Source organism: bacterium (assembly GCA_013360195.1).
GTDB lineage: Bacteria > Electryoneota > RPQS01 > RPQS01 > RPQS01 > JABWCQ01.
Genome location: JABWCQ010000016.1, coordinates 1 through 57,671, shown reverse-complemented (window position 1 = coordinate 57,671; position 57,671 = coordinate 1). Strand labels below are relative to the sequence as shown.

The following is a 57,671-nucleotide window of genomic DNA, read 5'->3' as shown; positions in this document are numbered from 1 at the left end:
AAAGGTGCTCACCTGTTTCGACATGCTGACCGAAGCGCAGATGAATATCATTAATGACGCCGCTTGCCGGGGCGCGAAGATTGAAGAAATCGCCTTCCGCCACAATCTCGTCAATGTCCGCCTCTCGCTCGCCAATCGCTCCTCGTATCCTGCTGCGCTTTGTTTCAAAATCGAGCTCAGCCTCCTGGAGTCGCTTTGCCGATACTGCGCCATCAGCAGCAAGTCCCTTGACGCGGTCATACTCTGCTTTGGAAAGGCGGTACTCATTTATTAACTGAGTCCAACCGCTTTCAGGACCACCGGATGGAGCAATACGCGCGAGAATCTCTCCTTTGGTGACCTCCTGTCCTGGCCGAACAATTCCATGTGTCGGATCGGGCATCAAAACACCGTCAAACGGTGCAAACACTTCTGCTTCCCCGACTCCCGCTGCCTTAATTTCGCCAATTGCCCGAATGTTGTTTGAAAGCACTCTCTTTGCAGCAGGTTGAGTCTCGAAATCAAGTTGCTGCTGAAGGGCTCTCGAGAATGTTACTGCGCGGGTATCATCCTCATGTGCAGCTTCGTCAAGTGCGCGGTCTTGATCATCGTGCGCGTGGTCGTGATTGTCATGCGCATGGTCGTGATCATCATGAGCAGGGTCGTGGTCATCATGCGCGGGGTCGTGATTGTCATGCGCATGGTCGTGGTCATCATGAGCAGGGTCGTGGTCATCGTGCGCGTGGTCGTGATTGTCATGCGCATGGTCGTGGTCATCATGCGCGGAGTCATAGTCATCGTTCGAATGATCATGTCCGTGATCGTGACTATCACTGACGAGTTGCTGCTGGCTGTCATTTGACTTGCCACCCGTCTTCTGGGCGGCATTCTGTTTGCAGCCGAGTGCGAAGACGATTGCGGCAATCAAGAGTGTTAGAGTTGGGATATATTTCATTCTAATAATTCTCCAAGATTGGGAATCCTGTCAATAGTCTGAGATTCAAGTCCGTCTGCAAGCGGGAAGCTTCAATCTCAAACTGTTCGAGTTGCGCAGTCTCACTTGCCTCAATGGCATCGAGTAACTCAATGTAGCCGATTTCACCGCTCAAATACAGATCATTCGCGGCTTTCAAGTGATTGCGAAGCATTTCGGGCGGAAAGGATAACTGTGAGTGTGAATTCGCATTACGCCAAAGGTCAAAAGCTCGAAGAACTTCTTCACTCAATTGAGCGGAGACTGACCGAACCTCCTTCGAAGCGCGTTCGTATTCGGCCTTTCGGAGGCGGAGCTCCGCATTTCTGCGATAAAAAATCGGCAGTTCAAGCTCGGCCTCGAGTATCCATCCCTGCTCATCAAGGTTGTTTGATTTCTGGCCAATCCCAATTGAGAAGTCAGGCAACCTGCGCCAGGAGGCGGCGCTCTTTGCTTGACGCGCGGATTCGGTCCTCAATGAAATGCCTTGTAATTCAGGGGAATGCTCCCGGGCATATCTCAGTGCGTCTTCAGCGTTTGTAAATGGAATCTCAACCATCTCACGATGAATGCTGCGAAGTGCGGTTTTGTAAGCCAAGCCGCACTCTCTCCCGAGAGACTTCTCCAGCGCTTCGATATCTCGAAGTATCTCAATTCTCTTTTTGTGAATCGAGATGGACTCAAAACGAACGCGCATTGCATCAAAGGTTGAAATGTCACCCGCTTGTTCGCGCTTGTCATTTGACAACAGAATTAGTTCCAATTGACTGGAAATGTCATTCAGAAGATCAAGTTGCTCGTTCAAATGATGCAGTCGCAGAAGATCGGACAAGACGTTTGAATACACGCGGGACTGTGTAAGCCTTAGATAGGCATTTGCCGCAGAGACACTTGCCGCAGCGCTGTTGATTTCAGCCCCACGATTCCAGATGAACCCGAGTTCTTGATTCAAGCCGAGGCCTGTTTCTCGAACTGAGCCAAGCTCTTCATTTGATCCGAAAATGACTGGATTGGGAATCGCCCGTGCATTGGAGTGCACCGCGGAAGACCGTGCGAGCTCTTCTTTTGCAAGCAGGATCTCATGTGAAGTTGAGTCCGTGGCTGCAAGTAACTCGGCAAGTGTGGCGGTCTTGCCGGCATTTGTATTGAAGAGAAGCGCGCAAAAAAATACGACCACCCCGCGCAAGAGTGGTCGACATACGAAAAATGGATGCATGTCGCTCCTTGTCTGAAGGTAAACAGAAATCACCGCCCGTCAGCGAGCGGTCACCGATGCCTTATGACAAGTGCGACTTTGGAGGTCGTTCGATGCGGAAAAGAGGAGGGAGTGGGAGAGACAGCTGGTACAGCGAATGAATTGTATCCGCTTCAGGTGCGGGAAGCAAGCTGGTATGAGAAGCGGTCAGGCCAAGAATCTGGAAATGTACGCAGTGACAAAGCTGGTCACACATCTCTGCGTGCGCTTCATCCTCATGGTCATGATGATGATGGGGGATTTCAGCCCCCACGCCGGCACCGAAGACCAGAAGGATCAACAATACTGATACAATTCGATTCACTGCCATGCAGATGATACGACAACTCGTGTAAAAGGTTCCTGACAAAGCTTCGGGTCCGGCAAAAGCTCGGCACCGCTCTACATCTATAATACAGAATCACCGTTCAAATTACAAGCCATGCTCATGTAGCTAAGTCTGAGGTCACTCCAACGAATCAGTCGGACAGAATCTAAGAAGTTGTTTTATATGAAAGAAAGCCAATATTGAGGCACTCCGTGCGATTGCGTTCAAATTTTCACAAATTCATACTTCGAATACTCCTAAGCAATTGTAATAAAACGTTTTAATGAGTTCATGCGAAATCAGTTATTGGGAGAAAGTGCTTCATATCTTGAGTTTAAGTAACTTAGGGAATTACCTTCATCTGAAACACCCCGCACGGACTACAAGACAATTTAAACATGACCTACGCTGCCAAGCTTTTCATTTTTGCCCCAATTCTCTTTTCGATAATCGGTTGCTCGTCCGGCGGCTCCGCGCAGACTGGTAAACGACCTCCGCTTGCCTTTCCCATCGAAGTTGAAACCGTGTCATCGAGACAAGCAGACTTGGTCGTGCACGCAGTTGGCTCGGTTGAGGCATTTGAGATAGTGCCTGTGACGGCGAGAGTGGGGGGAACTGTCCAATCGGTGAAGTTCCGCGAAGGTGAATCGGTTCGTGCCGGCGAGAGTCTCGTGGATATTGAATTGGAGCGCTATGAACTTGCTTTGAAGTCAGCCGAAGCGGCTTATGACAAATCTAAAGCCAACTTGCGTGAAATCGAAGCCGGCTTGGCAAGGCGGGTGGACATTCAAGGTAACAATCCGGGCTTTGTAAGTGCTGAGGAGCTCGATAGCTGGCAAACACGTGCCCAGTCGGCCCGAGCTGATTCCTCACAGGCCGCGGCCAATCTCGAGCTTGCACGGCTGAACTATCGCGATGCACGAGTGCCTGCGCCGGTTTCAGGAGTGATCCAATCGCGCATCGTCCGTACTGGCCAGTACCTGCAAGTCGGGGCAACGATTGCGACGATGGTTCGCAGGGACCCGCTCCTGTTGAAGTTCACAGTTCCGGTGCAAGAGGCGGCGTCAATATCGCGAGGACTTGAAGTGCAGTTTACCGTCAGTGGAGTTACCGACACACTACGCGCGAAAGTGACAGCCGTATCTGAATCTGCGGACCCTCAAACGCGCATGGTGGACGTGACGGCCGAAGTTACTCCGGAATCAGCTGAGAATCTTCAGCCGGGAGCTTTCGCTGAGGTAACCGTTGTTCTGGGAGAGACGAAGCAGTTGCCCGTCATTCCACAAGTCAGCATCCGGCCAAGCGAAAGAGGATTTCTTGCATATGTTGTTGGAGACAGCGTCGCTCATGAACGAGTTCTGAAACTTGGACTCCAAACGCATGATGGAAGAGTCGAAGTTAAGGAAGGGTTAAACGAAGGCGAGATTCTGGTTGTGCGTGGTGCGGAAGCATTGAGTGAAGGGTCGCGAGTACGGATCGTGTCAGGGCAGTCACAGAGTCAAGCGAAAACCGACACAGTGAGTACAAACTAATGAATATCACTGAAGTTTGTGTCCGGAAACCGGTTTTTGCGTGGATGCTTATGGCAGGCACTGTCCTGTTCGGCATCATCGCGCTTACCAGAATCGGTATTAGTCAGTTCCCCGACGTTGATTTCCCGACAATCTCTGTCAGTGCCACCTGGGAAGGTGCGGCTCCTGAGGTCATGGAGCATGATGTTGTCGAGATTATCGAAGAAGCAGTCGCGCAAGTGGAAGGCGTGCGCAGTATTACGTCCAGCGCCAGGCAGGGAAGTGCGAATGTTACGGTGGAAATGGATCTCTCGCGGGACGTTGACTTGGCGCTGCAGGACGTTCAAACGAAGGTTGCGCAGGCGGCACGAAGGCTCCCGGTTGATATTGATCCTCCGACCGTCAGCAAGTCGAATCCGGAAGATCAGCCAATCATGTGGATTGGGTTGTCAGGACCGTACCCCAAGCAAGTACTCTCTGACATTGCTCGCTATCAAATCAGGGACAAGCTGCAAACGATCCCCGGTGTGGGAGAAATCAATCTTGGCGGTTGGCTGGACCGGAATATACGAATCTGGATTGACGCCGCCAAACTTGACGCATATGGCTTGACGGTGAATGATGTTGTGTCGGCATTACGGCGTGAGCATGTCGAACTCCCTGCCGGCCGCCTTGAAAATAGCGGACGAGAAGTCAGCGTTCGCATTATGGGAGAAGCGATTGATCTCGAGACATTCAAGAACATTGTGGTCAGGGACGTTCCGGGCGCGGAAGTCCATCTGAGTGATGTTGCGATAGTTGAAGACGGATTTGAAGATGTCCGCCGGATCACCCGCGTGAACGGAAGTCCTGCAATGGGAATGGGGATTCGAAAGCAACGCGGAGCTAACGCGGTTGCGGTTGCCGAGGCGGTCAAGGCCGAAATGGAGGAAATTCGAAAGACCCTGCCGGACGGGATGGAGCTTGGAATAAATTTTGATTCCACCAAATTCATAGCGGAGTCCGTGCACGAAATCGAACTTGAGCTTGTCCTCTCTGTAATCCTCACCGCACTGGTTTGCTGGCTGTTTCTGGGATCGTTTTCAAATGCGATCAATGTTATTCTTGCCATTCCTATGTCGCTGCTGGGGACAATTGCGGTAATCTACTTTCTGGGATTCACCCTGAACACATTCACGCTGCTTGGACTCGCACTTGCGGTCGGAATAGTCGTGGATGACGCCATCATGGTGCTGGAAAACATTGTTCGGCACGCGGAAATGGGGAAGGACAAGGTAACCGCAGCATTGGAAGGCACAAAGGAGATTACTTTTCCTGCGTTCTCCGCAACACTCGCGGTTGTTGCGATTTTCGTACCCGTTGTTTTCATGGAAGGCGTAATAGGCAGGTTCTTTCTTCAATTTGGTGTGACACTTTGCGTCGCCATACTGCTTTCCTACGTTGAAGCCGTGACACTCGCACCTGCGCGTTGTGCGCAGATTTTGGATATCTCCCGAGAGAACCGGAACAGGATTGGCGCATGGGCAGACCGGATTTTCGGCAAGTCGGAAAAGCTCTACGCAAGGTGGCTCGGCAACGCACTAAAGCGGCCGGGTCTGATTCTGTCGGGTGCGCTGACTATCTTCTTGGGTTCGATGATCGTATTGAAGGTGCTTCCGAGCGAATTCGTTCCGTCGCAGGATCAGAGCAGATTGATGGTTCGAATTCAAACGGCCGTCAGCTCAAGCATGACAGAAACCGATAATCTGTTCAGGCAAGTGGAGCAACAAGTGGCGACGTACCCCGAAGTGGCACGGTCGTTTGCCTTGGTTGGAGGATTCGGCGGCGGTGGTCAAAGCGGCGGTATATTCTTTGTAACTCTCGTGCCGCCTCGTGAACGCGATAAGTCACAAAAGGATTTTGCAGCGTTACTTCGCAAGGATTTGAATAGCATCCCGGGTGTTCGTGCAGTCGTGCAGGATCTGTCCCAAGCAGGCTTCACGGCACAGCGCGGCTTTCCCGTTGAATTCGCATTACTCGGCCCGGACTGGAAGACCCTTGAACAACTGAGCGGTGACGTAACAAGTAAACTGAATGAAAGCGGACTTGTTGTCGACGTTGACACAGATTACCGTATAGGTGTTCCGGAGCTGCGCATTGAGCCAGACCGGGCAAGATGTGCTGACTTGGGTATTTCCGTGGAGGACGTGGCAACGGCAATCAACACTCTTGTGGGAGGTGAAAGGGTCGGAAAGTATAGTGCAGGTGGGAGGAGGGTTGATGTTCGCATGCGTCTCATGGCCGACCAACGGAGAAGTGTTCAGGACATTTCGCGGCTTCGCGTTCGAAGCAGGAGCGGCGAACTGATTCCACTCTCGACGCTAATCAAGTACGAGGAGTTGCCGGCACTGCAAGCCATCACTCGAAAAGACAGGGAACGTGCGATCACTGTATTTGCGAATGTCGCTGCAGGACATTCGCAGCAAGAGGCAATCGAGTTCGTAGAAAAACTTACAGACGAGCTGCCTACTGGCTATAGAACAATGCTGAGTGGTTCGAGTGTTGCCTTTAAGGAGTCTTTTGCGGGTCTCGTCTTTGCGCTCATTATGGGCATCCTTGTGGCATATATGGTTTTGGCGTCACAATTCAACTCGCTTAGCCACCCGCTCACTATTTTGACGATTCTACCGCTTTCCGTAGTCGGCGCGGCGGCTGCGTTACTGATAGCGGGGAAAACCTTGAATATCTTCAGTATGATCGGATTGCTGCTGCTGATGGGAATTGTGAAGAAGAATTCGATTATTCTTGTGGACTATGCAAATCAGCGGCGAACAGGCAATATCAGCGCGAGCGACGCGATGAAACTTGCCGGACCTATACGTCTTCGCCCGATTCTGATGACCTCCATTGCGACCATGATGGCCGCTCTGCCGCCTGCGCTTGGACTCGGAGCAGGAACCGAAATCCGTACGCCAATGGCTATTGCGGTTATTGGCGGCGTCTTTGTCTCAACTGCATTGAGTCTGTATGTCGTGCCGTCGTTCTACGTTAAACTTGAGGATTGGCTTTCAGCACTGAAGAGGCAATTCCGCGGTTCAAAGGCGAAATCTCCCGTTCCCTCAAATGAGTTTGCGTGACAAATCAAGCCACAAAGTAAGGGTCTGCAATCGCAGACCCTTTTTGTTTACATTCAGGAGTATCTTTGCGGAGTCACAGACTCAAGTCCCTTTGCGAGTACCGAATTTACTCGATTCCCCAACTCTGCAGGTACGGGAGGTTTGACAATCATACAGCACACTCCCGCCTTCTCCAGCCTCTCATTATCAATCTCCTTGCTGAACCCCGACATCAGTATCACAGGCATTTCAGGCAGACTCTTCTTGATTTTCTCAGCCAGTTGAAGTCCAGTCATCGCCGGCATGGCCTGGTCAGTGATGACAAGTTTGAATCCGTTCGGCTGAGATTGCAGCAGATCAAGTGCTTCTTGTCCACTCTGACACATCGATACCGAGTAGCCGCAAAGCTTCGTCAGAACGTCGGCGACCGCCTTGGCGACATCATATTCATCATCAACCACGAGAATACGCTCCCCCCTGCCGGACAGAGTGGATCGCTCAACGGACTCTGGCCGGGACTCTGAGGCCACGAGAGGTAGATAGACGCAAAAAGTTGTGCCCGCATTGCGGCGGCTCTTCACCGTTATTGCGCCATCATGACTCTTTACTATGCCATGAACGACGGACAAGCCCAGACCTGTGCCTTCTCCGACAACCTTTGTCGTGAAAAACGGTTCAAAAATGCGGTCACGAATAGCATCATCAATACCGCACCCTGTATCGGAAACGCACAGTCTGGCAAACTCGCCTGCCTTCAGCGGCGGCAAGTCACGCACATCATCTTCGGAGAGACGAAGTGACTTTAACTCCACGGTAAGCGTTCCGCCTCCGTCACGCATGGCATGAAGCGCGTTTGTACAAAGATTTAACAGCACTTGGTGAATCTGCGACGGATTGGCAAGCACTGGTTTGCACTCGGTGTCAATGCTCGTCACAAGTTTCACTGAACTTGGAACCGACGCGTTCAGGAGTTTCATGGCTTCCCTAATTGCCGGAGCAAGCTCTATCGGAATCCTCTCCTGGTCCATTTGCCGGCTGAAAGTCAGAATCTGTTTCACAAGATCTTTCGCGCGATTCGCAGCCGCTATCACCTGCTCGATATCATCACGCTGTGGATGTCCCTTGCCGAGCTCATGAGCAGCCATTTCAGAATAGACAAGAATCGGAGTCAGGATATTGTTGAAGTCGTGCGCAACGCCACCGGCGAGCGTTCCGATTGTTTCAAGCTTCTGCGCCTGTCTAAGCTGCGCCTCCAAGGCTACCCTTTCAGCCTCCAGCTCCTTCCGATCGGTTATATCTTGAATCGTTCCAATCATTCTGATCGGCACACCGTGCTGGTCAAATGTTACATCGCCCAATCCATGTACCCATCGAACTTGACCGTCGGAAGGTTTAACAATCTTATATTCCTTGTCAAATCTCTTCCCGGCTTTCAAAACCTCCGTTTCGAAGTAGTTTGCCATCTCTTCGCGCCACTCGGGGTGCACAATTCGAAGCCACCCTGCCGGTGTTCGCTCAAATGCTTCATCAATTCCAAAAATGTCATCAAGAATGTTAGAACTCGTCCAAACTCCTTTGACAACATCGAGCTCGTAACTTCCAAGACGTGCGACTGACTGCGAAGCGCGCAGCATTGCCTCGCTGTTTCTTAGTCTAATTTCTGAATGACGCCGTTCTGTTATGTCTCTTCCGAAACTCGCAACTCCAACGATCTGCCCCGCGACATACTCAGGCACCGATGTCACTTCAACGTAGAAGTCGCTGCCGTTTGCGTGGCGCACTCTTACTTCGTAATCCTGCGGAGTGCCATTTAACGCATCCAGAAACATCCGTTGAACTCGCTCATGATCTTCGGCATGCAGTATTCCTACAAAACTTTGACCAATCCATCGGGACATGTCGTAACCGGAAACCTCGGAAGACTTCTTGTTCGCGTAAGTGAATCTGCCTTGTGAATCGAGGGTCCAGTACATGTCATGCGAATGTTCGACAACCGAACGGTACTTCTCCTCGCTCTCTTCAAGCCTGCGATTTGCTTCAACAATTCTGTCAGATAAGTACTGAGCGAGCCGTCCGCCGGCAAAAACTGCTGCAATAGAGGCAAGCAACGGAACCAGGAGAAAGAGAATGGCGTTGTTTATGGACAGTGCGGAGGAAATCTGATAAATGAACTGCTGCGCGAAGCATGTCAGGACAATTAATGGAATGAAAAGCCGCAATGTCCGGCCTTTCGTATTCGCTGCAAAAATGGTTTTAAGTATTGAATTGGCTCCCGACATTGACACCATCGCTGCTCCTACAAAACTGAAAGCGATAGCAGTGAGTAGGGATAGTGGGACCAAACTGGTGTGATACAAGAAAGGATCACCGAGAGCATACGCATAGGTAAGCAGTGAGCCCGTGACAAACACCAAGGCTCCCGACCAGCCCAGGATGTTCTCAGAATGCAAGCGAAAACGTGGGATTGCAGAGGACACGAGAGCAGTGCCGCTCAACAGGAATAGCACACCGCTCAATGGCGACATTTGATTGACTGGGTGCATCCCGAAGTTGGGTTGCTCGGGAATCAACCAATGCGTGATCGTCAAATCAACGGAAACAAATCGCTCTATGAAAGCAAGAAGTCCATAAGCTCCAACAAGAGCGGGAAGAAGAAGTAGTGGTAGGCGCCTTCTCGATTCCACCGTTAAGAAATACAAGGTCGCACCGAGCACGGCAAAGCAAAGTGCTGTGTCAATGGCCATAGGAATGTAGGCCGAAGTGACTCGCGTCAAGGACTCAATTCCGGACATCCAGCCAAACGTAACTACCAGCCCAAGTGTAAGCGTCACGATTCCGCAGATGCGTGTCGCGAAGTAAAAGTAGTTCCTTGCTATGTCCTGAGTCATAGTGAGCGGCCATTCCAAATAGAGTATTCTTCACAGTTCTTCGGGAAAGTGCAATTTCTAAGCCACGTAGTTCGGATAGTGTTTACTTTCTCAAGACCTAAACTCTGGAGCTAAGCAGCTAACGATGAAGGACTTAAAAATACCGGCAGAATTGAAATCGTGGCTTTTTGCTTGGAAAGTTGTCACACATTGACCAAATACAGGCAATGAACCGATCCTAACTGCTAGTCCATTGGCAGGCACTCGTGATATTCCATCATATCATTTGTTATGTCATTCGCTGTGGATTAATCGAGACGTCTCCAATTCTGTTGATGTGCGGACTAGCCTGCATAAAAAGTAACGAGATAGACACCGATTGCAGCCAGAATAATTCCAATGACACGTTGACGGGTCATCGGCTCCTTCAGGTAAACCGCGGCGAGAATAAAGACGAACACGTTGCTGGTCTGATTCAGCGCGGATGCCTGTGACGCCTGCGTGTATTTAAGTCCGGCGAGCCAGGCAATTAAGGCAAGGTAAGCACCAACAAATGAGCCGGTAAGCAAGTATCCCCAGCTATGCTGCACAGACAGTGTTCGTAGAATTGATACGCGATTCCGGTTGAATAGAAGAATAACGAGCAAAGTTCCGATACCGCCCATCAATCGAATCAGCATAATCCACATGAGAGACTGTGTCTCCAGAAGCGGCTTGACAATCACAATTCCGACAGCCATAAACGCCATGGAAAGAACGCCCCACAGGACGCCAAACCAAATTCCTTTGCGGGTCGTACTATTCGCATTGCCGAAGCCGGATGCTTCAAGAACCGCAGAAATTATCAGTGCAACGCCGACTAACTGCATGAATGTCAAACGCTCGCCTAACCAAATCACGGCGGCAGTAATGACCATTGGACTGTACAAACAGTCCACAATCGAAGAAAGCGCAGCACCCAGCCGGTTCAGACTCATAAAGAACAGAGTATCTGCAATGCCAATACCAAGCGCACCGCTAAAAAGCAGCAATGATACGTCAGCGAATGAAAACTCGGACGTCAGATTCCCATTGACCAAGTAGATGGTCGGAACAATGAGCACAGCTCCGAGTGCATTTTTGAACAAGTTGAGCGCGATCGGATGCACCGTTTCTCCGCTCTTCTTGAAGAGTATCACCGCCGCGGCCCAAATCATGGCAGTCAGAAGAGCGAAAATCTCGCCGATATGAGGGATGCCCGATATGTTCACTTGCGGATTTCCGGTCCACAATACGAGATCATCACGGCTGCGCGCCTTCCCGCGGTTTCTCCATCCACCGCTTCATGAGAATCAATCCGACGGGCGACGCAAGAGCGATGATACCGTATATCGTCCAAAGGGTGCCGCTCGCCTGACTGCCTGTTGCGGGAATATACTTTTCAAGCATGATGCCCGAGTAAAATCCGGTCGTGAATTTTGCAAGAAACCATGGGATGCCGGCCAACCCCATATAGGCACCGACTCTCCCTGCGGGGGCAAGTTCCGCGATGTACTCGTAAAATCTGCTCGACCAAATAGCTTCTCCAATCGAAAATACAAGAATGTAGCCGATGAGAAGTGAAAGCGCCGGTTCAGGCGCGAGTAGAAAAGTGGCCGATGCAGATACGAATGTGCCGATTACCATCATCAGAATGATGTTCACTCGCTGTGTAAAGGCTGCAACAAGCGGGACCGCGAAAGTGATAATCAACGGGTTCAATCCTTGGAACCACTCGTACCGAGTACCAACTGCCTCCGGAAAGCAGCGCATGATGTAATGCGGCATCGTCAGCCATTGATGTGCAAACATGGTTCGCACCGGCAATAGGACGAAGATGAATGCCATGAATCGGCTGTCAAGAATTGGCAAAGACTTGATTCGCTGCCGCAGTGGCACGAGCTCCGTGTGCCTTTCAGGCTCTACAACCCGGTCACGCTGCTCAACTTTTCGGGTGAAGAATATCAGCAAGGCGGAAAGTGCGGTCAAATTCACGGCAGCCATTACCCAAAACACCGCTTCGATACCGCCGCGTTCGCGAATAAACGGAGACGCATAACTTTCCAGCACAATTCCGAAATTCATTACGGCATAGATCAGACTGTAACTGATAGCCGAGGTGCGTGGATCTGAGAACTCTTTTGCGCCCGCATAAAGCGCAGGCTGCAGCACGCCTGTTCCCAGAGCCATTAAGGCGAGACTGGACCAAAGCATCACACCTGCCGCGTCAAACAAAGGACTTGATGTCAGCAACACCCGACCGGCAAGCAGGAAAAGCAAGGAGTACAATAGTGCCTTGCGAACCCCCAGTCTGTCCGACACAAAGCCGCCAAGGAACATGAATAGTGTGACCGCACCGGTAAACACCGAGACTGCCACGCCTGTCATGTGATCGCTGAGCCCGAGCTGGTCACGAATAAATAGTGTCAGAAGATTTAGAATGCCAAAATACGCGATTCCGTCGGCGAAATTGACAAGGTTGACTAGCCAATATGCACGCGATGCGCCCATCATGATTCTGAAGCTCTCTCGAGTTGTTAGCTTCTCCGGCCTGTTGGTTTCTGAAGTGGAAGTCACGTTGATGTCGCCTTGGAAAGTGTGATCATTGAACAAGACAAAAGGTAAGGCTTTTGCTTGAATCCATCAAGTCGAAGACGCCTGGTCGGCAAATCTACAGAAATAGGAGAACTGCGGTCATCTTTTGATTGAAAGGAGTGGCAATCGTCGGCGGCATGTAACCCCGCGCAGGCGGTGGGGCGCAGTATAAATGGAGTCGCAAAAGCAAGAGCCGCGATTAAACACGCGGCCCATTGAAGAATTCCCCCGTTGTCCGGAGTTCTGTATTCTTATCCTATTTGAAGAAGTCTCTGTAGAGGTGACGCTTTATCTTCCGTGTTGAAGTCTTATGGAAGTCATCATTTAGTACTCTCCACTCCCGGATGCTTTGATACGAGGCAGAGCTGCGGTTGAAGGACTTTACGGCTTCAGCGGCGATGTCCTCTGCCGGGAGTCCCGACGCGTTGCGCTCAAGATACTCCTCGTCCAGCTTTAGAATCGCACACAGCTGTTCACCCTTGCCGTCCTTCCTCTGTACCGCGAGGACCAATGCTTCCGCGATCGCCGGATGCGCGGCAAGCTTGGACTCAAGCTCTTCCGGATAGACGTTCTTTCCCGCGGATGTCACAATAACATTCTTGATGCGGCCGGTCAAATGAAGATAACCGTCTGCATCAAGATAGCCCGCGTCACCCGTATAGAACCATCCGTCCCTCAGCACCTGTGCCGACGCTTCGGGATTTTCAAAGTACCCCTGCATAACATTGGGACCCGAGGCGCATACTTCTCCGATACCGAATTCATTCGGATTTCTAATCTCAAGCCTCACGCCGGGAAGTGCAGGTCCGACTGAACCAAGTTTGTTTCTGCCGGGAAGATTTACACTGAGCACCGGACTGCATTCAGTCAATCCATAACCCTGAATCAAAGTAAATCCTAAATTCTCGAAAAACCTGTTTACAAACAATGGCAGCGCTGCTCCGCCTGATACCATAAGTCGTACCGAATTAAGCCCCGCTTTGGCTCTGAGAGAACGAAATAGTTGAAAACCAGGCTTGAGACCAAATATCGCCGCGGATCTGGATATCATCAGAAGTGAAAGAAACATTGCGCGTTTGAAAGCCGGCGCCGAGTCAACCGCCCGTTCGATGCTGTTCTTGATGTTCTCAAAAATCTGCGGCACACCAACCAATACAGTCACGCGGGAAACTCGGATGTCATCTACGACGTCACGGGAGCGGTAGCTCGTTGCAATCGTTGCTCGGGCTCCTGTGGCAATGGGAAGAAGCATCGTGACCGTGCTTGCGAATGTGTGGTGCAGCGGCAGCAGCAATAGAAAATTGTCTTCATGTCTGATTTCGCAGACCCGCCTGCAAGCCAAAACATTCGATACGAGATTACCATGCGTCAGCACCACACCCTTTGAATGTCCGGTTGTTCCTGACGTAAAGATTATCGTAGCAATGTCATTGGAAGTCAAGTCCATTGTGCGAAGGGAACCTTTCACGTCTGATAGTGCTTCCGGGAGAGAACCTATTTGAATGACCTGGCAGGCAACTCCGGCATCCCTGAAGCGTTCGAAGAAACGCTCGGAACAGAATAGCAACCTTGTCGATGCCATTTTCAAAACGTTTTCGATCTCCGGCTCAGGCATGAGTGAATCAATAGGTACCACGATGCAGCCCGCACCCAGTATTCCCAGATACGTTTTCACCCAGTCGGCGCTGTTTTCAGAGAGCAAACCGATTCTGTCCCCCTTCACGTAACCTGCTCGTTGAATCCGCTCTGTGATAGCGAGAACATCGCGGGCAACTTGGCCGTAGCTTTCTGACAACATCGTGTCGCCCTGCCGGAGTTGCAGATAGACGGAGTCGGCAAACGTGTCAACGGCCGACGCAAAAAGCTCTGGAATTGTCTCTCCGCAAGGAGTCATTCTGGATTACCAACGAAGTAGGTGACGACGACAGGCGATACCACTCAAGAGGCTAAGATAACCACTTTCTGCACTTTATCCACTCCCGACATCGGCATGAAGAATTGGTCGTCACGCTCTCTCGCGATTGTAGCCAAAGCCCAGCCAATAACTGCCAGTTTGAAAGCGGAAACGCCTGAAGGAAAGGCATGATTATTATAAATTTACAGAAGGTATACTGTATGGCCGGTATGTGTCTGTATGGTCCCTGACAAAAAAGCCCCCTTCTTTCGAAGAGGGCTCGAGAATGCCAACCTTCAATTACATCTGGCGGCGACGCTCAATTGAACTGCAAACTGAGTCACAAACGGAGTCCACCACCGGATCGGAAACATGGTAGTACCGACTCTGCTTTTCCGTCCGGGACTCAACAAGATCCGCAGCCTTCAATATTGCCAGGTGCTTGGACACGTTGGCCTGACTGCACCCGAGCGCGGAGACCAATTCAGAGACGCTGCTCTCCCTCTGTCGTAGTTGATAGAGGATTCGCAGTCGAACCGGGTCACCCATGGCCTTCAGCATTACGGCGATGCGCGATACCATCTCGTTTGTCGGTGGGTTAGAGTCTGGTTTTTGAGGCATTCCGCTTCCTAAATTGCAACTTCGACCGGCCAATATACACAAGAAATATGACAATTGCATACTTTCGTGTAGTCCTTCAAAATCTGTACTATTCTTGACCGAAGCTCCGTATCCACTACGGTCATCAGGATGACAGAAGTCTTGGGGTGAACTGCGCTGCCCATGCGTACTCCGCTTGTGCCGACACCGTGCGCATCCGGTATTTCCGTGAAACCCGGAACACCCTGCTTCGTCAGTACCAGCTCAATCTCCTCGCGAAGTTCAGCCTTCGCGAACACAACAAGCATCTCCATTCTGGGTCAACCTTTCAAGCCAAGTTTGCGGAAAATAGTTATCGCCGGACACCACTTGCTGAACGCCGATTGAATGAGATTCAACGCGACAAACGTCGTCAGGAGTAACCACCAGTGACTGACCCAGATTGTAAGTGCAAGGCTGATGAGTATGACCACACCTGCCATCAAACGAACCGCTTCTTCCACACGCATATTGAACACCCTTTTCAAGTTTATTGTGACTCGGTTTCAAGCAGGCCGCTGGTGCCTGCATATTTCAAATAGATGTAATAAAGCAGCGGAATCACCACAAGTGTCAATGCGGTCGATGCAATCACCCCGAAAATGAGCGACACGGCGAGTCCCTGAAATATCGGATCGAGATATATCACACCGGCTCCGACTACTAATGCCAACGCTGTCAATACAATCGGCCTGAATCTCACTGCCCCGGCCTTCATCACCGCATCTTCAAGTGACTCGCCCGCCCGAATCTCCTGATTGATGAAATCCACCAATAGAATCGAGTTTCTGACCACGATCCCTGACAGGGCGATGAATCCAATCATTGACGTCGCTGTAAAAAACGTTCCCAGCAGCGCGTGACCCGGCAGAATGCCAATCAGAGTCAATGGAATCGGAGCCATGATGATGAGCGGAGTGACAAAACTTCCGAACCATCCCACGACCAGCACATAAATGAGCAGGACGACCACGCCGAATGCCGCACCCATGTCACGAAACACCTCGTACGTGATGTGCCACTCACCGTCCCACTTAAGCGCGTACTGACGACTGCTCTCCGGCATGTGTGTTGACATAACGGCAAGTTCAGTTCCGTCCGGGGTCTTCACATCCTTTAGCCGTTCGTTCATATTCAGGATGCCGTAGACCGGCGACTCCTCCGTTCCGGCAACCTCTCCAATCACGTACGTGACAGGCTGCAGATTCTTGTGATAGATGTACGACTCGCGTGATTCTTGCATCGGTTTGACAAGCTCACCGAGCGGCACGAGTTGTCCGCTTGCTCCGTGCAGTTTAAGGCTTGCAAGCTCCTCAAATCGCGACCGTTGTGTCAAATCCAGCCGCATAATCAAGGGCACTTCCGAGCGATCCTGTTCCACATGCAGCAGTCCTGCCTCGGCGCCGCTTACTGCAACGCGAAGAGTACGCGAAATCATCTCCGGTGTAATGCCAACTGCTGCGGCCTTCTCTTGGTCTACAATAAGCTCAGTCAAAGGAGCGGCATCTTCGACCATCCAGTCAACATCGACAATTCCATCGGTCGTTGCGAAAATATCCTTGACCTGCGCTGCAACCTCTCTCCGCCCGTCGCGATCCGGTCCGTAAATTTCTGCCACCATGGTGGACAAAACAGGCGGCCCCGGCGGAACTTCGGTCACCTTCAGATTTACTCCGTGCTTCTCTGCGATCGGCAGCAGCTTCACGCGTACGGCCTTCGCGATATCATGACTCTCGTCGTCACGGAGGTGCTTGTTCACAAGATTGACTTGAATATCCGCCACATTAGGGCCGCTGCGCATGAAGTAGTATCTTACCAGCCCGTTGAAATTGAACGGCGCCGAAGTACCGACGTAAACCTGATAATCCGTCACCTCTTGCATAGTCGTAAACAACTCTGCCATTTCGCGGGCGGCGGCATTGGTTCTCTCAAGTGAAAAGTCCTCAGGCGCGTCAATGACAACCTGCAATTCGCTCTTGTTGTCATACGGCATCATCTTCACAACCACCCAGCGAAGCGGAAAGAGCGCCATCGAAACAAGCAGTATCGCGACAATCCCGCCAAGTACCAGAATCTGCTTCTTGCCGCTCACCAGCAGCGGTTGCATGACCTTTGAATACAGCCGCTGGAGCTTGCTCTCCTCTTCTGTCTCATCGAAATGATGATGCGACTCGTCAACCGCCTTTGATCCGCCAAACAACCTGTACGTCAGCCACGGTGAAACCACGAACGCGACGAGAAGTGAGAATAGCATTGCCGCAGACGCGTTGACCGGAATCGGCCGCATATAGGGACCCATAAGCCCGGACACGAAGGCAAGCGGAAGCAGCGCTGCGATTACCGTTAGAGTGGCGAGAATTGTTGGATTACCGACTTCGTCCGTTCCGAAAATCGTCGCGTGCTTGGCGTTTGTCCATCGCAGCTGATAGTGCCGGTGAATGTTCTCGACAACAACAATTGCGTCATCAACAAGAATACCAATTGAGAAAATCAGCGCGAAGAGCGTTACACGATTTAGCGTGTATCCGAAGAAGTAACTCGAGGCGAGTGTCAAGGCAAGCGTAACAGGCACCGCAACCAGGACGACGATGGCTTCCCGGCGTCCAAGCATTAGCAACATGAGGAACACCACGGAGACCGTTGCCAGTCCGACATGGAAAATCAGCTCGTTGGACTTCTCTCGCGCAGTGAAACCGTAGTCGCGCGTTTTCGTGATTGTGATGTCGGACGGTACCAGCGAACTCTTCAATTCATCAAGTCGAGAGTCCAGCTCTTTGACCAAATCGACCGCATTGGTTCCCGGCTTCTTGGAAATGGCAAGTGTGATAGCCGGCGCGTCCAATCCCGGAACAGGAATGTCTTTCTCCGGTGCGGCCGGTCCGCTTCCCATCCAAACATACTGAGCGGGTTCCTCCGGTCCGTCTGTGATGTCCGCCACGTCTCTCAGATATACGGGTTTGCCGTTCATCGTGGCGACGACTAGATTGCGAACTTCGTCCGCATTCTTGACGAATGCTCCGATTTGAACTTCGGTTGTGCGGTTGTCTGCAGTCATCAAACCTGCCGGCAGCTTCCAGTTTGCGGCGGAAATTGCTCCGTATGCCTGCAAAAGTGAAACATGATATGCAGAGAGTTTGTCGCGGTCAAAAGTGATTCGAACGGCGCGTCGTTGGCCGCCGATGAGCCAAGCCTGTGCCACGCGCGGATGTTGAGTGATTTCCGTGCGGACTTCATCCGCAACTCGCCGCAATTCCACCGGCGATACCTGCGTACTCCAAAACGTGTACGCGATTGCGGGGACATCGTCAATCGAGCGCAGTTTGACAACCGGTTGCGTTGCTCCTTGCGGCAATTCATTCGTATGGGCCGCAAGTTTTGCGTGAATCCGCGTGATGGCCTGCTCAGCGTCCGTGCCTACATAGAACCGCACAATGATCAGGCCGCCGGACGGCTGCGATGTCGAATAGATGTACTCCACATTTTCGATTTCGTAGAGTACCTTTTCAAGCGGCGTGACAATGTGCCGTTCAATTTCCTGCGCGCTTGCTCCGGGGAAACCGACGGTGACATCCACCATCGGCACCTTAATCTGCGGCTCTTCCTCTCGCGGCGTAACCATCAGCGCGAGCACTCCAACAAGCAGGGAAACGACGATTAGCAGCGGTGTTAGCTTCGAGTCGAGAAACGAAGCTGCGAGCCGTCCGGATGCTCCAATCTTTTTGCGCGACAGTTTCTCCCGTCTCGCCTCCCTGCGAATCTCCAGCATCTCCTCGCGCAGGTTCTGCGGTGTGTTTTCGCTCATTAACCTGCCCTCTCGATGCGTGTGCCCTCGGCTATAAGACCTGTGCGATTCAGTACAACCATATCGCCTTCATTGAGTCCGGACATGATTTCGATTTCTTCGCCGCGAACGCGCCCAACCGTGACCGCGCGATTACGGGCAACACCGTTTTGATCGACGATAGTCGCAAGGTTAACGCCTCCTGCGGCGTATACGGCGCTCTTCGGTGCGAGCAGGACACGCACCGGTTTTCCCGGAATCTCTGCGGCCGCCGTATGCCCTGCCGCCAATGAGTCCGCATCACTCAGTCGGGCTCTAACGACCACCGAGTGTGTCATTGGATCGGCTGACGGCGCGAGTTCGGTAATAGTCGCCTTAACTGAACGGCCAGAGTGGTCAAGCGTGCAGTTTATCTCCGTTCCCACGGTGAGATCGGATGACTCGGATGCTCGTACTGTGAAATGCAAGTCTCTGCCGGACGAAGTTTGAATGCGAATCAGCGGACGACCCGGAGCGACCAGGTCGCCGACGTTTACAAACTTTTCCACGACCACACCGTCGAACGGTGCGCGCACGCTGCTTTCATTGGCCACCGCACCCGCCGCGTCTACTGCTCCTTGCGCCTGTGTGAGTGCGCCCTCGGCGGATTCATATTGCATACGTGCCAAATCAAGTTCAAGCTGCGAGCAAGCCTGCGCATCGTACAGCGCTTCGAAGCGCCGCAGGTTTGTTGCGGCTAGCGAGTGCGCAGCCTGCGCCTGTGACAACGCGCCTTTGGCTTGGGCGAGCATGCCGCCGTTCATTCTCTCTTCAATCTCAAGCAGAATGTCTCCTTTGCGAACGCGGTCACCTAATCTGACACGCTCCCGGACGACAGGTCCCATCGCGCGACTCGAAAGAACTGCGTCGTCTTCGGCGTGAATTGTTCCGCGGACAGAAATGATGGCCGGCACTTCACGCATTGCAACTACCGCGGTTTGTGCCTTCAAGCTCGTCTCGTTGGCTGTGGCAAGCTTGGCCTCATGCGAGCAGCTTGACACGTAGAGTGAAATGGAAAGCGCGCTAAGTAAAAACAGGGTCTTTTTCATATCTATTTTGTAAGTAGTGATTGGCCGGTGACAAATTGAATTCGGTAATCCGCAAGCAGGAGGTCGTAACGCGCCATTAGTTCGCGCAGCTCGAGTTCCCGCAATGCCGTCTGCGCGTCCAGCAAGTCGGTCATCTTGGAGACTCCCTGTGCGAAGCGTGCTTCTGTGATGCGCAGATTCTCTCTCCCTGCTTCCGATGCAGTTCTTGCAGCGTCAAGTCTGAATTTGGCGGTCGAACGCTCCGCAACGACCTGCCGCACCTCGAGCTTCACGCCCTCTTTGAATCTATTGATGTCAGCTTCTCCTGCACGAGCGTCCATTGCCGCCTTCTGCAAAGCGAATCTGTCTGCTCCTCCGCGAAACAGATTAATCTTGGCCTGTCCCATGATTGCCCACGACGACCCGTTGTCCCCGAAGAGCTCTTCATCGTACAAATCATAGCGGCCTACAAGTCCAATCTGAGGAGAAAACGCGGAGCGCGCAACGGTTGTCTCAAGCCGGCCAGCGCGAAGCTTCTCCTGAGCGGCCCGCAAATCCGGTCGCTGTTCCAATGCTGTGGCAATCGCAATGTCTAATGCAGGATTGTCGTAATCAGTTGTCTCCGGTTCGGCAAGATCAATCTTCGTGTCCTGCGGATTCCCCAAGTGGAAATTCAATGCCGCCTGCGCCAGTTGCTCCTGCTCGTCCGCTCGCACTTTATACTCCTGCATCTCCGCGACAAACACCTTCGCTCTCAAGATGTCATTAGGTGCGAGCATTCCTTGCTTGAAATATTCCTCGGCCCGGGCAAGATGCGCTTCCGCCGTCGCCAATGTGCGTTTCATCAAGTCGGCGTGTTCACGTGCCTTGCTCAAATTGAGCCACGCGGCGGTCGTTTCAAACACAACGCTCTCGCGTGTTCTGACCTCTTCCTGTTCTGCAGCTCGCGCCATACTCCGTGCTTGCAGCGTTCTGCCGTGCAGCATGCCGCCGGTGAATAACGGCAAACTCGCCTCAACTCGCGTCATGTATGTGTTCAGCAATTCCGGATTGTTCGGATCATTCGCAGGATTGCCGAACTCCGCCATGCTGAATCGCTCCTGATTCATCTGAAAGGCAAAGGCCTCCGCCGGATTGTTGGTTCGTATGAAGGTTTCAGAGACATCCACCGATGGCAAGCGGTATCCGATGGCTTGTCTCGCCGCCGCGCGAGCCGCTTGCGAACGCGCCTCTGCTGCCCGTACTTGCGGGTGGCGACTGACCGCTAACTCGGTGGCCTCTTTTATTGTCAGTCCGGACTGGGCCCAAAGAAAGGTGGGCAACCACAGGAAAATGAGAAATGGGACTTTTTTCATAATCGAATATGTTTATATGAACATTTAGTAATATAAGAAACGCGAAAGTCTTTGTCAAGTTCCCAGGCAATCAAATTAATTCTGTAAAGCTTTATTTTTTAGAAACGTAACAAAAGTCCACGAGAGGCTGAAACTTTTTAGTAGAACATTAGTTCAAATGGTATGCAGCCAAATGCCTCTCGTAATCAGTCCAAAAGCCAACAAGAAAGCCCCTGTCGGGGCATATATATAAGGAAGGCAATTACCGAAAAAGGCCAAACCAACCCGTTTAATCATTATACGCAATAACCTTAAACCACCCTTTGTATTCGAGAATGACATTTAGCAATCGCCATTCCTCTGCTTCACCGCCGTTAGCTGAAGCGAACACCCGGAACGCGCGATGTACCTTCATCGTCGGATAGCTTCGCACTTCTTGTGGTGGAACTATTTTTACCAAGGCGATCTCCATTCCGCCAAAGTCACCGATGTATCGTCGTGCCGCCTTCTCAACATCGCGGACGACCCAACTCCACGCCTTCTCAACCGGCATTCCACGAACCTCCTGCTCTGGCAAACCAGCCCAAAGAATTTCGTGATATTCCTGCTCGGTTAAGCAGAAGGACTTCAATCTCTCAAGGCTCGAGTCTTCAATCGCTTCCACAACTCCAAGGGCAAGCGCCTCAAGCGAAGGAAACATGTTTGGAAGCGGTGCGCTCTCCTTTTGCGAATCGCTCACGCAGCCTTGCACGAAAAGATATGTACTGAATAGTGCCAGCAAGATCTGTTTTCTCATTTATCTCTTTTAAGTTTGATGCACAGCGGACCCGCATTGCTGCAGGCCCGCTGTGCATGGACAATTCAATCGGACATCGCTCCGTTATCGCGACCAGCCGACATGCCAGCTGTCGTTAGGGCCGTTAAAAGCGCCGATGTAGGGTGCATACGGCAAACTGTAGGTGGCCAGCACCGCCGCTGGAGCCGCGTTTGCCGCATTCAAAGCAGGTGAACCCGTAAGCGGACGAGCATCATAGTTGGTCGGGTCTGAAAGTAACGGATTCGCAATAATCGTCGTAGCATTCGTGCCGACAAAGCCCGTGCCACGGAAGTTCGAAATATTTTGAGTCCAACCTGTCGGTGCGGCGAGAATATGACCATTCAGTGTCATGCCGCCCGCAGGAACACCGTTCACGTTGTCCCACTCCGCGTCTTCGCAGCGGAAGTGGCCATCGCCGATTCCTGCTCCAGTGTTTGGATCGATTACCTCAGTCGCTGCCGCGCCATTATCCCAAAACAGACTGTAATCAAATCGCGAAGCGCCGCCTGCCGCTGCCGTTGCGGTCGCACTATTGTCCATATCAATACCTCCCGCTCCGCCAAGCGTAACGATGAAGTTGAACCAATTGAACTTCGTGCCGCGACGCGGATTCAAGAGATCAGTCGCTGCCGCCGGACTTCCCTGGTGACCTACGAATGTAATATTCGAGAGCACACCGTTTGCGCGCGGTGTAGCATTATTGTCCGCTTCAAGATTGTCCGCCTCAATACCCTTATCCGATGCCGCGCCGCGTGTGTAAACAACAGCATTCCAAATGCGGCCTTCCCATCCGTCCGTCCAGTCAATGGCGTCGTCGCCTGAGTTGGTGATAATGATGTGGTTGCACGAATTCGTTCCACCGAAGAACTCAATGCCATCGTCCGCACCATTAATTGCCTGATAGTACTCGCAAGTCGTGCCGCTGCCGACAGCCTGATAGGCGAGTGAGTTCAACTCATTGGTCGGTGTAAACTTGAATCCGCCGAACTCTACACGAAAATAGCGATGCGAACCGCTGCTCTGAGCATTCTGAGCGTTGGCAAGCGCATTGCCAAACGGACCTGTATTGCCTTCGCCGACCGCTACTCTACCGCGGTTGTTCTGTGCGTCACCGGAAATAATCAAACCACCCCAATCGCCGTCACGCGGAGTCCCGGTCAAACGGCCTGATGTGAATACAACCGGCTTGTGCTGTGAACCGTTGATGTTCAGAACGCCATTGGGATTAGCGCCGTCGGATGCTTCGACCTCGAGAAACGTCAGTACATTCACCGTATCGCCGGAAATTGAGGAAGAACCGTTTATGGTAGTTCCCTCTTCAATGTTTAGTGTAGCACCGGGTGCCACGGACGTCGGGCCTGCCAGCTCATAAACCTGGTCATTGGTCCAGTTCACGACGCCGTTCAATACGGTCGGTACAATTGTTCGCGAAAACGCCGGCCATGTGTAATTCCAGTTTGAGATGCCGCCGTCATTAATGACGACTGAAGTGACTCCGACCGGGCGATTCAACAGATAAACACAGACTTCATATGTACCGACTGGCAAACCCTCGATGAGGTAGTTGCCGTTCGCATCCGTATAGTCAAGCCCGAAGATGCTCGGATCGTCTAGCTTCGAAGCGAAAACCAAAGCGTTGTTCGCAGCAGTGTTGGAGGTATCATTGATGACACCGGAGAGATCACCGGCCGGCACGACCGCCGTGACGACATAATAAAACTGATTGCCGGCACTGTTGTTGTCGGTGAAAGTCAATGCGTTTGTGGTCGCGAAAGGGAAGAGGAGATTAACGTCTGTGATTTCGGAGGTCTCCTTGTAGACATTGTACTCCGTCGCGCCAGCCACACCTTGCCAACGCAGCACGACATCGTTCCCGTTAACGGCGATAGTCAAATCTTCCGGGGCGTCAATCGCGAAAGCCGCGCTGGTCATCACCATCGACATCAGCAAAACCAATAGGCGACGAATTCTCATTTCAATTCTCCTTGTTTGGTACATGATTCTCAAGAGGGTCTCTATTACTTGTTTTCGAGTGACGTAGTTATCAGTCAGTCAAAAGATAACCCCCGGAGGTTTTCCGGGGGTGAGCAATGTGTCAGAATTGTGTAAGCTTACGCACGGCGTATCAAATTGAGTAGGATAGTCCAAGCGAGAAGCTTTGTCCAACCTTGAAAGAATTCTGGACCTTACCGCCGGTCAGAAATTCGACTTCCGAATTCAGAAGATTCTTCGCCTGAAATTTGGCAGCCCAATGACCTCCCAGCGATTGGTTGGCCGCAAAATCCAGACGGCTGAACGGCTGCTCATACGTATCCGGATTGCCGTAGCCGCCGACCTGCGAAATACGCTCACCAAACGTGTTGAACAATAAGCGCAGACTTGTGCCCCAGAGCGGCTGATCATAGGCCAAAGTTGCGTTTACGATATAATCCGATTGGCCCATCAAAGCCCGTTCCGTACTTGTAAGTATTCCTGCACCTACATTGGCGGGGTCATAGGCCGGTTGATTCAGGTCCACTGTCGAAGAGACAAGCGTGAGGTTGCCTTGAACCGAAAAATAGCGCATTTGACCGCCAAGTTTTTCAGCGGCAAATTCAAGCGACTTACGAAACTCAACTTCAACACCAATGTTGTTTGCATCAACGAGATTGTCCGGATACAGAGCGTTGATGGCGCCGGTTGCAGAACCGGAAGCGTAAATCCACTCGATGGGGTCCTTTATCTGCTTATAGAACAGACCTGCACTGAAGTTCTCTCCAATGGACGGATACAGTTCCGCGCGCAGATCAACATTCAAGACCTTTGTGTAATCCACGTCAGGATTACCTAACTTCTCGGTTCCTTCGTAGTAATCACTGTCCACGGTCGGAACAAGTTCGGCATAGTCGGGATTGACAAGCGTCTTGGATACCGCGAAACGGAGGCTTGTCTTGTCGTTCAGCAAAAAAGTCAAATTGAGCGACGGAAGAACATCGGTATGCGAGGGCCCGCCTTCAGCGAACGTGGTGTCCGGACTGCCCGGGTACGGAAAAGTCCTGAAGTATTGGTCAGTGGACTCGATACGCGCACCGAGAACAGCCCGCCACTTCTTATTCAGCATCAGGTCGCCCATGAGATATCCTGCGGCGACATCCATTTCCGCGTTGTATGAATCGAGCGTAAACGGTAATTCCTGCAATGTCCAATGAGCAAGAATGTTCTCCTTGTTGAAAAGGACTTCGGGCGGGAGCGTGCGGTCAAGTTCGTCTGCTCCAATGGTATCCGAAGATTGGAAGTAGAATTTTCGCGTGGGGAATTCACGATCCATGCTGCGAACAAGTCCGCCGAATTTGATTTTCGACTGATCGTCTTTATTGCGCAGCGGCATTGTCCAATCAAAGGTGCCTTCAATGATGTCATCCTTCATTTCGGCAAAGCGGCGAAATCCGCTCGAATTGGAGTTCAAGTAGGAATACTCGCCGGTGCCAAAGTCGGCGTAATAGACATCGCGACGGTCGGGCTGCTTATATTGTCCCTTGGAAAGGGTAAGCCCCCACTCGAGCTTGCTGTTGCGAAGCGCGGAGAGTTGATGCTCGCCTTTTGGCTGAATCGTGGCAAGCGATCGTTCAGTCCATGCTAACCGGGTGGCGCGAACGAGCAGATTGCTTTCAAGAATTCCGGAAAAAAGCTTGACTTCGTCGTCACCGCTGCCTGTGTACATGGACTTCACACTGAACTTGTGCGCAGGGGAAGCTTTGTAGTTCAAATCAAGGATGCCGCCCAACGCTCCGCTCTTGGTAGACTTGACGATATGAACGCTGTCCGTTGTCTCTATCGTGCCGTCATCCAGGAAGTTATAAATGAATTCCTGTTCATTGCGGCTGGAATAACTTGCAGATTGAGTGATGGTGGCCAGATAACCGAAAGGCTTGCCGAACAGAGACGACTGATTTCCGAATGCAATCGATCGCGAGCCGTTCAACGGAGCAGTCGTCTGGCGCGCTTCCCACGTATTCGCAAACGAGGTCGCAAGCGTTCTGCTGGTCGCACCCGCGGGAGGATTCACCATCTCATCGGGCAGATCACGCGAGCCGTCGTCCCATCCCAGCCAATCGGTTGAACCGCCTTTATAGGTATTAAACTCCTTGAACGTTGTCCGGTCATTGAATTCAACATTCTGGGTCACGGAAAACGTCAACTTTTCAGGAAAATCCTTGGTGGTCAACTGCACGGAACCTCCGGCGAAGTCGCCCGGCTGATCCGGAGTGAAGGTCTTCGAAACGACGATATTGTTGAGTAAATTTGCTGGAATGATGTCGAAGGGAACAACGCGCTTAAGCGGTTCAGGACTTGCCAGCGAAGATCCGTTCAGGCGGGTGTTGTTGTATCGTTCGCCCATCCCGCGCACGTAGACATACTTGTCGCCGACAACCGAAATACCTGTAACACGTTTGACGGCGTCTGCGGCGTCGGAGTCGGGAGACTTTTTGATCTGCTCTGCGGAAATTCCGTTGGACACGGATGTAGAACGGCGCTGAATCTGCAGAATGGACGCTTCGGAATTATCAATCCGGCGCGCTTCGATGACCACTTCCTGTGTTTGAATCGCTTCCGTTGCTAGCTTCAGATTCAGTGTGGAGACGCGGCCTGATTTAACTTCGACATCTGTAACCGACAACTTGGCATAACCGATGTAGTTTGCGACAACGGTGTACAAACCCGGCGCAACATTTCGTATTGTAAACTGACCATCCAAGTCTGACGAAGCGCCTTGCTTGGTGCCCTCGATCATCACGGCCACTCCAAACATCGCCTCGCCGGTTTCACTGTCGACGACAATACCTGTAATAGACCCGTTCACCGTCGTCTCCCCCTGACCCCACACAACATTCAAAGAAAGCGAACAAAGCAAAGTTAAAAAGATCAGCTGCCTCGCCATCACCTGTCCCAACACGAGCATCGGAAATTTGCGCACGAAGTGTATCCTGATTAATTGCGGTTGAAATTAATGAACACGTTGCGGCCGGTCAGTACATCGCCGCGATGCAACATAAGCCGTTCGAAGTTTCCGCCTCCCGGAAGATCCCAGAAACCGAAGCGGTCACCGGTATTCAACTGACCGTCCTGATTGTTGTCAATGTAGAGACCGAAGCGAACCATCATGGAATCAGCTTCAGTCAAGCTGAAGGAAATCGAGTAGTCGACGGTATCACCATTAGCCGTTACGGGAGTCCATTGCGGACTCAGATTGCGCGTGGGAGCGGGCAAACCTGTTGCCAGAGTGTCCATGAAGAAGACCAGATTCTGAACAGACAGACCTGCGCGCACATGTCCCAAACCGGAAATCGTGACCGTCGTGCGCGGTGCCCGGGGCAACTGTTTGACATAATTCGCCCATGCCCCGGACACATCGGAAAGCTGCAGCTCGGCATATGCGTCTCCAGCCGTGGAGTCAAGGTCTGTTTGTGTCGGGAAATAGTAGCAAAGTCCTGCGTGTCCGGCGGCGTCGTCGGAGCCGTAAGACATCAACCTCGCCGCTTCCGCAGCGTGGACAAGATTCACCGCAGCGTCAAGGAACGGTGCGTATTGTTCATCGGTGAACTGTCCGGAAGCGGCAAGTGCATCGGCATATTCTTGTATATCCAGTTGAATGCCGTTATGCAAATCAGTTTGCATTAGTTCGTCTCTGATGCCGAGCAGGGCGGGCGATTGCAACTCACTTGCGGCAAGCCATTGACGTGAAAACTCATCAAATGCTGATGCGATAGAGCCGACGGCATTTGCATCCCACAGGGAAGTCAGGAACACCGCAGTTTCAGTGTCTTGCGCAAGCCGTTCCGCGTCAATCATGTATGCAGCCAACTCACGCGGTGAGAGTTCGGGCTGGGCTTGCAGATCCCTGTACCATTCGGCAATAATTTCATGATGCGGCTGTTCGACATTAAAGGTTGAAGTGACAATGTAATCGGCACAATCGCGAAGCTCATACACATTCTCAAGCGTGCCCATATTGCGCGCATACAATGCGAGAATGTCAAAGCCTCCGTTTGGAAGCAAGTGCGAGACACTCTCGAGCTCTCTGCGCAGCATGTCCACTGGCATTCCAAGGGAATTGCCGTAGTCGCCCATCATCCCTTGCCAGCCATGACCGTCACCGGCGAGACAAAGCACATAGTGATCCGCGTTCATTTGCGACAGTGCGGTTTCCAGAAAGGCGCGCAGTGTCAGCGGATCGCCCGTGCTGACCTGACCGAGATTGGCAACAAGCTCAGAGTTCAGAAGTCCTTCGGGAGTCCTGGGGCTGAAGTCCACTTCGTATATTTCGACATCCCCTTGCGTGACGGGTGCAGCAATACAAGCCTGCGTAAGCGTTTGCGGCGCGTTGAGCTCTGTCTCCATCACACGGACCGTCGCGATTGCACGGGATGTGAGGGACATCTGTGAGTTCTGTATAACATCGCCATCGTAGTTTCCGGCGGCGTAGATCAATACTCCCCATGTTTGGGAATCCGATACAGGCTCAGTTGCCAGGCGATTGGCGCGATCCTCGGAGCAGCCAAGAGCGAGTGTGAACGCGAGTGCAATTAGAAGGGACGAGACAATGCGAGAGTTCATTTTGGTATTGGATTAGGTTCTGGAATGTGAAAACCATTCACCGCGTAAGTGACCCAATTTACTTTGCTGAGGTTTTGGTCATATGAGACCAAGATTAGAATTTGGTTAGTACGCTGCATAAGTGGTTGTTTCTGCGTATCGCTTACCTCGTGATGAAAACATTCACCTTACTGCCTCTCCTTATATATATGAAGGGGCATACGGTAAGTTTGAGCTGCAGAATCTGAGTACGTGCAAGCAAAGATTGAACATATGAATAAAATCCGATTGCCAAATCAGGCGATCGAAGTACAAAAGAGAGTAACAGATGCAGACTGTTTTTACTATATCGTTAAATCATGCCTCTATCTCGATTTAAATAACATTGATAAATTATTAATAAATAATAATTAAATATTGAAACGAAATTTCACATTCCTATTGACTTGACAAAAAAGTTTAACGATATTGTCAATCATGAACGCAGAGCAAAAAACATCTCAAGACTTAACCGTCAAGGACAGGATTGTCGCAGCGGCAATTGACGTCTTCTCCTCCCAGGGTCGGCACGGCGCCCGGCTCGAGCACATTGCGCAACAGGCCGGGGTGAACAAGGCCCTGATCTATTATCACTTCCGCGACCGAACCGGACTGTACCGAGCCGCATTCGCGAAGCAATTCACCCTCATAATGTCTGAAGTCGGATATGAAATGCAAAAGCTGCCAGCAGATGAACATGACGCCATCGCCGTGCTCAAGCACTTTGTGCGATCGCATTACCGCGCGGTCATCCGCCACAAGCACTGTGTCCGGCTGTTTATTGGCGGAACTGCCGACGATCCGGAACTGACACGCAGCGTTGTCATGGAAATGACCGGCGGCCAACAGCCACCGGTCGTGACAAGGATATTATCACTAATCGAACATGGAGTGCAGGCCGGGCAATTGCGTCCGGTCAACCCCAAGCAATTATTCATCAGCATGCTGTCACTCAATTTATTCTTCTTTGTCGCACGGCCGGTGGCAGAGACATTTTTAGATTTGCAGATCGAAGACGAGGAACTGTTCATGGAAGAGCGACTGACAAGCATTCTCGATCTGCTGCTGTATGGCGCAGTAGAGAGGAGACCTCAATGAAAATCCTGATGATCGCAGCTCTGTTGTGCGCGGCGCTTCAGCTGTCACTCGCGCAAACGGGGCCGGATACGCTTTCGCTCGACGAATGCCTCCGAAGAGGATTGGAAGCCAGCGATGCGCTGGAGGCAAAGAGACATGCAACGAACTCGGCGCAGTTCGACGCACGCGCCTTCGCAGGCCAGCGCAAACCGTCCCTTGCTCTGAAGGGAAGCTACAATTACACAAGCGAAACGCAGGACCTGACATCAGCATTTCCCTCAGCTCCGGGGTTCACACCGCCGAAGATCAAGTTTGGCGACGGCAACATTTATGATCTGAACCTCACGGCGACGATACCGCTGTACGCGGGAGGAGCAATCGTTTCACGCGAACAAGCGGCACGCCTCGATGCACAGGCGCAGCGGTATGACACACGCGCCGACAGCCTAATCCTTCTGCACAGTATCCGACGTGCGTACTTCATCGCGGCAGGCGCGCAAGCAAACCAAGACGCAGCTGTCGCGCGCCGCGCACGACTGCAGCGGCATTTCGACGAGCTCTCGTCTTCGCGGACGATTGGAGTTGCGACCGAAGACGCACTGCTGGCTGTCGAAGCAAGTTTGAAGTCCGCGGAGTCCGCCTTATTGCAGGCGGAAACGGCGGCGCGAAACGCGCGGCTCGCTTTAGGCAAACTGATTGGCGAGCCGTCGTTGGAGATCTTTCCGCAATCTGTGTTGAACTCGGCGTTGGCTTACGACGCAGGATACGATCCGGAGCTGATTCAACAACGGCCAGAAGTGCAAATGCTTGATGCCAGAATCGAGCAGCGAAATCGCCTGCGCCGCGCAAGCATTGCCGGTTTGCTGCCTAATGTTGGCGCAGCAGCAGTATATCACTATGCAAAACCCGGCGTTGACATGATTGAGAACGAGTGGATGGACTATTACACGCTGGGTGTTTCAATGTCGTGGACTTTGTGGGACTTTCATGAAGCAAGGTCCCGTGCAAAGTCACAGGAAGTACTTGCAAGATCGCTGTCGGCAACGCGCTCTGACGTGCTTAAGACGTTCGAATCACGCGCGCTGACTTCACTTGAAACACGGGATGCCGCAAGGCCGGTGGAGAGCAAGCTGCGAGAGCGGCTGCAGATCGAAACACGGCGGGTGGAAATGCTCAGCAATACACTCGCCGCAGGTCTTGCAAGCGAATCACAATGGCTGGATGCTCAGGATGATCTGACGATCGCCGAGCTCGAGTGGATATCATCAGTTGTCGCGCTGCGCCTTGCCGAAGCCGATTACCTTTACGCGATTGGGAGATAACCATGATACGCAGTTTTCTACTACTGACCGTTGCCGTCCTCTTTGTCAATGCCTGCAGTTCCGACAATGCAGGCCCAAACCCCTCCGGAACGCTTGAGGCGACGGAAGTCGAAATCGCTTCTGAAATCGCCGCGCGCATTCTCGAGATACGGAAGGACCTTGGCGAGGACGCGAAATCCGGTGACACACTGATTGTGCTTGACACGCGACTAATAGCGTTGCAGAAGGCGCAAGCGGAAGCCTCACGGTCGCTTTTACAAGCGCAAAAGAACGTCGCCTCGGACGCGGTCCGTCAAGCAAAAGAGGCGTTGGAGCTTAGCGAAGCGACACTGAAGCGAAATGAATCGCTGCTGGAGCAGGGAACGGTGACACATCAGCAGTTTGACGAACTGCGCACCAAGCGGGACATCGCGAGGACTCAACTCTCTTCGGCTCAACATCAGCTCGGAGTGCTTGATGCGGAGGAAGGCAAACTTGACGCAACACTGGCCGTCTTTGACCGACAGATTGAAATGGGTGTTATCCTGGCTCCCTTTGACGGAACGGTCGTGCTTCGAAACGCACAGCCGGGAGAAATGGCGTTGCCGGGTTCAACTCAACTGAAAATAGCGAGACTCCGGGACATGGAGCTGCGGGTGTACCTAAGCTCGTCAGACCTGAGTCACGTGAAACTCGGTGAATCCTATTCCGTTTTGGTTGACGCTCTCGGCAGCGAAAGTCTTCAAGGAAAAGTCATTTGGATTAGCTCGGAAGCAGAGTTCACTCCAAAGAATACGCAAACACGCGAGTCGCGGGTTCAACTTGTTTACGCTGTCAAGTTAAGTCTTGATAACGAGGACAAGCGACTGGCAATCGGTATGCCCGCCGAAGTTGTGCTTTCGAAGTAGAAGCAAGTCGCAATTCACAAAGAAGTCAGATTCATGACGAACGCGCTTGAAATAAGAGAACTGAGGAAGTCCTACGGTCAAGTAACAGCCGTTGACGGTTTGACTCTTGATGTGAAGAGCGGAGAGATTGTAGGCTTGATCGGAGCCGACGGAGCGGGAAAGACCACTGCGATGCGAATTTCGTGTGCGCTGGTGGAGCAAGACTCAGGCGATGTGCGTGTGCTGGGCTTTGACCCGATCACTCAGGCGAATTCTGTCAAGGAACACATAGGTTACATGCCGCAAAGATTCAGTTTGTATCCTGATCTCTCGGTCGTCGAAAACCTTCGCTTCTTTGCCGAACTTTACGGAGTGGCCCGGAGTGAATATTCTGAGCGTGAGAAACGGCTCATGGCATTCAGCCGGCTTGAGCCATTTCGCGAGCGTCGCGCCGGCAAGCTGTCTGGCGGAATGAAACAGAAGCTTGCATTGTCCTGCACACTGATTCATACACCTGAGCTGCTTGTCCTCGATGAGCCGACAACCGGTGTGGATCCCGTCAGTCGCCAGGAGTTTTGGGCAATTCTGCGTGAACTTGCCAGTGAAGGTAAAGCGCTTCTAGTCAGCACTCCGTACATGGACGAGGCGGAACTCTGCGACCGCATTATCGTCATGCATCACGGGCGCGTGCTATTTTCCGGTACGCCGAATGAGCTGCCGCGCTTATATCCTCACAAGATACTCGAGATTATCGGAATGGATGAAAATGAGGCAGAAGAGCGACTGCGCAACATGTTGGATGCAGAAGTGGATCGAGTCGGCGACAGACTGCACGTGGTTCTGAAGTCGGAAGGCGATGCGGTCAAGGCACGTGATATTCTCGCCCGGGAGTCAGTCAGGGTTAACGACCTAACACCGACCGTTGAAGAGACAATGATTCATCTCGTTTCAATAGAGGAAAGCCGTGAGCAGAGAGTCAACGGTTGATCAGGCACCGCCGCCGGAGATTGCGGTGCAAGCACAGGGTTTAACCCGGAAATTTGGCAAGTTTACTGCCGTTGACTCACTTGAACTCACCGTACGAAGAGGAGACATCTTCGGTTTTCTTGGAGCGAATGGAGCGGGGAAGACGACGGCAATCCGGATGCTATGCGGACTCCTGGCGCCGACCGCTGGCACGGCGTGGGTGGCGGGATTATCGGTGAACCGGCAGCCGGAGGCAATCAAGCGGCGGATTGGATACATGAGTCAGAAGTTCAGCTTGTACGAAGATTTGACACTGGCTGAGAACATGGAATTCTACGGCGGAGTGTACGGTCTCACTGCGCAGGACAGCCGCGAACGCCGTGAGAGTTTGTTTGAGCGGCTTGGTTTGACTTCAAACGCGAATGATCTTCCGTCAAGGCTGCCGCTTGGATTCAAACAGCGTCTTGCTCTCGGCTGCAGCGTCATTCATCGCCCTGACGTGCTGTTCCTCGATGAACCGACCGGCGGAGTGGATCCAGTGGCACGACGTTCTTTCTGGAATCTCATATATGACTACTCGGCAGAAGGCATGACCATCTTTGTAACAACCCACTTCATGGACGAGGCGGAGTATTGCAATCATATCTCGATCATGGATGCGGGGAAACTTATTGCGCTCGGAACTCCGAGTGAGCTAAAGGATCGCTTTCATACGCGCACCATGCAGGAAACCTTCATTCGGGCGGTTCAAAGATGAAGCGCATGCTTGCGATAGCTCGTAAGGAGTTTGTGCATATCCTTCGCGATCCGCGAAGTCTGGCCTTTGCCATTCTCATGCCGCTCATGATGGTGCTTCTGTACGGTTATGCGATTGACATGGATTTGAGGAACCTTCGTGTTGGCATCCTCGACTATGACCGAAGTCGTGAGAGCGCGGATTTTGTCAGCCGGATGACGTCCGGGAAGTTCATCGTTGCTTCGGAGTATCTGAACAGCCGGGAAGACATTGAACAAGGGTTTCGCAAAGGACAATTCTACGCGGCCTTGGTGTTTCCGGAAGGATATGGCCGCAGGTTGGTTGAAGCTCCTGCTAGTCCAATTCAGATTCTTGTTGATGGGGCGGACGGAACAACCGCGGCAACGGTGGGCAGTTACCTTGAAGCGGTGTCTGCGCAGCTCAATCGCGATCAGATGCGCGCGGTCATCGGAGAGCGTTCACAGCCAATTGAGATAAAGTCCAGAGTCTGGTTCAATCCTGAACTGATCAGCGCACGATTCATCGTACCCGGGCTTGTCGCGATTGTCTTAATGATGATATGCTCACTGCTGACCAGCGTCGCGATTGTTCGTGAGAAGGAAACGGGAACCCTTGAGCAGGTGCTGACCACGCCGGTCAGTGCTGCGCAGGTGGTAGTTGGGAAAGTGCTGCCGTACATGTTAATCGGAGTACTCGACGCGGCCCTGATTCTGGCAGTCGGGCGTCACGTTTTTGGAGTGCCGATGAACGGGTCATGGAGCGTATTGGCAGGATATAGCTTTGTCTATCTGTCGATTGCCGTCAGCTTCGGATTGTTGATTTCGACGATAGCCAAAACGCAGCAGGTGGCGATGATGCTGGCGCAGCTCGTGACGGTGATTCCGACCATGCTGCTCTCCGGGTTCGTATTTCCGGTCAGTTCAATGCCAAAGATTCTTCAAGGCGTCGCTCACATTTTTCCGGCATACTATTATCAACGCATTATCCGCGGTGTGATGATGAAAGGGCAGTCGTCGTTTCCGTTCGAAGGTGGCGTAATGATTGCCATGGCCGTGTTCATTCTCGTGATTACCGCAAAGCGTTTTCACATGAGGCTTGACAAATGAGACGCTTCCTTGAACAACAGCGACCGCTATTCTACCTGATCCAGAAGAATTTCCGGCAAGTGTTTCGCGATCCGCAGATGCTCCGGATCATATTTCTGATCCCGGTTATTCAGCTTCTGATATTGAGTAATGCTGCAACGACGGATCTGCGCAATATCCGTCTTGGAGTTTACGACGACGATCGCACATCTGACAGCAGGCGGCTTTCCGAAGCGTTCTTTCAGAACAATATCTTTGTCAGTGGGCAGGTTCCCTCAAGTTCGAAAGAGCTTGGAGAGCTCTTGTACGCGGGAGAATTTGATGCAGCGGTGTGGATTCCGCGAGGATACTCAGAGGCTCTGTCGAACGGCGAGACGGCGGAGGTTTCACTGACGGTCGACGGACAGAATTCGAGCAGTGCAGGCAGGGCATTGGGCTATCTTCAGGGTGTGATTCAGAAGGAAATGCAGGGCCGGTTGGAGCTGCTGCGATCAGAGCATCCTGAAATTGAGCAGAAGCTGCACCAAATCAAGCCGGTTGTTCGGTACTTCTACAACCCGACGCTCGAAAGCCGCTATTATATGGTTCCGGCAATTCTGGTGATGCTGATTACTCTTGTTTCAGTAATGATCACGGGCACTGCTATTGTGCGGGAGAAGGAACTCGGCACGCTTGAGCAGATGATGGTTACACCGCTGACCAGCAGGCAGATTATCGCGGGAATGACAATTCCCTATGCGATACTTTCCGCTTTTGTGTTCACAGTAGGCACTTTGATCGCCGTGCTTGTCTTCAATGTCCCGCTATTAGGGTCCGCCTTCCTGTTGTATTTCTGCTCGGGAGTTTATCTACTGACAACGATGGGCGGAGGGTTGCTGGTCTCAACCATATCGAATACTCAGCAGCAGGCACTCTTCACCACGTGGTTCTTCATGATATTCTTCATCATGACGAGCGGTTTCTTTTATCCGGTGGACAACATGCCGGAGTTCGTTCGGACACTTTCGGTTATCAATCCGATGCGATACTTGATGGCCATTATCCGCGGAATTTTTCTGCGTGGTTCGACGTTTACGGATGTATGGCCGAATTTGTGGCCGCTCATTGTCATGGGTGCCGGACTGTTCACTTTTGCCGTTTTGCGGTTCCGGAAGCGTTTAAGCTAATGGATATGGAATCCGCACAGGGAAATCAAAGAGAGCAGGCCTAGGTTTTCTGCCTTTTCGAGTGCTGAAAACAGAGGGTATCCGCCGCGGATACCCTCTGTTGATTTTATTCACTTTTTAGGAGATCCTATGCAATGTGGAGCGAAATCCGTGTCCCGTGGATACATTTGCGCAGGAGGCTGAGAGGATTTTGGCGGCAAAGACGCAAGAGTCCGGCACAGGAAATGTCGACATGTCACACTACTCAAAGAACAGGTCAAAGCAGATTGACAAGAGCGAGTCTGATTCATATATTCAAGCAATTAATTGTATAGTTTACAAATTGAGTCAAGTTGAATCTGATGGAACTTCTCAACTTTTGGTTCGGTAAAGGCAAGAGTACGCCGATTACGTCCACCTTGTCCGAAATACACCGAACAGCGTGGGCAAGCTCTCGCATCCGGCAAACCAAGCTGATGATTGTCGTATGAGACGAATACTAGTAGTGCTGGGGATACTGAGCTTTCTGGCCTTGCTCTTCCTGAACATCCTGCCGGAACGCAGTTCAGAACGGACGCCTCTTGAGCAACTTCGCTTGCGCTATGGAACGGTCCGCAAGCCTTCGGTGGATCATGGCAAGTTTGAAGTCTTGAACGGTCCCTTCAGCAAGCCGCAGGACGTGACGAAAACGTGTGTATCCTGTCACACAGAACGGCATCACGAGGTCATGCAATCCTCTCATTGGAATTGGGACCGAATCGAATATATTGAAGGAAGAGGAATTCGCAAAGTCGGCAAGAAGAACATCTTGAATAACTATTGCATTGGCATATCAGGCAACGAGCAGGCTTGTAATCGCTGTCACATCGGCTATGGCTATGGTGACGAATCCTTTGATTTCAAGAATCCCTACAATGTCGATTGCCTGGCCTGTCATGACAGAAGCAATTTATACATGAAGGCCGGCGCGGGCATGCCGGACCCTTCTGTTGACCTTACGGAAGTAGCGAAGACCGTTGGAAAACCCACGCGGGCAAATTGCGGAACCTGTCACTTCTTTGGCGGCGGCGGAAACAACGTCAAGCACGGCGACCTGGAAGTCGCCTTGCTTGAGCCATCGCGAGACTTGGACATTCATATGGCGGTCGACGGAGTCAATATGGAGTGCACAGCGTGCCATACGGCGGAGCAGCATCAGATGCTGGGGAAGCTCTACTCCGTTTCCTCGATGAATCGCGACCGCGTCTCGTGCGAAAGTTGTCACGGCGAGCTGCCGCATGCAGACGGGGTCTTGAATAAGCACACACTGAAAGTTGCCTGTCAGACCTGCCATATTCCGATCTATGCCAAGGAACATCCGACAAAACTTCAGTGGGACTGGTCGACAGCGGGGACACTTCAGAACGGTCAGCCGTACTCCATAAAGAATGATACGTTAGGTGTCGAGACATATCAGACCACGAAGGGATCTTTTATCTGGGGCAAGAATGTCAAGCCCGAGTACGTTTGGTTTAACGGAACAGCCTCGCACTATCTGATTGGTGACACATTTGATCCTACAGAAACCTTGAGAGTGAATGAACTGCACGGATCCTACAGCGATCCGGATTCTAAAATAATACCGGTGAAGATTCACCGTTCGCGGCAGATTTACGACACGCAGTACAAGTACCTGATTCAGCCGAAAACAGTGTCACGGCAGCCGGGTGACAGCGCATACTGGCGCCAGTTTGACTGGCAATTAGCATCAGCAGCGGGCATGAAGGAGGTTGGATTACCTTACAGCGGTAATTACGGATTCGCAGGCACGGAGATGTACTGGCCGATCAACCACATGGTGGCGCCGGCGAAGGAAGCGCTCTCCTGCGTTGAATGTCACACTCGCAGCGAAAGCAGGGTGGCAAGCCTGACCGACTTCTATTTGCCCGGTCGTGACAGAAACATATGGGTGGAACGGACGGGAGTCAGCCTGCTTGTCCTCACGTTGATTGGCGCAGGACTTCATGGAGTTGCGAGACTTGCATCACCCAGAAAGCGGAGGCAGGCGATAAAATGAAGCGAGAGTATGTTTATCCGGCTTTTGAGCGCTTCTGGCACTGGATGCAGGCCGCTCTGATCGTTCTATTGGGAGTGACAGGATTCGAAATACACGGATCACTTCACTTTTTTGGTTTTCGGCAAGCTGTAGAGATTCACAACACGGCCGCAATAGCTTTTCTTGCACTTATATGCTTTGCTATCTTCTGGCATCTAACGACAGACGCATGGAAGCAGTACATACCGACAACGGCGAATATCCGCGCGCAGCTTGATTTTTACATCTTCGGTATATTCCGCGGAGCACCTCATCCGGCAAAGCGGACGGTGATAAGTAAACTGAATCCGTTGCAGAAGTTGGTGTACGCCGGATTAAAAGTATTAGTGATACCTATCATGGTGACCTCCGGCCTTATCTACATGTTCTACCGGTATCCGCAGAAGTACGAAGTAATCAGTTTGAACATTTCCGGACTCTCAGTCGTTGCAGCCATGCACACGTTGGGAGCCTATATCCTCGTGACATTCTTTGTGATGCACATCTACCTGACAACCACGGGCAAGTCACCGACCGCAAATCTTAAGGCAATGTTAACCGGATATGAAGAATTTAGTGAAGAGGGAAGTGGCGTGCTGGAGAAATCAAACGGAGTAAATAAACCTGAAATGGTGCAGCGATGAACCAGGTTTCCACGAAATATATGAATCCGTATCTTGCCGGATTCCTACTAGGTGCAGTACTGCTTGTGAGCATATTCGTAACCGGTCGCGGACTCGGCGCGAGCGGCGCGATAAAGGACACAGTTATCGCGGTTGTTGGCAAAGTGGCGCCGGATCACGCCGCAGAATCGCCATATTACGGGCCGTACATGAATGCAGAACGGGAGAACCCGATGAAATCCTGGCTGGTTTTTGAACTTGCGGGAGTACTCATAGGCGCGTTTCTGTCCGGTCTGGTCTCCGATCGCCTTTCATTTAAGAGCGAAGGCGGCCCATTCATTGCAAACAAGACTAGATGGGCATTTGCGGCTGCCGGCGGAGCACTGTTTGGTATCGGCGCACAGTTTGCGCGCGGCTGCACAAGCGGCGCGGCGCTTAGTGGTATGGCCGTACTGTCCTCAGCTGGATTCATAACAATGCTCGCGATTTTCGGAACTGGCTACGCAGTCGCATACCTTTTTCGCAGACTTTGGATCTAAGGAGCAGGAGTAAGCAGAATGGGACCATTTGTACCTGATCCGATTTCTCCGGAACTGAATTTTGTTATCGCGCTGATTATCGGAATTGCCTTTGGTTTTGTGCTCGAGCAGGCCGGTTTCTCCTCGTCGCGAAAGCTCGCAGGAGTCTTTTACGGGTACGATTTCACAGTGTTGAGAGTATTCTTTTCCGCCGCCGTCACGGCTATGGGCGGGATAATGCTGCTCAATTTTTTCGGGCTCTTGGATACGGAGGCCATATACATAAATCCACTGTGGCTTTGGCCTGCTATAGTCGGCGGAGCCATTATGGGCGTTGGGTTTATCCTTGGCGGCTACTGCCCAGGCACAAGCATTTGCGCTGCGGCAATCGGGAAAATCGACGCGCTCTTCTTTGTCGGCGGACTGTTCATCGGTGTGTTATTCTTTGCGGAGATGTTTCCGGCCTGGGAGAGATTCCACGAATCCTCAGCACTCGGTCCGGTGAAAGTGTACGATTCGCTTGGCCTTCCGGCGGGATGGTTTGCCTTTGCGCTGATTGTCGTAGCGGTGTCTGCTTTTGCCGTAACCAGCCGGATCGAGAAGCGAGTGAATCGGCAAGCTCCCGCGAACAACTTCAGATTCAGAAAGCACTTGACCGTTGCAGTTGTGACAATATTCGCGGGTGCAGTTTTTATATCGCTTCCGGATCGAAAGTCGAGAACAATTGCCATGGCTTCCTCATTGGAGCACCTTGAGGCCTGCGAAACCAGTTACATGAGTTCAGACGAGCTTGCGTTTCGAATCGTTGACAAAGACCCGAGTATGCAGATTGTCGATGTCAGCGACTCGTTGGCATATAATCAATTCTCATTGCCGGGATCTGTCAATCTGCAGATTCACGAGTTATTCAGCAAGGAATGGAACACCCTGTTCGCCCGCCGGCACGTCCGCAAGATATTAGTTGCAGAGAACGAACAAGATGCAGTAATAGCGTACCATGTCCTTGACGAAATCGGTTATCGCAATCTTTCCGTGCTTGAGGGGGGGCTACCGCATTTCCGAAGTCTGATTCTTAACAGGGAAGGCGCGGTATTGAGACAGGACAGTGTAAACTCAGTTGTACGGGAATTCCGGCAAGAAGCGGGCACAGCAATTCATGCCATGATTGAAGCGCAACGAGACAGGCCAAAAGAACCCGACAAGAAACCCAGGAAGATTACCGGCGGTTGCTGAGCATCACAACACGATTAACAAGCAAGAGCCTGCGATGCGCAGGCTCTTTTCACTTCGATGGAGACATGGCACAAACAGTCGTCACGTCATACAAAAGCCTTTACAATCTCACGATGCAGCGAGTCAAGATCGCTGTAGGCCTTGTTAATCTCATCAATTTTCTCCTGCAATTTCCTCATCAACTGCCTCTTCTCCAGTCCATTCCTGAAAATCAGCAGCAAGTCGCTGTTATCCCAGGGTTTTTCGATATACTGAAACAAACCTACTTCATTTATTGCTTTGATCGCATTCTCCTTATCCGCATAGCCCGTCAGCAGGATTCTGGGAACATCGGGACGCAGCTGCCGCACTTTTGCGAGAAAGGAGATTCCATCCATTTCCGGCATAAGGAAATCGGACACGACCAAACTAATATCAGTGGATGAAGCAATGAATTCAAGCGCCTGCGAAGCAGAGCGAAACGGAACACAAGTGTAATCAGTTTCGAGATCAATTAAAGACCGAATGCTGGTGAGCACCATTTCTTCATCGTCGACAAGTACAATAATTTGCGGATTGGTTTTCTCAGACATGTATTCTCCGTTACTAAGCAGCAAATGCGAAATGATTTCTAACCAACCAAGCTTCGCAGCTTGGCGGCCATTACCTTCAAAATCCCTTCAGAAATCCTGGAATGATCAGACAAGAGATCAAGGAAGTCATCCTTCCCAATTCTCAAGACCGCGCAATCTTCCAGTACTGTGGCGGTAACAATTCTTCTTTCATTATCGAACAGCGCCCATGTCCCGAATGCATCCCGTGCCTTCGCGATCATAACGTCCGCGCCGCCTCTGTGCAGGCGCACAGCGCCATCAAGAACCAGGTACATCGAATCCGATACATCCCCTTCAGAATAGATGACGGTACCCGCTTGCAGATTTTGTTCCTCGGCAATCATAGCAATGTAGGCAAGATCCTCCAAAGGAATACGAGCGAAGAGATCAATGTCCTGAAGAAAGACAACCTTTTCAACTGTTGTAATCATTTAGTGAACCTCACCGAATCGCCGTCAAAGCAGAATTTTCACGATTCCTGAGTGCTGCCTCCCGCACCATAAAGTGACCGTGAGTTTCGAATTCGGAGACATCCATTTCACAACTGAGGTCCAAAGATCTTCGGCAGACGTGCAACGCAACAGCTCGAAGCCAATCGTCATCACCTTGAAGCAGTGCTGAGAGCGCCTCGCCTTCCGAGGTAATGTGTATTCCAAAAACGCGCTTCCCAAGTTCGGCTAGATCGGCAGGAGACGAGTACTCAATTATTGGCGCTAAAACCGAGTAGACCTGCGGTCTGATAACAAGCTCAAGCAACTCAATCGCATTCGCGCGCTGGTCAGGCGCACTTCCGCTGATGCAGAGGTACGCATGATACATATCCTTCGGTGAATGTCTCAAGCCAAGCAATCGAAAAACGCGCTCCAAACTGTCGGCTAATCGCTCTTCTACGGCGCGTTTCAGTAGCATCCGGAAGGCGATAGTATCCGGGTCGGGTTCCGGGAGGGAGGATTGCAACGCGTTTCCATCCACACAATTATGTACTTGCAGGAGACGATAGTAGTTCCCGATCTCATTCCAAACAACTGGCATGAGAATTTTCGATTTCAACCGAAAGCGGGCGTCGCGGCTCCTCATTTTGTTCAGCGATCTCAGCACTTCGAATCGCAAGCGCGCATTCCTGATGTTGAGACTATCGGAGAGCAACGTAAAGCTCTTATCTGTCCCAATCATGAATAGAATTCTTGGGATCTCCAGTCTGATACTATATTTGCAGTCGCCGTCATTAAGCAGAAAGGCAAGCCGTTCGGAAACCAGGTCACCGTAGCCTGCGATTGCCTCGCGAATCCTTTGCCGTAGCTGTCTATTCTCCAAATGCGGCAATAGAGTATCGAGGAATCCGGTATTACCGGACCTGCCCGCACTAAGTGCGGCAAATGCGACTATATCCGGAGAACTCGCACGAAGGAGAGTCTTAGTACAGTCTTCCAGCTCCGGTTGAGGAGCAATGCTTAACGCTTCCGCCAGCGCCTTTGTTACAGTTAAATCTGCCGGATTCATGCTTATCTGACGGCACAAATCCTCAAGCAGGCGCTTGAAATCTACACTAGCATTAAACCCGCCGTCTCCGACCCACTCCCTCGCCGCCGCCACGATGGCCGCAGCCCTAACCATATCACTCTCAGCGCTCAAGAAAGCCTCCGTCATCGCCTGCTTATCATCAGACCGCCGAAGCAGATATCTTGTTGCAGCTACACGCACGGCAGGGTGATTATGATACAGATGCTTATGCGCTCTCAAAGAAAGATCAACATCCGGAAGCGACCGGGCAATACGATACACAGACCGGAGAACATCAGAAGAAGAGGAATCCAGAAGGCGCTCAAGATGAAACGGCAAGCGAGCATCTCTCATGTTCTCCAGGTAACTTAGAGCCATCAAGATCTGTCTATCGTTCGTTCCTCCAAGCAACTCGATCAGCTGATCCGCACGCATGGAGGAATAGATCTCATAGGAAATGTCCTCCGGCCGTATCGTGCGTCTTTCAATCGCCTGGCGAAACGCGTCCAAGTACTCTGATTTGGTGCGGGCCACCAATACGATCCACAATGCCGCAAACACGAGGATTACAATTCCAAGAGTACGAACATCGGCAAGTCCAATCACTACAAGAAGCAGGATAACCAATCCGGCCAGACCTGTTGCAAAGTTGTCAACAGCGACATCAATCAACGCCTTAACCTGATTTTTCAGCCTGGCAGGCACCGGCAATCCAAGTAATTCAAGAGCTGACTTGTGCAAAGACTGTTTCAAGCCTCCTTCACCAACTTTCAAGGAGGTCGCCGCCCAGAGCGTTGGGAACAGCACCGCGGTTGCCGAGCCGGCAGTTACTAATGCAGGCAGGAACATTAACGACGTGTTTACTCCGTACCTCTTCAGTAAAAAACCGGTTACAAAGACCTGAAAGAGAAGCGAGACAATACTCAGGTTTGAAAGCCAGAATCCGAAGAATGAAGCAAGTTGATCAGAACCGGTTATTGACCGGGAAGCGACGACACTGAATTGATAGTCGATAAGCGTACCTACCAGGACGCCGGTACCGGCAATCGCACCGATATAGACGACGAGTCGGGATTGCAGCAGAAGTCTCCAAGGACTTGACTCCAGCTGAAATGCCTTCTGCCGCTCTTCACGCCTCATGCGGTCGGCATATGCAATTCGCGCACTCCATCGCCACACAATGTACTGGAGCAGAAGGCACATGGCAAGGAATAAATAGCAAAGATGAAGCATGCCGTGTGTGTGAAGCGCAGGAGCAAAAGTAGACGTCAAGTAGCCGCCGAGGATCCCGCCGGCAATTGCCCCGGAACCGATAATGCCAAACAACCGCTTCGCTTCACGAGCATTGAATACGTAATTAGCGAGAAGCCAAAATTGTGTGGTTACGATCAAACCGAAGGCGGAAACCCAAACATAGAACGAGTAAATCAACCAATGCGCATGATATCCGTTCGAAAGGGCGAACCAGAAAAGCAACAGGAATGCGATTGACACAAGGAGTGTCGCGGTGATCAGGCGGTTCAAGCGAAGACGCTTAGAGGCGCCGCTGTAAAGCACAACAAATGCGGGAGTGGCAATCGCAATCAGCAGATAGACGTAGGGCAGCTTCTCTGGTCCCAGCTCAGACAGGAAAAGCGCAGCGCGAACCGGCTTCACAATTGTCAGTGATGCAATCAGAAGAAAGCTGTAAACAAACATCAGCGCCGTCCGAGCTTCCTCCCCGGGCCGTACATTTAAGAGCTTTCTTAAAATGACTACCATGGATACTTAGTCGGATTGAATCAGCTTGCCGAGAGATCATTGAAACGCCGACCGGCATAGAGGACGGCAATAATCCAAACAGCGACCAGGGCAATAGTAAGGAGCGAGAGATAGCGAATGCTCTCAAATTCGACAAACAGTGAGGTTACAACGAGGCTAACTCCGACTGCAAGGGACTTGGCGAACCTCTGAATGAACATATCAATGAACGCTTTGGCCTTATATTTCTCGGCTGTCGAAGCAGGTACGTACAGCGTTTCCTTGGCCGACTGATTTATCGAATAGCTGAAGCCATTGTCGATTGTGTTTAATGAACTGCCAATCCAGAGCGCAGGCAAGATCAGAAATGCGAGCGAACCAGTGAATATGGCGATCGGCAATACAAGCAGGGCGGTAGTTAATCCGAGACGAGTCATGATAAGACTTGTCAAGAAAAGCTGGACGATCATCGACACCCAATTCGTCACCGCAAAGACCAAAGAAAACTGCCTCCCAATGTCGTCGCCATCCAGATAGTGCGAAATCGTTGCAGTGAACTGGAAGTCCAAAAGGGTGGATACAAGCTCATATATTCCAACGACCGCCGCTATGGAGAATAGATAGCGCGACTTGAAAACTAACTGAGCGCCTTCTGTCGCAGGGTTGCCGGATACTTCCGGCTTGCCGCCCTCTGAATTTGATTCGGTTTCACCGCGCCTGCCGACAATGCGACCCGCCAGCATTGCCAGCAAGGAAACTACAGTAGCAAGGGCGAAGCATACCCACATCCAGTCGCTTCTGTTCAAGTCATCAATCCACACTCTGACAACGCTTGCACCGAAGACTCCTCCGGCAACTCCTCCCAACCCGATGAGGCCGTACAGTCTCTTTGCTTCTGCAGGAGTAACACTGTCATTCAGGAAGACAAAGAAAGTTGCGACCATTAGAGTGCTGTACAAATCACCAAACAAGTAAAAAGTCCAGACCGTAACGTCTGATGGGCTGATGATCAGGGGCGCATAGAGTGCATATCCGGCAAGGAAGAATGCGCTAAAGCAGTACGTCAATTGCTGCCGGCGGAAACGATTACTAAGCCAGGAAAACACGATGACGGCCAGAACGGCAACTACCATGTTCAGAACTTTCGCGACAAGCTCTGCCTGTGACGCAGTCATGTGCCAGTCGAACATAGTGAAACCGGCAGAGTCATAATACTGAATGAACAATGCCTTCTTAATCGGCTTGAGGATCCAGAAACTCGTTATGACAAGAAAGAAATAGCCGAACATGAGCAAGGCGAGAGCAAGCTCACTTCGCCTGATATCAAGTACTGCGCCAAAAGGGTTGTTGTTCACGCGAAAGTGTCTTGCGTTACCTGCTATGATCTACGCTGGACCCCGACGATAACCAGCGAGTCTCCAGTTCGTTCCAGATGAACTAACACAGATGAGTTCCAACTCCCGCCTCGACGCACTTGCAATTCAATTGTCAATTGGTCGTCAGACGACTCGAATGAGGGGAATTGTGATTTGTCAATCTCCAGATCGGTGCCAATGGTCTGCCAACCAGATAGTTGGCGGCCATTCATGTGCATTCTGTACCGGTAATCCGGTGGCGAGTCGTATTGAAGACCGGCTGATACCGCGAGATCCGTAAAATGCAGACCACTTTCAGAGAGTCGGAAGTGATCAAGCGGCGACAGTCGGTTAAACCAATACCGGCACACAATAGCTCGCCGTTCCATGAGAGTTTGAACGAGATAATCCTCGGCAGCCTTATCAGAATAATGGGCAGTCTGAACAGCGGCTCGAACTTGCGGCTCGGTAAAGGAGGCCACAATCTTTGCCCCCCAGAAGGCATCACGCGGAGTATAATACTCAAATGCGCGGGTCGGAAAAATAAATTTGAAGCTCTTGGGATGAAAGTTCCTTGAACAAAAGCGTCCGACTTCCGGAAACGCCACGGCCTCCTGGTAATCCCGCGGACGGCGAACCAAGCCGAGCTCCAGTGACTTGTTCAACATGTGGATGGGGTCCATGTAAGGTTCGGTTCCTCGATCCGCCGGCTTAGCACCGTTTGGATGGCTCCCCAGTGACGCGCCAAAGTCAATAAGGTAGTGTCGAACGTAATTTCCACTGTCAGTTTCGACAAAGCCATCGAGAAAGTTGCTGACGTTTGTATCGTAATGGCCGAGCCAGGCGAATATGACGCGCATACCACGCAGCTCTCGCCGGTGTTCATGGGGCACAATGTCGTTCGGATCGTCGTGCCTCGTTCCCTTGAACAAGAACGGGCCAATTGGCTTTCCATCTATATACTTACTCGCCATTCCTTGGACTTTGCCGTCCTGAGTCAGCTCAACTCGCGCAAGGATGTCCGCCAAATCCTGCGATGTCATCACGCGATTCTTGCCATCTTTGCCAGTAAACTTGACGTTTTCACCAATTCTTAGAATAGCGGGGTCAAAAGTGACGAGAAAGTTCTCCGGGACGTTGTAGCCTGCGGTGTACAATAACTTTGTCACGATAACATCGGTCGTACTATTGAGGCCGCTGCTGCCGGGCGGATCAAACTTTATGACATAAGAGTCACCGCGCGAGTCTCGAATTGTAAAGCCTGGCGTAACACCGACAGTTTTGGCGCGAATAATCGTCCAGCCTTGAGATTGATCCGGTCCATTGACAGTATTGGGTCCGCGTGCTACTTCGGCGGGAGAAAGGGGAGCAACAAAATTCCGGTTCGTAAACCAGCTGGAGTTTCTAACTTCATCAAAGGCATCTGCATTCATCGCTTCTTTCGGAATTCCGAGGGCTTTCCTGAACCACCTACTTATATCAAAGAGATCCGCTCCAGGTTGAACCATTTGCCGCTTGTAACCATCCCATAAGATATGAGTCTCAGTATCTTCCGGACACACTGGTAAGTGTGCGCGGTCATCCGGCAATGGTGTCGGAGGAATAAACCTCGTTGTGGTGGCGCAGCCTGCAATGCCGAGACCGATGCTGATGAACCACAGAATCAATATGAAGTTGCCGATTCGCAGAATCATGGGGTGTTCAGCGAAAAATAGAAGCGCATCGCTTCGGATGAGAAGGCAAGTTCGGTTTTCGCAATCAAACCAGTTGTATTGTAGAAACGAAATCCCCCTCCGTATCCAATTTGCCAGTCTGACAACGCCACTTCTTCGATAATATCGTGGGATACTTGTCCACCATCAACGAATACTACCGCATCCACGGCTTTATGCCACGGAATCCAAATCGGATAACGATACTCTGCAGATGCCAAAAAGAAGTCATTGTCGCGAAATCTGCCTCGTGAGAATCCCCGAATTGTTCCATAGCTGCCAATTTCAGCGAGATGATAGAATGGAATATCCGATCCCTCGATCCCCTGCGTCATTTCCGCAGCACTTCGCAATGCGAGAATGCGATCGCGGAATAAATGAATATGCTGAGTCAAGTCAGCAGAGGTTTTCCAGAAGCTTAATTCATCATTATGAATATCATTGAAAAGCGACGCGCTGAAGACGCCGATCCTGCCCGTGCTTGGGTGAGCAGAATCGTTTGTGTCATCATATCGCAAACGGAACTCGGTTCCTTGAAGGCGCGTGTCATCCTTCAATCCGGGCAAAGTGTTTTCAGAATAGACGTCAGAAATCGGACGGGAACCGTGATCTCGGCCGTCGAAGACACTGGTGTTACTCATTCCGATTTCTATGCTTGCCCGGACGAATTCATGAATATCCCTTTGCAGCGACAACTCGAATAAAACGTCTTCCGCCGAATAGGAAAGTCTATCACTTTCTCTTGCACGTGGACTCTTGCCGTAGAACGACTCAGCAGTTAGCGAGCGATATCTTAGCATCAGGCCGGATTCGACACCATGTCCAAGCGAAATCTCTTCCCATGCGATGGAATAAAGTTGTCTGGCATCTACCCACGAGGATGCGGTCAGGACAAGCTTCGCAGAATCGCCAAGATAATCGTTTTTCGTATAACGAAGCCCGGCGCCGGTTCGAGGAGCGTAGACAGGCAGGAGGCCAGCCCGGCGGAAAAGGCTGCTTGCCCTCTGCATGAAGCCGGTGTCGTCCAAATAGACACCTGCGTAGCCAAGACCGAGAACCGTATAACGAACGGGGGAATAAGCCAGTTGTCCAGGAAAAGAGACGATTCGTTCCAGGACTGTGCGGGACGGCAGCGGTTTTGCAAAGCTCCGACTCGAATCAGCAGGCGCCGAAAGCGCGCTATTGGCAGCGAAAACAAGCAGTGTGAACGCAAACAACTCGCGCCAGAACTTGAATCCAACACAAGTTTGCACTCCCCGGTTATTGGCAACAGGCATTCGGTTCGCTTTGCTCAATGGGTAAGTTTATTGTGAAAGTCGTTCCCTTGTCCACTTCACTCTGAACTCGGATCGTTCCGCCATGAGCCTGAACAATTGATTTCACAATGAACAGCCCAAGTCCGGTTCCGACTCCCGCTTGTTTGGTCGTGAAACCGGGTTCGAAAATCTTCTCAATGTGCTCAGGCGAGATTCCCTTGCCCGTATCAGTGAAGTCTATTCTGATGCAACCATCTTCAACTCCTGTTGTGATGCTGATTTCGCCGCCGTTTTCCATTGCCTGACGAGAGTTGACGAGAAGATTAAGGAACACCTGGTTCAGCTGTCCGGGATAGCAAAGGATATCGGGAACTTTGCCGAAATGCTTTGCAATTTTGATATTGTGTTTAATTTCATGCTCGATCAGAGTCAGCGTGTCTTCAATGCCGTCATGAATATTCGCTATTGTTCGCTCCGCTTCATCCACTCTTGCGAAACTTCGCAGTCGGCGCACAATGCCGGTAACGCGCAGAGTCCCGTTTGTGATGACACGATTTGCATCGTCGATTATTGCGAGTGTCGCGGCGATCTTGGGATCATCTAAGAGCGCACTGTTAGCTCCGTCGCATGTCAAGTTGCACTTAAGCCGTTCGAGCGCCTTTACAAGAGTCGCGTGCATGCTGCCAAGCGCGCCAATCGGAGAGTTTATCTCATGTGCAACACCGGCGACGAGCATTCCGATGGTTGCCATCTTCTCCGAGTGTATCAGCTGCTTCTGAGTCTGCTGAAGCTGGGCACGAACGGCGTCAAGTTCAGACTTTAGCCTGCTGATTTCGTCGTTTGATTCTTTCTCTTGCAAGTTGTCCATTTTAACCAGTTTTGAGGCAAAGCTAATTCTGAGCCCTACAGCCGCCAGACGCACTTGAGGGCACTTCGGCTGAGAAACTCTGGCCAATCAATTTGTGGCGGTCGACCAGACATCAAAATAAGAAGATAAACTCAAAATATCCTGTCTAGGCAAACCAAGTTATTAGAAAAAAGGAGGATATGACCCTGCAGGTTGTGCAGAAAGTGCGGTCCGCAAAGTAAACATATTGAAAAAACATAACTTAAATTGTCACCTCCGAGCTGTTTCACACAATTCTAATTCAGTGAAGCTATTGAATCTATGCAAAATCCACCGTAAATAGTGTCTGAAAAGAGCCGTATCACCCAAATCCCAATCTTCCAGAAGAGTTGAAGTTCCGTACCATCACCGGCTTTGCCATTTGTCTATTCATTTCGCTGATATCGGCACATGCCGGTGAATTTACACCCGCGGGGAGCGTGCCGTCTCCGTTGGCCATTACCCAGGTATCCGGCGGCCCGACTCCAGACAGCAGCGGATCTCGGCCAAGACCATACGGGCACCCGGTGTTTGGAAAGACTGTTTTCTCGCGTAAGATATTGAAAGATATAGAATTCGTAGGCAGGACCGGTTTATCGGATGCGGTATGGCTTTATTCTTCACCAGCGCGGCTTAGTCCAAAGTCTCTTAAATACCTTGCCGGAATAGTCGCTATTGGCGCAGGCATATACTGTCTCGATGATGAGATTACTAACGGAATCCATCGAAACAAGGACCACTGGATAGTGGAACCTTTCCATGAAGCAGGCGAGTTTCTGGAGCCAATTGGCCGGCAAGGTACGATGAACAAATACATTTTTGGAGCTGCGGCTCTTTCTTATCTTGTCGGATTCGAGAGGATGGCGCGGATGAGCGCGGAAATCCTTGAGAGTTACTTGATTGCCGGGCCGCCAAAAGTGCTGGTGAACAGGATAACGGGACGGCCTCGTCCTCTTGAAGGGTATTCCTCCACTCATTGGGATTTTTTTGAACCCGGTCAATCCTTCTTTTCCGGGCACTCATCGCACGCGTTCCAAATCGCACGCGTCATGGATGAGCACATTCACTCTGTGCCGGTTGACATTCTTATCTATCTCTGTGCGGCGTCAGTGGCCTTGCAGAGAATTGATTCACGCTGGCATTGGGCATCTGATGTTTGGGTCGGCAGCGCCTACGGTTATGCAGTAGCCGATGCGCTGGTCGGCAGACACGCGGCAAACTGGAAAGTTCAGCCATTTAGTGGTGGTCCCGGCTCCTCGTCAGGGCTGTCTTTCTCCATAAATTTCTGATCATTTAATCATTTCAGCAGAGCATCCGACATGGCGGTACTCAAGACTTTTGGTCATTCAAGAACTTATTACATAGTCCTGATTCGTCAGGCCTTAGCTGTATCTATGGCCTGCCTGTTCAGTCTGTTCTTGTCGGTGCAATCGGCACCAGCACAAACGCAAGGTTTGTACGTCAATGGCTTTGCAAGTCAGGGTTTTGTGACGACTTCAGCGAACCAATTGCTCGTAGACCGGTCTGAGAAAGGCAGCTTCGAATACAATGAAGTTGGCACAACTGTTTTGGCGACACCGACGGACAAGCTGCGGGTCGGCATTCAATTTCTGGCGCGAGATCTCGGACTCGAAGGAAACAACCAGGTCTTCATCGATTGGGCGGGCGGTGACTATCAGTGGCAAGACTATCTTGGTGCGCGTGTTGGCAAGATCAAGCTGCCGCTGGGATTCCATAATCAAGGCCGGGATATTGACATGCTCCGCACGAGTGTGCTATTGCCGCAATGTGTTTACAACGAAGGGCTTCGCGACTTTGTTCTTGCCCACGAAGGCATGAGCCTGTACGGAAATGTTCCTCTGCACAACACCGGTTACTTCGACTATGAAGTGTGGTGCGGCACTTTGAACATTCCAAATCCGCGGAGTGGTTTCTGGGGCGGAAGTTTTGAACTTGGCGGTTTCAATTCTGCACCGGCAGTGGCGCAGGAAGTTTTGATGGAATATGGAGCAGACTCTTCAACCATTGCAGTTGAATACCTCGGGTCTCAGAATGAAAAAGTCCTGTTTCCTGTTGTGTACGGCGGAGCTTTCACATGGTCACCTCCCATTCCCGGCCTGCGGCTGGGTACGACTGCAATCGTGGGTGAATTCGAACTTTCCAGCAGATGGCAGTATGCGGTATCGCTCGTAGACTCAAACGGAAATCCACGCGAATTTACGAGGCAGGTTAACTATGAGGACGAGTTTGACATAAATCAATTGCTTACATTTTCGGCTGAATACGCGTGGAGGTGCGTTACACTGAGTGGTGAGTTCAATTCAAATCTCATGAATGAAGGACATTCCGGCTCATCCAGAGAAGAAGGCCTTTACGGGATGGTGAATTGCCGCACAAACAAGTGGCTGACGTGCGGAATGTACTACGGAGTTTATTATGCGCGGGCAGATGATCGTGAGGGGGAATTCGCCAAGCTGCGCGGTTGGCCGGATTACGTTGCCTGGGAGAAGGATTTGGCTTTGAGCACGAGATTTGAATTGAATACTAACTGGATGGTGAAGGCCGAGTATCATTATATTGACGGCGTCGCCTTGCGCGAGGGAATGGCAATTCATGAAGGAGTCGTGAGTGGCGATCTTGAGCGGTATTGGCACGCTCTGCTCCTGAAAACCACGGTACATTTCTGATGCACGCTTTGAGATTAACAATTCTCCTGGCGCTATTGCTTACTACTCTTTCGGGCGCATGGGCGGCGGAGATATATATTCTTGCAAACACCGGTGTGCCCGATAAGACGCTCGAGAAGGCATCTCTTGAGCGCATCTACCTGGGCAAGAAGTCGCAATGGTCAAACGGTACGAGAATTGTTCCTGTCGTTCTGAAGTCGGGTTCCACTCACACTGCTTTCGTGAAGCGGTTCCTTGACCGGGACGTATCACAATTCTCAACTTACTGGAAGCAAGCGGTGTTCACGGGGCGAGGCATGCCGCCGAAGGCTTTCGACACCGAGGCCGAAATTGTAGATTACATCAGCTCAACGCCCGGTGCCATAGGTTATACTTCATTCATACCTTCCACCAAACCAGTGATACGAATCACCATCAAGTGAAGCAAAGCATCCACGTCACATTTTAGTCGACACATGAGATTCACTCACAAAATCATGTCAATGCCGTTGCTTGCCGCAATGGCATTTATCGTCATATACGGCATATCGTATTTGCAGGCCGACCGAAACGCAAAGCTTGCCGACAAAATCGAGCTTGAGGCCTTTCCCGCAGTTCGGCTGAGCAACGAACTGAACAGCCTTACCATGCAGATGCGGCACATCTTTCAAACGGCTATTGTCTTGCAGGATGCCGATATGATTCTCGAAGCGGATCAGCTGCGCGACCGCGTGCTCGCGTTGGAAGACTCGGTGAGACAACTTCTGCCGGATCAATCCCGGCTAATATATGAGACTCATGAAGCATTCATTCGCTATTTTGATCTAGCAAGATCGCTCACGATGCAGTTCATAGCAAGCGATCTCCACGAGGAGCTGTATCCGAAAGTCGCGGAGATGAACGGTCGCTATGAAAAGCTTACAAGTCTGCACATCGAACTTGGCAATCGGCTCGAAAGCGGCATGGAGTTGGCTTTTGAGAATGCGCGGCAATCCCGTGTTGTTTCTCAGCGCAACATGCGCCTTGCCATCATTCTATGTCTCAGCATGCTTGTCTTCATTACGATAGGACTGATAAGTTCCGTGCTCCGACCATTGCGGAGAATCACAGCCGTAACAAAATCCATCGCCCACGGAAGACTCGACGCGGTGCTTGACTATGAGTCCACAGATGAACTCGGTCGGCTTGCAGACAGTGTGCGTCGCATGCAGCAAGCTCTGATCGCGGACATCGCCGAACGAGAGCGCGTGGAGACAGCCCTCCGTGAAAGTGAGGAGCGGTATCGCGGCATATTTGAGCACGCGACCGCAGGTATTATTCGATCAACACCGGAAGGTCGAGTTATCACCGCAAACCCGGCGCTCGTTAAGATGTTAGGCTATGACTCAGATGATCAGGCAAAAGAGACAGTCACGGACATCGGAGCGCAAGTATATCGAAATCCGCAAGATCGTGTTCAAGTTATGCAAACACTAGCGACGTACGGGCAGCTGACCGGCGAGTACTGCTTTCGGAGACGTGACGATTCCGAGTTTTTTGTACAAATGAGTCTGTGGGCAGAACGCGGGGAGGATGGCTCCGTCAAGGCAATCGAAGGGATAGTCACGGACATAACGGATCGGAAGGCAACTGAAAACGCTCTCAAGAAGGCGATGGAGGACCTTGAAAGTTCCTATGCGTTGCTCGAAAGGTCAAATGAGGATCTAAGCAGGGCGAATCTCGAACTCCGAAAGACTCAAGCGCAATTGGTTCAGTCGGAAAAAATGGCGGCCATGGGCCGCTTTGTGGCCGGGATGTCGCACGAATTCAATAATCCGATCGCGGCTGTGCAAAGTTCAAGCATGAATATACAGACATGTGTAAGCAAGCTTTCCGAGACTATCAATGAATTGCCGGAGTCGCAGAGCAGCGAAAGGATTGGAAAATTGCTCGAAATTCTCCTTCAAAACCAGGGAGTTGTTGCCGAGGGGGCAAACCGTGTTGCCCGCATAGTATCGAAAATGAAGAGCTTTGTCAGGTTGGACGAAGCGGACAGGCAAAGCCTTGATATTCACAGAAGCATTGAGGATGCATTATCTGTCTTTGAGCAGGAGCGAAAGCCCGGGATTGAGGTGGTGAAAGAATTCCAGCCGCTGCCGAGAATACACTGCTACCCCGCAAAATTGAATCAAATGTTCCTGCAGCTTTTGAGCAATGCGAACAATGCAATTCCAGTGACTGGAAAAATTATCATTCGGACATATTTGAAAAATGATGAGATTGTGGTTGAGGTGTCAGACAATGGAATTGGCATTCCAAAGGATCGAATGGCAAGAATTTTTGATCCCGGCTATACGACTTGGGGTGTTGGAGTGGGAGTTGGATTGGGACTAACAATTGCTCATCAAATTGTTCAAGAGCATGGGGGAGATATTCAAGTAGAGTCGGCTACCGATAAGGGGACGGTCTTCAGAGTATTCCTGCCCGCAAATTTCAGTTAGAGAAATACTGAGCGGAAGGCGCAACTTCACATTGGATTACAATATGAATCGCGGTTACCTCTTCTCGCATGCCGCTGCGGCCATCTGCATTGAACTTGACCTGAATACTCTCGAAGTTCGAGCTCTTGAAGCGGGTGAGGTTCGCGTTTTGTTTAAGAGCATCTTCATTATGCTCTGCATCATTATACTGCTGCTCGCCACGCTCGTGATCTGCCCTGTCTTCAGTGCCAGTTGCAGGATAGGACATACTCGCTTCCGATGTCGCGCGGCGAAGACGGAGGGTGGTGCTCCCTGTTTTTGGCGCGGGTGACTCGCAGCCCAGTGAGCTATGTGGACAAACAGTACTGCAGTACACCCGCCACTGATCGATCAGGACCCATACCAGCGTACTTTAGCACCGTTTCTACCGGAACCGTTGACCTAATTCAATGAAACTCCGGACCGTTGTTTCGTCCGCGGTTGAACTTTGATCGACTTGTAACGACAAATAAGTGCCGGACCGAAGATTGAGGTCGAAGGAAGCGCGCATCCAATTTGAATCGGACTTGTACTTATCCAGCCTGTAGACATACTGCGTTTGACCGTATTCCGCTCGCAACTCGGCATATCGTACAGGTGCCCAGGATGCAGAAACAGACCTCAAATCACCGGTTGAAAACCTGTTGCTGAACCTGTTGAAGCGGACAGAGGCTCCGACCGGATTATGAAGAATCGAGTTTGTGGACAAAGAATAGGACCCGGAAGGATAGAACGTGTCATCCGCAGGATCGCTGCGGTAACTCTGCTGAGCAGCCAGTCTCACGCCGTGCAAGAATGAGAGTTCGATTCCTGCTCGAAGACCGTGTCGGATCGCATCGTCAAACAAGCTGTCCGGTGTCTCGCGGGATTCCCATTCGTGATAGCGAGCGCGGCCATCATATCCGATACTAAGAGTAGTTGACCGGAACGGCACGTACCTGACATTTGCCAGCATATTCGCGAGTGACAGAGCAGAACCTTCTGCATCATGGCGCCAGCCGCGATTGATATTGAAATCGGAACTCTCATAGAGCGAGAATCCGTTGCCAAGGCTCAGCGTGCTTTGCTGATAAATGAACTCACGGCTGAGATTCCCGTAAACGTATTCTCCTGCCATGGCTAGAGTAAACTGGCTACGGCGAACAAAGCTCGCGCTGCGCCGGTGCGTGAGCAGGACTCCACCCTTCGTAGTGCTGAAGTCGGTATTTGATAGATCCGATTGAGCCTGTGCCCCTCCGAATGCCCCAACGGCAAAGCCATTTCCCAGTCCCACCTCGCCATACGCTCCATCGAGGTACCCAATCCCGGCCACAGATCCAGCCTGAATGCGACCAAAACTGGCGCGCCACCGCTGTTCCGTAGACTCGAAAGAAAGGCCAGCTTCGTACAAGCGATGTTGCCATATCTTGCCATTTGGATTAGTGCGTTGCCGCCCGCGATACTTCAAGCTTAACGAGGAATTGTTTGTGATGACGCCTGGAATGGTTGACCTAAGAGTCGCGCCTGGATTCACTTCCGTGCTAGAGTTGTCCTGATAAATGTCCGTTTGGAAACTTACGCGTCCTGTGAATCTGCCGTGCGGCTTTCGTTGCCTTGAAACGAGCCGACCTGCATCATTTGTGTTTGAATGCATGGGCGAGTGAGCTGCTGCCGGAAAGTTGCGGTTTTCAGAATCCATTAGCAAAATAATCGCCCGATCCCCGGGCAGAGCAACAACACCCTCTGCCGTAAGAGTCGCCACGCAAGTTGAGTCAGCCGTCGCTGCGACGGTGATTTCCCCGACGAGACTTTCGCCGCGGTATAACAGTCCATTAAGACCGTTTTCAACACCTTGCGCACGCCCTGCATTCAAGTAGAGCGTTTTCCACGCGACATAGGTTACACGCGCAGCAACTTCCCCTGCGCGCAAGGGCGTGGCGCCGCACAACAATAGGATCGCGACAAGACCCCAGTATGTGAAAGAAGTGCGCGTCATTTCAGCTTCGGCATACCGGGGAATTGTGGCGGATACTGAAGACTGCGGCCATCAGGATGGCAACTGTAACATGCGCTGCTCAGCCATACGTAGCCGTTCACGTCGCTGTGCTCGTCATCGGCCTCCGATTGCCGGTGTTCATGGCAATGCGTGCAACTGAAGTCCGCGAAGTCGCCGTTGCGATGACATTCCCAACAGGTGTTCCACTCGTTTCGATGTGCGCCTGAATTAATGGGGAAAAGCGGCGTGTGATTAAACGTCGAAGTCCAGTTTGACGTTGTGTGGCAATCATCGCAGGTTGTTGGATACTGATCCGCTTGGTGATCGGGATCGGCCGAGCCGTTGTAGTCGGCCAGATGGCAATCAAAACAGAAAGTCGTAAGACCGTCATAGATTCCACCGGAGTGGCACTGATTGCAGTTTGCCGTGAGATGCGCGCCGGTCAACGGGAACGACGTGTTGTTATGATTAAACGTTGCATCCCAGTTGGACGTCGTGTGACAGGTCTGACAGGTGGTTGGGAACTGCGCAGCTTCGTGATCCGGCTCGGGTCCGTCATACTGACCTGACGCATGGCATTGATTACACGTCGCAGAAATGTGCTGCCCGGTCAACGGGAACGACGTATTGTTATGATTAAATGTTGCATCCCAGTTGGACGTCGTGTGACAGGTCTGGCAGGTGGTCGGGAACTGCGCCGCTTCGTGGTCCGGCTCCGTCGTTGCATTGAAATCGGCCAAGTGGCAACTCACGCAGGTTGTAGGCAGTCCGTCATACTGACCAGACGCATGGCACAGCAAACACGTTGCCTGCACATGCGCGCCGGTCAACGGGAACGACGTATTGTTATGATTAAATGTTGCATCCCAGTTGGACGTCGTGTGACAGGTCTGGCAGGTGGTCGGGAACTGCGCCGCCTCGTGATCCGGATCTTCTGTCCCATTGTAATCGGCCAAATGGCAACTCACGCAGGTTGTAGGCAGTCCGTCATACTGACCTGACGCATGGCATTGATTACACGTCGCAGAAATGTGCTGCCCGGTCAACGGGAACGACGTATTGTTATGATTAAATGTTGCA

44 protein-coding genes (1 of these 44 running past the window's edge) are annotated in these 57,671 nt (G+C 51.6%); 18 read left to right on the top strand and 26 right to left on the bottom strand.

Going from position 1 to position 57,671, the window contains the following annotated elements; genetic code table 11:
• Both HUU59_11405 and HUU59_11400 read right to left on the bottom strand, forming a co-directional pair.
• On the bottom strand, positions 1 to 934 hold the 5' portion of the coding sequence (locus tag HUU59_11405) for an efflux RND transporter periplasmic adaptor subunit (GenBank protein ID NUO20046.1). It extends 524 nt beyond the left edge of the window; only the first 934 of its 1,458 coding nucleotides appear in the window; it begins with the start codon at positions 932 to 934; its stop codon lies beyond the left edge, outside the window.
• A gap of 1 nt (position 935) precedes the next feature.
• A complete protein-coding gene (locus HUU59_11400) occupies positions 936 to 2,168 on the bottom strand; it encodes a TolC family protein (GenBank protein ID NUO20045.1) in 1,233 nt (410 codons plus the stop codon).
• A gap of 175 nt (positions 2,169 to 2,343) precedes the next feature.
• Between HUU59_11400 and HUU59_11395 the strand changes: the two genes are divergently transcribed.
• The 3 genes from HUU59_11395 to HUU59_11385 all read left to right on the top strand — a co-directional run bounded on the left by HUU59_11395 (position 2,344) and on the right by HUU59_11385 (position 7,141).
• Entirely contained in the window at positions 2,344 to 2,496 is a 153-nt protein-coding gene (locus tag HUU59_11395) for a hypothetical protein (protein ID NUO20044.1), read from the top strand.
• Between the two features lie 416 nt (positions 2,497 to 2,912).
• Positions 2,913 to 4,046 carry an efflux RND transporter periplasmic adaptor subunit gene (locus HUU59_11390; GenBank protein NUO20043.1) on the top strand — a complete coding sequence of 378 codons (1,134 nt, stop codon included), beginning with the start codon at positions 2,913 to 2,915 and terminating at the stop codon, positions 4,044 to 4,046.
• The gene (locus HUU59_11385) at positions 4,046 to 7,141 is read left to right on the top strand and encodes an efflux RND transporter permease subunit (protein NUO20042.1); all 3,096 of its coding nucleotides are present in this window, start codon (positions 4,046 to 4,048) and stop codon (positions 7,139 to 7,141) included. Before HUU59_11390 ends, HUU59_11385 begins: the two co-directional genes overlap by 1 nt.
• Before the next feature lie 53 nt (positions 7,142 to 7,194).
• Here the strand turns inward: HUU59_11385 and HUU59_11380 are convergent, their stop codons facing one another.
• The 14 genes from HUU59_11380 to HUU59_11315 all read right to left on the bottom strand — a co-directional run bounded on the left by HUU59_11380 (position 7,195) and on the right by HUU59_11315 (position 28,726).
• Positions 7,195 to 10,008, bottom strand: a complete 2,814-nt coding sequence (locus HUU59_11380) for a PAS domain S-box protein (GenBank protein NUO20041.1) — start codon at positions 10,006 to 10,008, stop codon at positions 7,195 to 7,197.
• Positions 10,009 to 10,331: 323 nt separating this feature from the next.
• Positions 10,332 to 11,237: a DMT family transporter gene (locus HUU59_11375; GenBank protein ID NUO20040.1), complete on the bottom strand. Its 906-nt coding sequence runs from the start codon at positions 11,235 to 11,237 to the stop codon at positions 10,332 to 10,334.
• Between the two features lie 31 nt (positions 11,238 to 11,268).
• Positions 11,269 to 12,582: an MFS transporter gene (locus HUU59_11370; protein NUO20039.1), complete on the bottom strand. Its 1,314-nt coding sequence runs from the start codon at positions 12,580 to 12,582 to the stop codon at positions 11,269 to 11,271.
• Positions 12,583 to 12,856: 274 nt separating this feature from the next.
• On the bottom strand, positions 12,857 to 14,494 hold the full coding sequence (locus tag HUU59_11365; GenBank protein ID NUO20038.1) for a long-chain fatty acid--CoA ligase: 1,638 nt from the start codon (positions 14,492 to 14,494) through the stop codon (positions 12,857 to 12,859).
• A 300-nt stretch (positions 14,495 to 14,794) separates the two neighbouring features.
• Positions 14,795 to 15,115, bottom strand: a complete 321-nt coding sequence (locus tag HUU59_11360; protein ID NUO20037.1) for a winged helix-turn-helix transcriptional regulator — start codon at positions 15,113 to 15,115, stop codon at positions 14,795 to 14,797.
• Positions 15,116 to 15,123: 8 nt separating this feature from the next.
• Positions 15,124 to 15,408: a hypothetical protein gene (locus tag HUU59_11355; protein ID NUO20036.1), complete on the bottom strand. Its 285-nt coding sequence runs from the start codon at positions 15,406 to 15,408 to the stop codon at positions 15,124 to 15,126.
• A gap of 6 nt (positions 15,409 to 15,414) precedes the next feature.
• Positions 15,415 to 15,603, bottom strand: coding sequence for a DUF2892 domain-containing protein (locus HUU59_11350; GenBank protein NUO20035.1), 189 nt, complete (start codon positions 15,601 to 15,603; stop codon positions 15,415 to 15,417).
• A 20-nt stretch (positions 15,604 to 15,623) separates the two neighbouring features.
• The gene (locus HUU59_11345) at positions 15,624 to 18,899 is read right to left on the bottom strand and encodes an efflux RND transporter permease subunit (protein NUO20034.1); all 3,276 of its coding nucleotides are present in this window, start codon (positions 18,897 to 18,899) and stop codon (positions 15,624 to 15,626) included.
• Between the two features lie 35 nt (positions 18,900 to 18,934).
• Entirely contained in the window at positions 18,935 to 20,002 is a 1,068-nt protein-coding gene (locus tag HUU59_11340; GenBank protein ID NUO20033.1) for an efflux RND transporter periplasmic adaptor subunit, read from the bottom strand.
• A gap of 2 nt (positions 20,003 to 20,004) precedes the next feature.
• Positions 20,005 to 21,336 (bottom strand): TolC family protein, encoded by a 1,332-nt coding sequence (locus HUU59_11335; protein ID NUO20032.1) that lies wholly within the window; start codon positions 21,334 to 21,336, stop codon positions 20,005 to 20,007.
• A 268-nt stretch (positions 21,337 to 21,604) separates the two neighbouring features.
• Entirely contained in the window at positions 21,605 to 22,111 is a 507-nt protein-coding gene (locus tag HUU59_11330) for a hypothetical protein (protein NUO20031.1), read from the bottom strand.
• An 84-nt stretch (positions 22,112 to 22,195) separates the two neighbouring features.
• Positions 22,196 to 24,106, bottom strand: a complete 1,911-nt coding sequence (locus HUU59_11325) for a carboxypeptidase regulatory-like domain-containing protein (GenBank protein NUO20030.1) — start codon at positions 24,104 to 24,106, stop codon at positions 22,196 to 22,198.
• Positions 24,107 to 24,257: 151 nt separating this feature from the next.
• Positions 24,258 to 27,086 (bottom strand): carboxypeptidase-like regulatory domain-containing protein, encoded by a 2,829-nt coding sequence (locus HUU59_11320; GenBank protein ID NUO20029.1) that lies wholly within the window; start codon positions 27,084 to 27,086, stop codon positions 24,258 to 24,260.
• Positions 27,087 to 27,100: 14 nt separating this feature from the next.
• A complete protein-coding gene (locus HUU59_11315) occupies positions 27,101 to 28,726 on the bottom strand; it encodes a hypothetical protein (GenBank protein NUO20028.1) in 1,626 nt (541 codons plus the stop codon).
• A gap of 456 nt (positions 28,727 to 29,182) precedes the next feature.
• Here HUU59_11315 and HUU59_11310 point away from each other — a divergent pair, with 456 nt between their 5' ends.
• The 11 genes from HUU59_11310 to HUU59_11260 all read left to right on the top strand — a co-directional run bounded on the left by HUU59_11310 (position 29,183) and on the right by HUU59_11260 (position 40,410).
• The gene (locus HUU59_11310) at positions 29,183 to 29,842 is read left to right on the top strand and encodes a TetR family transcriptional regulator (GenBank protein ID NUO20027.1); all 660 of its coding nucleotides are present in this window, start codon (positions 29,183 to 29,185) and stop codon (positions 29,840 to 29,842) included.
• Positions 29,839 to 31,143, top strand: a complete 1,305-nt coding sequence (locus HUU59_11305) for a TolC family protein (protein NUO20026.1) — start codon at positions 29,839 to 29,841, stop codon at positions 31,141 to 31,143. The genes HUU59_11310 and HUU59_11305 overlap by 4 nt, the downstream gene beginning before the upstream one ends.
• Before the next feature lie 2 nt (positions 31,144 to 31,145).
• Positions 31,146 to 32,030, top strand: a complete 885-nt coding sequence (locus HUU59_11300) for an efflux RND transporter periplasmic adaptor subunit (GenBank protein ID NUO20025.1) — start codon at positions 31,146 to 31,148, stop codon at positions 32,028 to 32,030.
• 33 nt (positions 32,031 to 32,063) lie between these two features.
• On the top strand, positions 32,064 to 32,996 hold the full coding sequence (locus HUU59_11295; GenBank protein ID NUO20024.1) for an ABC transporter ATP-binding protein: 933 nt from the start codon (positions 32,064 to 32,066) through the stop codon (positions 32,994 to 32,996).
• Between the two features lie 19 nt (positions 32,997 to 33,015).
• Entirely contained in the window at positions 33,016 to 33,732 is a 717-nt protein-coding gene (locus HUU59_11290) for an ABC transporter ATP-binding protein (GenBank protein NUO20023.1), read from the top strand.
• Positions 33,729 to 34,838 (top strand): ABC transporter permease, encoded by a 1,110-nt coding sequence (locus HUU59_11285; GenBank protein ID NUO20022.1) that lies wholly within the window; start codon positions 33,729 to 33,731, stop codon positions 34,836 to 34,838. The genes HUU59_11290 and HUU59_11285 overlap by 4 nt, the downstream gene beginning before the upstream one ends.
• The gene (locus tag HUU59_11280; GenBank protein NUO20021.1) at positions 34,835 to 35,983 is read left to right on the top strand and encodes an ABC transporter permease; all 1,149 of its coding nucleotides are present in this window, start codon (positions 34,835 to 34,837) and stop codon (positions 35,981 to 35,983) included. Before HUU59_11285 ends, HUU59_11280 begins: the two co-directional genes overlap by 4 nt.
• Before the next feature lie 466 nt (positions 35,984 to 36,449).
• A complete protein-coding gene (locus HUU59_11275) occupies positions 36,450 to 38,018 on the top strand; it encodes a tetrathionate reductase family octaheme c-type cytochrome (protein ID NUO20020.1) in 1,569 nt (522 codons plus the stop codon).
• The gene (locus HUU59_11270) at positions 38,015 to 38,680 is read left to right on the top strand and encodes a cytochrome b/b6 domain-containing protein (protein ID NUO20019.1); all 666 of its coding nucleotides are present in this window, start codon (positions 38,015 to 38,017) and stop codon (positions 38,678 to 38,680) included. Before HUU59_11275 ends, HUU59_11270 begins: the two co-directional genes overlap by 4 nt.
• Entirely contained in the window at positions 38,677 to 39,198 is a 522-nt protein-coding gene (locus HUU59_11265; protein NUO20018.1) for a YeeE/YedE family protein, read from the top strand. The genes HUU59_11270 and HUU59_11265 overlap by 4 nt, the downstream gene beginning before the upstream one ends.
• Positions 39,199 to 39,216: 18 nt before the next feature.
• Positions 39,217 to 40,410: a YeeE/YedE family protein gene (locus tag HUU59_11260; GenBank protein NUO20017.1), complete on the top strand. Its 1,194-nt coding sequence runs from the start codon at positions 39,217 to 39,219 to the stop codon at positions 40,408 to 40,410.
• Positions 40,411 to 40,496: 86 nt separating this feature from the next.
• Here the strand turns inward: HUU59_11260 and HUU59_11255 are convergent, their stop codons facing one another.
• Genes HUU59_11255 through HUU59_11225 form a run of 7 tightly spaced genes read right to left on the bottom strand, consistent with a single transcriptional unit; the run spans position 40,497 to position 49,434 of the window.
• Positions 40,497 to 40,982, bottom strand: a complete 486-nt coding sequence (locus HUU59_11255) for a response regulator (GenBank protein ID NUO20016.1) — start codon at positions 40,980 to 40,982, stop codon at positions 40,497 to 40,499.
• Between the two features lie 38 nt (positions 40,983 to 41,020).
• Complete coding sequence (locus HUU59_11250; GenBank protein ID NUO20015.1) at positions 41,021 to 41,434, bottom strand: Crp/Fnr family transcriptional regulator; 414 nt, start codon at positions 41,432 to 41,434, stop codon at positions 41,021 to 41,023.
• 10 nt (positions 41,435 to 41,444) lie between these two features.
• Positions 41,445 to 44,264 (bottom strand): hypothetical protein, encoded by a 2,820-nt coding sequence (locus HUU59_11245; GenBank protein ID NUO20014.1) that lies wholly within the window; start codon positions 44,262 to 44,264, stop codon positions 41,445 to 41,447.
• A gap of 20 nt (positions 44,265 to 44,284) precedes the next feature.
• Positions 44,285 to 45,598 (bottom strand): MFS transporter, encoded by a 1,314-nt coding sequence (locus HUU59_11240; GenBank protein ID NUO20013.1) that lies wholly within the window; start codon positions 45,596 to 45,598, stop codon positions 44,285 to 44,287.
• A 23-nt stretch (positions 45,599 to 45,621) separates the two neighbouring features.
• Positions 45,622 to 47,292 (bottom strand): hypothetical protein, encoded by a 1,671-nt coding sequence (locus HUU59_11235; protein NUO20012.1) that lies wholly within the window; start codon positions 47,290 to 47,292, stop codon positions 45,622 to 45,624.
• Positions 47,289 to 48,605, bottom strand: a complete 1,317-nt coding sequence (locus HUU59_11230; GenBank protein NUO20011.1) for a BamA/TamA family outer membrane protein — start codon at positions 48,603 to 48,605, stop codon at positions 47,289 to 47,291. Before HUU59_11230 ends, HUU59_11235 begins: the two co-directional genes overlap by 4 nt.
• On the bottom strand, positions 48,571 to 49,434 hold the full coding sequence (locus HUU59_11225) for an ATPase (GenBank protein NUO20010.1): 864 nt from the start codon (positions 49,432 to 49,434) through the stop codon (positions 48,571 to 48,573). The genes HUU59_11230 and HUU59_11225 overlap by 35 nt, the downstream gene beginning before the upstream one ends.
• Before the next feature lie 368 nt (positions 49,435 to 49,802).
• Here HUU59_11225 and HUU59_11220 point away from each other — a divergent pair, with 368 nt between their 5' ends.
• The 4 genes from HUU59_11220 to HUU59_11205 are packed head-to-tail and all read left to right on the top strand — an operon-like array spanning position 49,803 to position 54,598.
• Positions 49,803 to 50,741, top strand: a complete 939-nt coding sequence (locus tag HUU59_11220) for a phosphatase PAP2 family protein (GenBank protein ID NUO20009.1) — start codon at positions 49,803 to 49,805, stop codon at positions 50,739 to 50,741.
• Between the two features lie 30 nt (positions 50,742 to 50,771).
• Positions 50,772 to 52,139: a hypothetical protein gene (locus tag HUU59_11215; GenBank protein ID NUO20008.1), complete on the top strand. Its 1,368-nt coding sequence runs from the start codon at positions 50,772 to 50,774 to the stop codon at positions 52,137 to 52,139.
• A complete protein-coding gene (locus tag HUU59_11210; GenBank protein NUO20007.1) occupies positions 52,139 to 52,561 on the top strand; it encodes a substrate-binding domain-containing protein in 423 nt (140 codons plus the stop codon). Before HUU59_11215 ends, HUU59_11210 begins: the two co-directional genes overlap by 1 nt.
• A gap of 33 nt (positions 52,562 to 52,594) precedes the next feature.
• Positions 52,595 to 54,598 (top strand): PAS domain S-box protein, encoded by a 2,004-nt coding sequence (locus HUU59_11205; GenBank protein ID NUO20006.1) that lies wholly within the window; start codon positions 52,595 to 52,597, stop codon positions 54,596 to 54,598.
• Here the strand turns inward: HUU59_11205 and HUU59_11200 are convergent.
• The 3 genes from HUU59_11200 to HUU59_11190 all read right to left on the bottom strand — a co-directional run.
• Complete coding sequence (locus tag HUU59_11200; GenBank protein NUO20005.1) at positions 54,591 to 54,845, bottom strand: hypothetical protein; 255 nt, start codon at positions 54,843 to 54,845, stop codon at positions 54,591 to 54,593. The two genes, HUU59_11205 and HUU59_11200, sit on opposite strands and share 8 nt — an antisense overlap.
• A gap of 156 nt (positions 54,846 to 55,001) precedes the next feature.
• The gene (locus HUU59_11195; protein NUO20004.1) at positions 55,002 to 56,591 is read right to left on the bottom strand and encodes a hypothetical protein; all 1,590 of its coding nucleotides are present in this window, start codon (positions 56,589 to 56,591) and stop codon (positions 55,002 to 55,004) included.
• Positions 56,588 to 57,671 (bottom strand): hypothetical protein (locus tag HUU59_11190; GenBank protein ID NUO20003.1); only part of this gene is annotated, 1,084 nt, incomplete at its 5' end. The genes HUU59_11190 and HUU59_11195, both read right to left, overlap by 4 nt.

What these genes read in the sequence shown, in the direction of transcription:
- HUU59_11400 (NUO20045.1), bottom strand. Translation starts at nt 2,168, where the DNA reads ATGCATCCATTTTTCGTATGTCGACCACTCTTGCGCGGGGTGGTCGTA.
- HUU59_11395 (NUO20044.1), top strand. Translation starts at nt 2,344, where the DNA reads ATGAGAAGCGGTCAGGCCAAGAATCTGGAAATGTACGCAGTGACAAAG.
- HUU59_11390 (NUO20043.1), top strand. Translation starts at nt 2,913, where the DNA reads ATGACCTACGCTGCCAAGCTTTTCATTTTTGCCCCAATTCTCTTTTCG.
- HUU59_11385 (NUO20042.1), top strand. Translation starts at nt 4,046, where the DNA reads ATGAATATCACTGAAGTTTGTGTCCGGAAACCGGTTTTTGCGTGGATG.
- HUU59_11380 (NUO20041.1), bottom strand. Translation starts at nt 10,008, where the DNA reads ATGACTCAGGACATAGCAAGGAACTACTTTTACTTCGCGACACGCATC.
- HUU59_11365 (NUO20038.1), bottom strand. Translation starts at nt 14,494, where the DNA reads ATGACTCCTTGCGGAGAGACAATTCCAGAGCTTTTTGCGTCGGCCGTT.
- HUU59_11360 (NUO20037.1), bottom strand. Translation starts at nt 15,115, where the DNA reads ATGCCTCAAAAACCAGACTCTAACCCACCGACAAACGAGATGGTATCG.
- HUU59_11355 (NUO20036.1), bottom strand. Translation starts at nt 15,408, where the DNA reads ATGGAGATGCTTGTTGTGTTCGCGAAGGCTGAACTTCGCGAGGAGATT.
- HUU59_11350 (NUO20035.1), bottom strand. Translation starts at nt 15,603, where the DNA reads ATGCGTGTGGAAGAAGCGGTTCGTTTGATGGCAGGTGTGGTCATACTC.
- HUU59_11345 (NUO20034.1), bottom strand. Translation starts at nt 18,899, where the DNA reads ATGCTGGAGATTCGCAGGGAGGCGAGACGGGAGAAACTGTCGCGCAAA.
- HUU59_11340 (NUO20033.1), bottom strand. Translation starts at nt 20,002, where the DNA reads ATGAAAAAGACCCTGTTTTTACTTAGCGCGCTTTCCATTTCACTCTAC.
- HUU59_11335 (NUO20032.1), bottom strand. Translation starts at nt 21,336, where the DNA reads ATGAAAAAAGTCCCATTTCTCATTTTCCTGTGGTTGCCCACCTTTCTT.
- HUU59_11330 (NUO20031.1), bottom strand. Translation starts at nt 22,111, where the DNA reads ATGAGAAAACAGATCTTGCTGGCACTATTCAGTACATATCTTTTCGTG.
- HUU59_11325 (NUO20030.1), bottom strand. Translation starts at nt 24,106, where the DNA reads ATGAGAATTCGTCGCCTATTGGTTTTGCTGATGTCGATGGTGATGACC.
- HUU59_11315 (NUO20028.1), bottom strand. Translation starts at nt 28,726, where the DNA reads ATGAACTCTCGCATTGTCTCGTCCCTTCTAATTGCACTCGCGTTCACA.
- HUU59_11310 (NUO20027.1), top strand. Translation starts at nt 29,183, where the DNA reads ATGAACGCAGAGCAAAAAACATCTCAAGACTTAACCGTCAAGGACAGG.
- HUU59_11305 (NUO20026.1), top strand. Translation starts at nt 29,839, where the DNA reads ATGAAAATCCTGATGATCGCAGCTCTGTTGTGCGCGGCGCTTCAGCTG.
- HUU59_11300 (NUO20025.1), top strand. Translation starts at nt 31,146, where the DNA reads ATGATACGCAGTTTTCTACTACTGACCGTTGCCGTCCTCTTTGTCAAT.
- HUU59_11295 (NUO20024.1), top strand. Translation starts at nt 32,064, where the DNA reads ATGACGAACGCGCTTGAAATAAGAGAACTGAGGAAGTCCTACGGTCAA.
- HUU59_11285 (NUO20022.1), top strand. Translation starts at nt 33,729, where the DNA reads ATGAAGCGCATGCTTGCGATAGCTCGTAAGGAGTTTGTGCATATCCTT.
- HUU59_11280 (NUO20021.1), top strand. Translation starts at nt 34,835, where the DNA reads ATGAGACGCTTCCTTGAACAACAGCGACCGCTATTCTACCTGATCCAG.
- HUU59_11275 (NUO20020.1), top strand. Translation starts at nt 36,450, where the DNA reads ATGAGACGAATACTAGTAGTGCTGGGGATACTGAGCTTTCTGGCCTTG.
- HUU59_11270 (NUO20019.1), top strand. Translation starts at nt 38,015, where the DNA reads ATGAAGCGAGAGTATGTTTATCCGGCTTTTGAGCGCTTCTGGCACTGG.
- HUU59_11265 (NUO20018.1), top strand. Translation starts at nt 38,677, where the DNA reads ATGAACCAGGTTTCCACGAAATATATGAATCCGTATCTTGCCGGATTC.
- HUU59_11260 (NUO20017.1), top strand. Translation starts at nt 39,217, where the DNA reads ATGGGACCATTTGTACCTGATCCGATTTCTCCGGAACTGAATTTTGTT.
- HUU59_11255 (NUO20016.1), bottom strand. Translation starts at nt 40,982, where the DNA reads ATGTCTGAGAAAACCAATCCGCAAATTATTGTACTTGTCGACGATGAA.
- HUU59_11250 (NUO20015.1), bottom strand. Translation starts at nt 41,434, where the DNA reads ATGATTACAACAGTTGAAAAGGTTGTCTTTCTTCAGGACATTGATCTC.
- HUU59_11245 (NUO20014.1), bottom strand. Translation starts at nt 44,264, where the DNA reads ATGGTAGTCATTTTAAGAAAGCTCTTAAATGTACGGCCCGGGGAGGAA.
- HUU59_11235 (NUO20012.1), bottom strand. Translation starts at nt 47,292, where the DNA reads ATGATTCTGCGAATCGGCAACTTCATATTGATTCTGTGGTTCATCAGC.
- HUU59_11225 (NUO20010.1), bottom strand. Translation starts at nt 49,434, where the DNA reads ATGGACAACTTGCAAGAGAAAGAATCAAACGACGAAATCAGCAGGCTA.
- HUU59_11215 (NUO20008.1), top strand. Translation starts at nt 50,772, where the DNA reads ATGGCGGTACTCAAGACTTTTGGTCATTCAAGAACTTATTACATAGTC.
- HUU59_11210 (NUO20007.1), top strand. Translation starts at nt 52,139, where the DNA reads ATGCACGCTTTGAGATTAACAATTCTCCTGGCGCTATTGCTTACTACT.
- HUU59_11205 (NUO20006.1), top strand. Translation starts at nt 52,595, where the DNA reads ATGAGATTCACTCACAAAATCATGTCAATGCCGTTGCTTGCCGCAATG.
- HUU59_11200 (NUO20005.1), bottom strand. Translation starts at nt 54,845, where the DNA reads ATGTCCTATCCTGCAACTGGCACTGAAGACAGGGCAGATCACGAGCGT.
- HUU59_11195 (NUO20004.1), bottom strand. Translation starts at nt 56,591, where the DNA reads ATGACGCGCACTTCTTTCACATACTGGGGTCTTGTCGCGATCCTATTG.